This is a genomic window from Imperialibacter sp. (genome assembly GCF_040222385.1).
Taxonomy (GTDB): Bacteria; Bacteroidota; Bacteroidia; order Cytophagales; family Cyclobacteriaceae; genus Imperialibacter.
In genome coordinates this window covers 56776-114446 of record NZ_JAVKDF010000049.1, presented here as the reverse complement: position 1 = coordinate 114446, position 57671 = coordinate 56776, and the positions used below count along the sequence as shown (strand labels likewise).

The 57671-nt window shown below is 47.2% G+C and carries 54 protein-coding genes (2 of these 54 only partly in view); 23 read left to right on the top strand and 31 right to left on the bottom strand.

Annotated elements, in window-relative coordinates:
• The 7 genes from RIG68_RS23915 to RIG68_RS23885 form a co-directional block, all read left to right on the top strand.
• Window positions 1-721, top strand: the 3' portion of a protein-coding gene (locus RIG68_RS23915) for a universal stress protein (protein ID WP_350128369.1). The gene continues 101 nt to the left of window position 1, outside the view; the window shows 721 of its 822 coding nt (coding positions 102-822); its start codon lies off the left edge, out of view; it ends in the stop codon at window positions 719-721.
• Window positions 722-799: 78 nt separating this feature from the next.
• A complete protein-coding gene (locus RIG68_RS23910; RefSeq protein ID WP_350128366.1) occupies window positions 800-2161 on the top strand; it encodes a glycoside hydrolase family 140 protein in 1362 nt (453 codons plus the stop codon).
• Between the two features lie 134 nt (window positions 2162-2295).
• Window positions 2296-3036 (top strand): NAD(P)-dependent oxidoreductase, encoded by a 741-nt coding sequence (locus RIG68_RS23905; RefSeq protein WP_350128364.1) that lies wholly within the window; start codon window positions 2296-2298, stop codon window positions 3034-3036.
• The gene (locus RIG68_RS23900) at window positions 3023-3760 is read left to right on the top strand and encodes a hypothetical protein (RefSeq protein ID WP_350128361.1); all 738 of its coding nucleotides are present in this window, start codon (window positions 3023-3025) and stop codon (window positions 3758-3760) included. Before RIG68_RS23905 ends, RIG68_RS23900 begins: the two co-directional genes overlap by 14 nt.
• 18 nt (window positions 3761-3778) lie before the next feature.
• The gene (locus tag RIG68_RS23895; RefSeq protein WP_350128358.1) at window positions 3779-4258 is read left to right on the top strand and encodes an energy transducer TonB; all 480 of its coding nucleotides are present in this window, start codon (window positions 3779-3781) and stop codon (window positions 4256-4258) included.
• 264 nt (window positions 4259-4522) lie between these two features.
• On the top strand, window positions 4523-4819 hold the full coding sequence (locus tag RIG68_RS23890) for a type II toxin-antitoxin system HigB family toxin (protein ID WP_350128355.1): 297 nt from the start codon (window positions 4523-4525) through the stop codon (window positions 4817-4819).
• A 10-nt stretch (window positions 4820-4829) separates the two neighbouring features.
• Complete coding sequence (locus RIG68_RS23885) at window positions 4830-5198, top strand: helix-turn-helix domain-containing protein (RefSeq protein WP_350128771.1); 369 nt, start codon at window positions 4830-4832, stop codon at window positions 5196-5198.
• 31 nt (window positions 5199-5229) lie between these two features.
• Here the strand turns inward: RIG68_RS23885 and RIG68_RS23880 are convergent, their stop codons facing one another.
• Entirely contained in the window at window positions 5230-7443 is a 2214-nt protein-coding gene (locus RIG68_RS23880; protein ID WP_350128352.1) for a xanthine dehydrogenase family protein molybdopterin-binding subunit, read from the bottom strand.
• A 10-nt stretch (window positions 7444-7453) separates the two neighbouring features.
• Window positions 7454-7918, bottom strand: coding sequence for a (2Fe-2S)-binding protein (locus tag RIG68_RS23875; RefSeq protein WP_350128349.1), 465 nt, complete (start codon window positions 7916-7918; stop codon window positions 7454-7456).
• Between the two features lie 338 nt (window positions 7919-8256).
• Between RIG68_RS23875 and RIG68_RS23870 the strand changes: the two genes are divergently transcribed.
• The 5 genes from RIG68_RS23870 (at window position 8257) to RIG68_RS23850 (ending at window position 13301) form a co-directional block, all read left to right on the top strand.
• Window positions 8257-9120, top strand: a complete 864-nt coding sequence (locus RIG68_RS23870) for a helix-turn-helix domain-containing protein (protein WP_350128346.1) — start codon at window positions 8257-8259, stop codon at window positions 9118-9120.
• A 276-nt stretch (window positions 9121-9396) separates the two neighbouring features.
• Entirely contained in the window at window positions 9397-10026 is a 630-nt protein-coding gene (locus tag RIG68_RS23865; RefSeq protein WP_350128343.1) for a ferric reductase, read from the top strand.
• Between the two features lie 28 nt (window positions 10027-10054).
• Complete coding sequence (locus tag RIG68_RS23860; protein ID WP_350128340.1) at window positions 10055-10906, top strand: SDR family oxidoreductase; 852 nt, start codon at window positions 10055-10057, stop codon at window positions 10904-10906.
• A gap of 52 nt (window positions 10907-10958) precedes the next feature.
• A complete protein-coding gene (locus RIG68_RS23855; protein WP_350128337.1) occupies window positions 10959-11687 on the top strand; it encodes a siderophore-interacting protein in 729 nt (242 codons plus the stop codon).
• Between the two features lie 315 nt (window positions 11688-12002).
• Window positions 12003-13301 carry a Gfo/Idh/MocA family protein gene (locus tag RIG68_RS23850; protein ID WP_350128334.1) on the top strand — a complete coding sequence of 433 codons (1299 nt, stop codon included), beginning with the start codon at window positions 12003-12005 and terminating at the stop codon, window positions 13299-13301.
• Window positions 13302-13460: 159 nt separating this feature from the next.
• Here the strand turns inward: RIG68_RS23850 and RIG68_RS23845 are convergent, their stop codons facing one another.
• From RIG68_RS23845 to RIG68_RS23820, 6 genes are all read right to left on the bottom strand, one after another.
• Window positions 13461-14981 (bottom strand): carbon-nitrogen hydrolase family protein, encoded by a 1521-nt coding sequence (locus RIG68_RS23845; protein ID WP_350128331.1) that lies wholly within the window; start codon window positions 14979-14981, stop codon window positions 13461-13463.
• Between the two features lie 62 nt (window positions 14982-15043).
• A complete protein-coding gene (locus tag RIG68_RS23840) occupies window positions 15044-16228 on the bottom strand; it encodes an aspartate aminotransferase family protein (RefSeq protein WP_350128769.1) in 1185 nt (394 codons plus the stop codon).
• 267 nt (window positions 16229-16495) lie between these two features.
• Window positions 16496-18529 carry an OmpA family protein gene (locus RIG68_RS23835; protein ID WP_350128328.1) on the bottom strand — a complete coding sequence of 678 codons (2034 nt, stop codon included), beginning with the start codon at window positions 18527-18529 and terminating at the stop codon, window positions 16496-16498.
• Between the two features lie 308 nt (window positions 18530-18837).
• A complete protein-coding gene (locus RIG68_RS23830) occupies window positions 18838-19800 on the bottom strand; it encodes a transketolase family protein (RefSeq protein WP_350128325.1) in 963 nt (320 codons plus the stop codon).
• Window positions 19797-21197 (bottom strand): vWA domain-containing protein, encoded by a 1401-nt coding sequence (locus RIG68_RS23825; protein ID WP_350128322.1) that lies wholly within the window; start codon window positions 21195-21197, stop codon window positions 19797-19799. Before RIG68_RS23825 ends, RIG68_RS23830 begins: the two co-directional genes overlap by 4 nt.
• A 12-nt stretch (window positions 21198-21209) precedes the next feature.
• The gene (locus tag RIG68_RS23820) at window positions 21210-22061 is read right to left on the bottom strand and encodes a transketolase (RefSeq protein ID WP_350128319.1); all 852 of its coding nucleotides are present in this window, start codon (window positions 22059-22061) and stop codon (window positions 21210-21212) included.
• Window positions 22062-22315: 254 nt separating this feature from the next.
• Here RIG68_RS23820 and RIG68_RS23815 point away from each other — a divergent pair, with 254 nt between their 5' ends.
• The gene (locus RIG68_RS23815; protein WP_350128316.1) at window positions 22316-23143 is read left to right on the top strand and encodes a zinc-dependent peptidase; all 828 of its coding nucleotides are present in this window, start codon (window positions 22316-22318) and stop codon (window positions 23141-23143) included.
• Window positions 23144-23192: 49 nt separating this feature from the next.
• On the opposite strand, the gene RIG68_RS23810 is transcribed toward RIG68_RS23815, so the two are convergent.
• The 7 genes from RIG68_RS23810 to RIG68_RS23780 form a co-directional block, all read right to left on the bottom strand.
• Window positions 23193-26060, bottom strand: coding sequence for a hypothetical protein (locus RIG68_RS23810; protein WP_350128313.1), 2868 nt, complete (start codon window positions 26058-26060; stop codon window positions 23193-23195).
• A 69-nt stretch (window positions 26061-26129) separates the two neighbouring features.
• Window positions 26130-26618, bottom strand: coding sequence for a hypothetical protein (locus tag RIG68_RS23805; protein ID WP_350128310.1), 489 nt, complete (start codon window positions 26616-26618; stop codon window positions 26130-26132).
• A gap of 11 nt (window positions 26619-26629) precedes the next feature.
• The gene (locus RIG68_RS23800) at window positions 26630-26794 is read right to left on the bottom strand and encodes a hypothetical protein (protein ID WP_350128307.1); all 165 of its coding nucleotides are present in this window, start codon (window positions 26792-26794) and stop codon (window positions 26630-26632) included.
• Window positions 26791-27876 carry a DUF6544 family protein gene (locus RIG68_RS23795; protein ID WP_350128304.1) on the bottom strand — a complete coding sequence of 362 codons (1086 nt, stop codon included), beginning with the start codon at window positions 27874-27876 and terminating at the stop codon, window positions 26791-26793. Before RIG68_RS23795 ends, RIG68_RS23800 begins: the two co-directional genes overlap by 4 nt.
• 116 nt (window positions 27877-27992) lie before the next feature.
• The gene (locus RIG68_RS23790; RefSeq protein ID WP_350128301.1) at window positions 27993-28259 is read right to left on the bottom strand and encodes a hypothetical protein; all 267 of its coding nucleotides are present in this window, start codon (window positions 28257-28259) and stop codon (window positions 27993-27995) included.
• An 18-nt stretch (window positions 28260-28277) separates the two neighbouring features.
• Complete coding sequence (locus RIG68_RS23785) at window positions 28278-28844, bottom strand: hypothetical protein (protein WP_350128298.1); 567 nt, start codon at window positions 28842-28844, stop codon at window positions 28278-28280.
• A 46-nt stretch (window positions 28845-28890) separates the two neighbouring features.
• Complete coding sequence (locus RIG68_RS23780; protein ID WP_350128295.1) at window positions 28891-31833, bottom strand: DEAD/DEAH box helicase; 2943 nt, start codon at window positions 31831-31833, stop codon at window positions 28891-28893.
• 269 nt (window positions 31834-32102) lie between these two features.
• Between RIG68_RS23780 and RIG68_RS23775 the strand changes: the two genes are divergently transcribed.
• The 7 genes from RIG68_RS23775 to RIG68_RS23745 all read left to right on the top strand — a co-directional run bounded on the left by RIG68_RS23775 (window position 32103) and on the right by RIG68_RS23745 (window position 38449).
• Window positions 32103-33203: a sensor histidine kinase gene (locus RIG68_RS23775; RefSeq protein WP_350128292.1), complete on the top strand. Its 1101-nt coding sequence runs from the start codon at window positions 32103-32105 to the stop codon at window positions 33201-33203.
• A 16-nt stretch (window positions 33204-33219) separates the two neighbouring features.
• Window positions 33220-33954, top strand: a complete 735-nt coding sequence (locus RIG68_RS23770; RefSeq protein ID WP_350128289.1) for a LytR/AlgR family response regulator transcription factor — start codon at window positions 33220-33222, stop codon at window positions 33952-33954.
• Between the two features lie 137 nt (window positions 33955-34091).
• Window positions 34092-35156, top strand: a complete 1065-nt coding sequence (locus RIG68_RS23765; RefSeq protein WP_350128286.1) for an alpha/beta hydrolase — start codon at window positions 34092-34094, stop codon at window positions 35154-35156.
• A 35-nt stretch (window positions 35157-35191) separates the two neighbouring features.
• Entirely contained in the window at window positions 35192-35935 is a 744-nt protein-coding gene (locus tag RIG68_RS23760; RefSeq protein ID WP_350128284.1) for a carboxylesterase family protein, read from the top strand.
• Between the two features lie 91 nt (window positions 35936-36026).
• The gene (locus tag RIG68_RS23755; RefSeq protein ID WP_350128281.1) at window positions 36027-36938 is read left to right on the top strand and encodes a hypothetical protein; all 912 of its coding nucleotides are present in this window, start codon (window positions 36027-36029) and stop codon (window positions 36936-36938) included.
• A gap of 279 nt (window positions 36939-37217) precedes the next feature.
• Window positions 37218-38036 (top strand): ArsR/SmtB family transcription factor, encoded by an 819-nt coding sequence (locus RIG68_RS23750; protein ID WP_350128279.1) that lies wholly within the window; start codon window positions 37218-37220, stop codon window positions 38034-38036.
• Entirely contained in the window at window positions 38033-38449 is a 417-nt protein-coding gene (locus RIG68_RS23745; RefSeq protein ID WP_350128276.1) for a nuclear transport factor 2 family protein, read from the top strand. Before RIG68_RS23750 ends, RIG68_RS23745 begins: the two co-directional genes overlap by 4 nt.
• A 46-nt stretch (window positions 38450-38495) precedes the next feature.
• Here the strand turns inward: RIG68_RS23745 and RIG68_RS23740 are convergent, their stop codons facing one another.
• The 6 genes from RIG68_RS23740 to RIG68_RS23715 all read right to left on the bottom strand — a co-directional run bounded on the left by RIG68_RS23740 (window position 38496) and on the right by RIG68_RS23715 (window position 45214).
• Window positions 38496-38960 (bottom strand): hypothetical protein, encoded by a 465-nt coding sequence (locus RIG68_RS23740; protein ID WP_350128273.1) that lies wholly within the window; start codon window positions 38958-38960, stop codon window positions 38496-38498.
• Between the two features lie 88 nt (window positions 38961-39048).
• Window positions 39049-41379, bottom strand: coding sequence for a GH92 family glycosyl hydrolase (locus tag RIG68_RS23735; RefSeq protein ID WP_350128270.1), 2331 nt, complete (start codon window positions 41377-41379; stop codon window positions 39049-39051).
• 196 nt (window positions 41380-41575) lie between these two features.
• Entirely contained in the window at window positions 41576-42358 is a 783-nt protein-coding gene (locus RIG68_RS23730) for a DUF2705 family protein (protein ID WP_350128267.1), read from the bottom strand.
• 5 nt (window positions 42359-42363) lie between these two features.
• Window positions 42364-43263, bottom strand: coding sequence for an ABC transporter ATP-binding protein (locus RIG68_RS23725; RefSeq protein WP_350128265.1), 900 nt, complete (start codon window positions 43261-43263; stop codon window positions 42364-42366).
• A complete protein-coding gene (locus RIG68_RS23720) occupies window positions 43260-43922 on the bottom strand; it encodes a TetR/AcrR family transcriptional regulator (protein WP_350125148.1) in 663 nt (220 codons plus the stop codon). Before RIG68_RS23720 ends, RIG68_RS23725 begins: the two co-directional genes overlap by 4 nt.
• Window positions 43923-44404: 482 nt before the next feature.
• Window positions 44405-45214, bottom strand: a complete 810-nt coding sequence (locus tag RIG68_RS23715; protein WP_350128262.1) for an SDR family NAD(P)-dependent oxidoreductase — start codon at window positions 45212-45214, stop codon at window positions 44405-44407.
• An 83-nt stretch (window positions 45215-45297) separates the two neighbouring features.
• Here RIG68_RS23715 and RIG68_RS23710 point away from each other — a divergent pair, with 83 nt between their 5' ends.
• Window positions 45298-45723, top strand: coding sequence for a winged helix-turn-helix transcriptional regulator (locus RIG68_RS23710; RefSeq protein WP_350128259.1), 426 nt, complete (start codon window positions 45298-45300; stop codon window positions 45721-45723).
• Between the two features lie 68 nt (window positions 45724-45791).
• Here RIG68_RS23710 and RIG68_RS23705 read toward each other — a convergent pair whose 3' ends face one another.
• From RIG68_RS23705 to RIG68_RS23670, 8 genes are all read right to left on the bottom strand, one after another.
• Window positions 45792-46466: a hypothetical protein gene (locus RIG68_RS23705; protein ID WP_350128256.1), complete on the bottom strand. Its 675-nt coding sequence runs from the start codon at window positions 46464-46466 to the stop codon at window positions 45792-45794.
• A gap of 184 nt (window positions 46467-46650) precedes the next feature.
• A complete protein-coding gene (locus RIG68_RS23700; RefSeq protein WP_350128253.1) occupies window positions 46651-47331 on the bottom strand; it encodes a hypothetical protein in 681 nt (226 codons plus the stop codon).
• A gap of 763 nt (window positions 47332-48094) precedes the next feature.
• Window positions 48095-48463: a DUF1801 domain-containing protein gene (locus RIG68_RS23695; RefSeq protein ID WP_350128250.1), complete on the bottom strand. Its 369-nt coding sequence runs from the start codon at window positions 48461-48463 to the stop codon at window positions 48095-48097.
• Window positions 48464-48474: 11 nt separating this feature from the next.
• Window positions 48475-48933, bottom strand: a complete 459-nt coding sequence (locus tag RIG68_RS23690) for a GyrI-like domain-containing protein (RefSeq protein WP_350128247.1) — start codon at window positions 48931-48933, stop codon at window positions 48475-48477.
• A 55-nt stretch (window positions 48934-48988) separates the two neighbouring features.
• A complete protein-coding gene (locus tag RIG68_RS23685; protein ID WP_350128244.1) occupies window positions 48989-49699 on the bottom strand; it encodes a helix-turn-helix transcriptional regulator in 711 nt (236 codons plus the stop codon).
• 159 nt (window positions 49700-49858) lie between these two features.
• Window positions 49859-53107 (bottom strand): thioester reductase domain-containing protein, encoded by a 3249-nt coding sequence (locus tag RIG68_RS23680; RefSeq protein ID WP_350128241.1) that lies wholly within the window; start codon window positions 53105-53107, stop codon window positions 49859-49861.
• A gap of 128 nt (window positions 53108-53235) precedes the next feature.
• Window positions 53236-54282 (bottom strand): fatty acid desaturase family protein, encoded by a 1047-nt coding sequence (locus RIG68_RS23675; protein ID WP_350128238.1) that lies wholly within the window; start codon window positions 54280-54282, stop codon window positions 53236-53238.
• A 290-nt stretch (window positions 54283-54572) separates the two neighbouring features.
• Complete coding sequence (locus tag RIG68_RS23670) at window positions 54573-54956, bottom strand: DoxX family protein (RefSeq protein WP_350128235.1); 384 nt, start codon at window positions 54954-54956, stop codon at window positions 54573-54575.
• 121 nt (window positions 54957-55077) lie between these two features.
• Between RIG68_RS23670 and RIG68_RS23665 the strand changes: the two genes are divergently transcribed.
• Window positions 55078-55452: a winged helix-turn-helix transcriptional regulator gene (locus RIG68_RS23665; RefSeq protein WP_350095280.1), complete on the top strand. Its 375-nt coding sequence runs from the start codon at window positions 55078-55080 to the stop codon at window positions 55450-55452.
• Window positions 55453-55553: 101 nt separating this feature from the next.
• Here RIG68_RS23665 and RIG68_RS23660 read toward each other — a convergent pair whose 3' ends face one another.
• Together RIG68_RS23660 and RIG68_RS23655 are read right to left on the bottom strand one after the other, a co-directional pair.
• The gene (locus RIG68_RS23660) at window positions 55554-56228 is read right to left on the bottom strand and encodes a DJ-1/PfpI family protein (RefSeq protein WP_350095277.1); all 675 of its coding nucleotides are present in this window, start codon (window positions 56226-56228) and stop codon (window positions 55554-55556) included.
• Between the two features lie 32 nt (window positions 56229-56260).
• The gene (locus RIG68_RS23655; RefSeq protein ID WP_350128231.1) at window positions 56261-57286 is read right to left on the bottom strand and encodes a polysaccharide deacetylase family protein; all 1026 of its coding nucleotides are present in this window, start codon (window positions 57284-57286) and stop codon (window positions 56261-56263) included.
• Window positions 57287-57413: 127 nt separating this feature from the next.
• Here RIG68_RS23655 and RIG68_RS23650 point away from each other — a divergent pair, with 127 nt between their 5' ends.
• Window positions 57414-57671: the 5' portion of a winged helix-turn-helix transcriptional regulator gene (locus RIG68_RS23650; protein ID WP_350095271.1), read on the top strand. It continues 75 nt past the right edge of the window; the window shows 258 of its 333 coding nt (coding positions 1-258); the start codon lies at window positions 57414-57416; the stop codon falls past the right edge of the window.

Here is a 57671-nt window from a genome sequence, read left to right as displayed (position 1 = left end):
CCTCATCCATACGCTTGAGGTGCCTTACGACTTCGCATCCCGGCAGGAGGAAAACAAAAAGGCCATGGAAAAACAGGCCCGAGCCCAACTAAAAGCCCTGGTTGAGGAGCTTTATCAAACCAGCACGTCTGCCGACGAGCTGAACCTCGATATGCATATCCTGGAAGGTGAGCTTTCGGAGGGCATACTGAGAGCCACCAGGCAGTACTCTGCAGACATGGTGCTGATGCCTACCATGGGTGCCAGCGGACTCAAACGGTTTTTCCTGGGGAGCCGGACGGCCGATGTCATCCATAAATCGGTAAAACCGGTGTTGGTCATCCCTCCAAAGGCTGATTTTGGAAAGCTGAAGAACCTCGTCTTTGCCACCAGCCTGAAAGACAAAGATATTGCTCTGCTGGAAAGTGTGGACGACCTGGCGGGCAAGCTGGGGTTGGGCATTGTGATTGCTCATATCAAAGAAGAGGAGACGAAGGACTTTGATCTGAAATGGAGGGGCATGAAAGACTTTGCTGAAGAGAAAATCTTTCAGGCCGACGTAAGCTACTATTCAAGTAACTACGACGATTACTTTGAAGGCATTGAGCACTACCTGGGCAAAAACCCTGGAAGTTTGCTGGTGATGCGCAGGAGCACAAGATCAACTATAAAAGACCTTTTCAGAAAAAGTCATACCGAGGACATGGCCTATCATGCCAACGTGCCGATGCTGGTGTTTTAACATATTGTTTTGCGTTTTGACGCAGGGTAGCCAATAGTTGGTAGGAATTTGTAAATTCAAACCCAAACTTTATATCCTATGCGCCTTCTGATTCTTCTTTTCCTCAGCCTGAGTATCCAGGCCTACGGTCAGCTAAAACAACTCCCTTTAAAAGTATCCGACAACCACCGTTTTCTGGTCTACTCCGACGGCAGCCCTTTCTTTTATCTGGGTGATACCGCCTGGGAGCTATTTCACAGGCTCAACCACGACGACACCGAGTATTACCTGCAGAAGAGGAAGGAGCAAGGTTATACGGTGATACAGGCAGTAGTGCTGGCTGAAATGGACGGGCTGAATACCCCGAATGCGCAAGGCAACAAACCGTTGGTTGACAATGATCCCACCAAGCCCAGCGAGGCTTACTTCAAAGATGTGGATTGGGTGATCCAAAAAGCGGCTGAAATGGGACTATTTATCGGACTGTTACCAACCTGGGGCGACAAGCTTTTTAAGAATAACTGGGGGACAGGGCCCGAGATATTTAACGAGAAGAATGCCGCCATTTACGGCGAATACATTGGCAAGCGGTACAAAGACCAATGGAACATCATCTGGATATTGGGTGGCGATAGGAACCCCAGAAACGAAGCAGATGTAGCCGTGTGGAATGCCATGGCGGAGGGTGTTGCAAAAGGTGTGGGAGGGTACGACAAAGGTCTGATGACCTACCATCCGCAGCCGCACCAAAACGGCGGTTCGTCTACCTGGTTTCACCGGGCGCAGTGGCTCGACTTCAACATGCACCAAACGGGCCACTGCTATGAAAACAACCGCCACGAAAAAATAACCTGGGACTATAACCTGGCACCCACGAAGCCTACACTCGATGGAGAACCTCTTTATGAAGAGCATCCCCTTTGCTTTAACCTCAAAGAGCACGGCGTGTCCAATGCCGACAACGTGCGGAAGCTGGCTTACTGGCAGGTGTTTGCCGGTGCGGCAGGGCATACCTATGGGTGCCATGCAGTGTGGCAGATGTATGATGAGGGCCGGGAGCCGGTGAACTCGCCACAACACACCTGGAGGGAGTCGCTGGAGCTAACCGGGGGCAGGCAAATGGGCTATGTGCGCAAGCTGATCGAGTCGAGGCCTATGCTGGAGCGCATTCCCGATCAGTCGATGGTGCTGGGAGAGAACGACCCCATGGAAGGTTACTACATCAGCGCCAACAGATCGTCGAAAGGCACTTTTGCTTTTGTTTATACCCCTTTTGGCAGAGTACTTAACCTGAATACTACCAATCTGAAAGGTGGGTCACTCAATGTGAGCTGGTTCAATCCCCGCACCGGTGAAATGACCACTGCCGTGAAAATGGAAAAGCAATCCGAGATGGCCTTCATGCCGCCCTCCAAAGGAGAAGGCATGGACTGGGTGCTGGTGCTGGATGCGGTGGAGTAGGGCGAAAATGTAGGCCAACTCCTTAGCCGCTGCGTAGAAAAGCGCAAGGAGCACTGGTTTGTAAGGCGAAGCGCAGAGCCGTGAATGTCGATGCTCAACACAAAGGATCTTTTTAAAGGCGACGAATCATCAAAATGAGAATATTGGTAGTTGGTGCAAGTGGAGCCACAGGAAAGCAGCTGGTAAAACAACTGCTAAACAAAGGGCATGAGGTAATAGTAATAGTACGTTCGGCTGAAAGCTTACCCGGGTCATGGCAGAACGATCTTAATCTGACTGTAGTACAAGCTAGCCTGCTTCACTTAGTTGAGGAGCGTTTGGAGGAATATGTTCAGGACTGCCAGGGTATTGTTTCATGTTTAGGGCATAATCTGACATTGAAGGGCATCTTTGGCGAGCCACGCAAACTTGTGACCGACGCCGTCACCATCCTTTGTCGTGCCATTAGGAAGAATGCACCCGATAAGCGAGTAAAATTTGTGTTGATGAATACTACCGGCAACCGAAACAGAGACCTTAATGAGCCAGCGTCATTGGGTCAAAGATTGGTCGTAGGGGCATTGAGGCGACTGCTCCCTCCGCATCTGGACAATGAGGAAGCGGCAGATTTCCTGCGGACACACATTGGGCAGCACGACCAATATATTGAATGGGTAGCTGTTCGCCCCGACAGTTTAATTGATCAGGACGAGGTGACCGGGTACGAAGTGTATCCATCTCCTATCAGAAGTCCCATTTTTAATGCCGGTACTACAAGCCGAATGAATGTTGGGCATTTTATGGCAAGTCTTCTGACTGAAGATGAAACATGGCAAAGATGGAAGGGAAAGATGCCTGTGATCTACAATAAAGAGCCCGCACGTGGAAAAAAATGACAGACTGGCTTTCCCTCCTCCCTTTTTTTGCGAGGGACCAGATCGTGTGCAAATACTGGATAGGGTGGAGTACGGCCTAGCGCTTTCCAACCCCATCTTCGATTCCAAATTACCACACGGAGCACAAGTTTGTGAGATATTACGCAAGGTGGCAGTCAAAATCGACTTTTTTCAGAACGATAAATCAGCAGCCAGCATATCAAAGACTATTGAACTTCTTATTTTGCTGCAAAATATTCGAAAGCTTCTCAAAAATTTTATGCTGAATTCATTAAACCTCTCCCGAAAAAGCCTGTACACCTTAGTCTTCTTTATCTTGAGTTCTTCATGCGCTCAAAATGGTAGTTATGGCTGCTTTACAACACCCCAAAGGGAATTTATTGAGGGAATAAACTCACAATTTAGTTCTATTGTGGCGGCACTATACGGGGATGGCAATTACCGAAAATTTTTGGAGGAAGTGAGCGAATCATCTCTGCCACCAGAATTCTTTATTGAGTCAAACGTGTATGAGTTTCTAAAGAGCCCAGCAAATGAAGAAGAAGTAAGAAGTATCTGGAGTCGAAATGAGAATGGTTATGTGATCAATTCCTCCTTTTTCGATTGCCTGGCTGGAACAACTGAGTCACGGGATTTGATTGATATTATCAACGCAACCAAAGAAGTACCGGATGTCAGCCCTAGTTTGCTAGCTTCATTATTGTTGGAAATAGTGCAGGAATAGGAGGCCAAATCCGATGAGATGAAGACATTTATTGCGGTTGCCATATTTTGCCAAAAATCATTGAGTATTGAGCTGAGTGAAAAGAATAGTGATAATGAAGGAACGTATTCAGATGACAGGCTGAGAGGTCAGGTGTTGCCCGGTGGTGGGCTCTACAAAGGGGATTCCGTCATGTCAGCAGTTGATGTCGATCCTGAATTCGAAGGTGGACTTTCAGGCTTTTACAACTATGTTGCTTCTCATATTGTGTATCCAAAAGAAGCAAGAAGACTTGGAGTAGAAGGCAAGGTATTTGTTCAATTTCTCGTCGCCAGCGATGGTGCCGTGGATAATGTCGAAATAATACAAGGGATTGGATATAGCTGCGATAGCGAAGTAGTTAGAGTTGTTAAATCATCTCCTAAATGGAAGCCTGGCCTGCTTCGTAATAAGCCTGTTGTTGTACGAATTATTCCCCCAATCAATTTCCATTTGTCAGATGATGAAGGAACTAGTTAGCAATTTGCTAGTTATTGACTTAGTTGAAGAAATTAGATATCACAGTTTACCGCTTTTGATAAAGATAGTCACCAACCAGAGGCGCAATACTTCACACCTCCCCACCACCTTCCACCGATTCCTCCGGCCTGTCGATGATGGCCAATTCTAATTTATGAATGTAGGCGAAACCCAAAATGGAATAACTGTTCCAGTCACTAAAACGCATCAATAAGTTCTCTATTAATGAACTTATTGTTTACTTTTACTGTATGATCGAAGTTGATGGATCGAATATTTGCTAAAAGCACACTACGAGAATATTGGGAAAAACATGCGGATTCCGAGCAATACCTCAAAACATGGTACGACACGGCCAAAAGCAGCGATTGGAAAACCCCAAACGATGTAAAGAACACATACGCAAATGCCAGTGTACTAAAAAACGAACGAATTGTGTTCAATATCAAAGGAAACTCTTATCGCTTAGTGGCAAAATTCAATTTTGAGAAGCAATGGATATTTATTCGCTTCATTGGCACACATGCCGAATATGATAAAATTGACGCTAACAGCATTTAATAAAAGAATGATGGAATTAAAGCTTATCAAAACGGAACGGGATTACAGAAAAGCGCTTGAAAGACTTGATGAGATCTTTGATGCGAAAATTGGAACACCAGAGAGTGATGAAGCCGATGTCATTGGCCTCTTGGTTGACGAGTACGAAAAGAAGCATTATCCAATCGAGGCACCCGATCCAATTGAAGCAATCAAGATCAGAATGGAAGAAATGCAGCTAAAGCAGAAAGATTTGGTAGGCATCATTGGCGGGAAAAGTAGGGTGTCCGAAATTCTTAACAGAAAGAAGAAATTGACCGTTGAGATGGTGAGAATCCTTGCGCAGCGGCTCAACCTTTCCGCCCAAATTCTTATTAACGATTATAATTTGACAAAATAATCACCCTGGCACCAGCATTCGGATCCAGCTCTCACACTTTCACTCCCCCAATCGGCAAATCATACACCCTTTCCCCACTGGCTCGATACACCGCATTGGCAATGGCAGCACCGGAGGGAGGCATCGATACTTCGCCACCACCTTCAACAGGCTCATCAGGTCTGTCGATGATAGCCACTTCTACTTCCGGTATGTCGCCGAACCGGAAAATAGGGTAGGAACGCCAGTCTTTGCTGGTGATCTCTTTCTCATTAAAGGTCACTTCTTCCATGATCGTCCAGCTGGCAGCCTGGATCATTCCGCCTTCAATCTGGTTGGTGAGGCCATCGACGTTGATCACTTCGCCCACATCTACAGCAGCCCACATTTTCTTTACCTGCACTTTGCCCGTGGCTTTATCCACCTTCACTTTTGCAGCCACAGCAGCATAGGCTGCAGTGTTTTTGTAGCGACTGAAAGCATAACCTATTCCCTCATCTTCACTTACAGTAATCCCGGAGGTGAGTTCCTTAATTTTTTGGAGGACAGCGATGGCTCGCTCGTCTTCCAAATGGGCTATCCGAAAGTCAAGCGGATCTTTGGCTGCCTTTTCGGCCAGCTCATCCATGAACGATTCGATAGAGAAGATGGTAGTATAAGCACCCAAGCTTCTCAGAGAGGACACCCGCAACGGGCCGTCGAAGAAAAAGGCATTGACCTGCATGTTGGGGGTACTGTAGTACGGATCGGCATTTCGGTGGCCACCTCCCAAATAGCCTCTGGATTTCATTTGAACCGGATCGTTGATGTACCGGGCGTCCAACAGCGTGCCGGCATCCCCGTTGGGTCGGCAACTATGACTGTCCGTCCATACATCGGATTTCCAGGCACTGATATTGCCGGATGCATCTAAGCTTGCTTCCACTTCCATGATCATCGCCGAGCCATAGGGCTCCCAGGTTTGTTCATCGGTTCTTGACCACTGCACCCGCACATGCTTGCCGGGAAGTGCCAATGCCAGCAGAGCCGCATCTGCCGAGGCATCATCTGCCGTGCTGTGTCCATAGCATCCTGCCCCTGGTATACCAATGATATGGATGTTATCTACCTCCATGCCCAACATCGCTGCTATGCCATTTCGCATCGGGTAAATGCCCTGGCTATGCGACCAGATGTGCAAGAGATCGCCATCGTACATGGCCACGGCACAAGCAGGCCCCATGGAGGCATGTTTGATATAGGGCTTGCGGTAGGTGGCTTTGACTGTTTGGGCGCTTTTGAATGCTGAATCTATGTCCCCATCATTCCGGATGTTTTTGGGTGCCTCCGCAATGCTTCGGATATGGTTGTACAACTCCTTTTGTTCAGGAAGCGAGGTGTTGTCTTCCCACTCGGCATGTTCTCTCAGGTACCGCTCTGCTTTGACTGCCTGGTATTCCTTTTCGGCAATCACGCCAACAAAGCCGCCATTTACCACGGTCTTGATCACTCCGGGTACAGCTGTGGCCAGGCCCGACTCATCCACTTTTACCAATTGCGCCTTGTAGCCAGATGGCCGCACCACCCGGGCATGCACCATGCCTGGAAAGCGTAAATCCTGCACATATACCTGCTCGCCCCTTACCATTTTCTCTATGTCGGTGCGGGGAATGGCTTTGCCCACGTATCGGTGCTCGGCTTTGCTCTTGATCCGAACTGGGGTGGTGACTTCCATATCGATCTGAGCCCCGTCCAGTAGCTCAGCAAAGGTCAGCGACTCTTTGAGTTTCTTGGCTTTGACGGTTCCGTTGTGTAGCAGAAGATCATCCTCTGTTATATTGAATTTGGCACTGGCCAGATTCAGTAATTTTTGCCTTGCCGTGGCGGCTGCATACCTCACCGACATGGCACTGTTGGCGATGGAACCGCTTCCGGCCGTATACCCTTCATCCGGAGTCAATCCTGTTTCTGCCAAATGCACTTCCACCATGTCCAGTTCCATGTCCAGCTCTTCAGCGGCTACCTGACGAATGGCCGTTCGGATACCCTGGCCCAGCTCTACTTTACCCGAGAGTACCCTGATGCGACCATCTTCCAACACCTGCAGCCAGGCGGTGACGTTTTTCGTCCGCTGCATACTTCCGGGGAGCCCTCCTTCATAGTCCACCCTAGCGGCGATCACGGGGTCTGGCTCAGTAATGCAAGAGGTAAGCAAGGGAAACCCCACGCTGATGTACCCGATTTGCTGAAGGAATTTTCTTCTCGATGCGTTGGCTGTTTCGGTCATAATGGCTGGGTTATTGAATTTTTGCTGCACGTTTTATGGCTTTGATCACCCGTGTATGTGCGCCGCAACGACACAAATTTAATTTTAATGCTTCTCTGATAGTGGCATCATCGGGCTGGGGGTTCTTTTCCAACAGATCCACGGCTGCTATGACCATTCCATTCAGGCAGTAGCCACACTGGGCGGCCTGTTCCTTCACAAAGGCTTCCTGCACCACGTGAAGCTTACCATTTTCATCTGCCAGCCCCTCCAGCGTAGTGATTTCGGTGTTTCCAATAGCCGACACCGGGATCATGCAGCTGGTGGTGGCACGTCCATCCAATAGCACCATACAGGCCCCACATTGTGAAAGGCCACAGCCAAACTTGGGGCCATTGAGTGCGAGGTAGTCCCGGAGCACATACAGCAAAGGGGTGTCGGGTTCGGTATCGACCATTTTTTGGGAACCATTAATATGGAGGGTGAATTGCGGCATTCTAAATCTGGTTTGGATTCTAAGATAGGGAAATGAGGCCTTAATCTTGAAAGTGGTAGAAAAACATTCTGATTATCCATGTTAGCGTTACACTTGTCCCAGACAAAAAAGTCCTAAAACAGATTATCATAGTGGGATACTCAGTGTGTTAAACCTTAGGTGCTCATTTATCACTTGATGACTTGGATTGTCCGCCACAAAGTATAATTTTATTCGTTGGCCAGCCTTAGCTAAAGCTACTGTAGTTAGGGCATGGCCAAGGGCTAGTGGTGAGGGAACTGCATTAAACGGCCAATTCATTTTGCGAAACGTGGCCAGCAAGCTAATACACATAATAATTGAACTCTATTCCCAACATAGCATTTCAAAGCACCAAAGATGCAACGGATATAGAGTTTCTCACTTTATCCGAATTGTTTTCTAGAATTGATGATGCTCCCGATCATAATCCAAGGTTGCCGCACCGGCTCAGTTTTTTTGCCTTGCTCATAGTTACACGGGGAACCGGAAGTCACCAGGTTGATTTGAAGAAATACCCATTGACGCAGGGGGCGGTCATCAAAATTGCCAAAGGTCAGGTTCATGCTTTTCAGGAAAACTTAAGCTACGATGGCGTTCTCTTGGCCTTTACCGAAGAGTTTGTGCTTAAGTATTTCTCAAGGTCTTCTGTCGATTTTATTACGCATTTATACAACTACCACATTTCTGAACCGCTGGTAGACAATTGCACGTTTAATGATTTTTTTCTGGAGCAAATTGATCAGGAAATTGCAAGCAATAACACCTACGCCCAAAAGGAAATTATTGCCAAAATAGTGGAGTTGTATTTGTTAAGATTGGAACGATTGTCTTACGGCAGCTTGCCTTCAAGGCATAGTAAGAGCCATTATGCACTGTTTATTCAGTTCAAAAATTTGGTAGAAAGCAGAGAGCTCAACTCCCGCAATGTTAAAGACTATGCGGAAAGCATGTCCTTGTCAGCCAAGCATCTGAATAGTATCGTTCGGCAATTCACCTTAAACACAGCTAAGTCTTTTATTGACCAATATGTGATTTTGGAAGTCAAGCGAACTATTATGAGCAGCCGGATTGGCCTAAAAGAGGTTGCTTATCAAATGGGCTTTGACGAAGTAACCAACTTCACTAAGTTCTTTAAGAAGCACACAGGTGTTTCACCTAAACAGTACAGGGCGTCACTTTAGTCATTCGGTTTCATATTTACCATTTTTAGTGGTGGATGTACCTTTTATTAAGGTAGAGGTAAACTGACCTTTGCTTAAAATAAGGGATAGTCAAGTAGCGCTTTATCCTACCTGTCGCCGCAGGTCAAAAATCAAAGAAATAGATAGGTCCGCTTCTTATCGGGAAGTGCAGGATGAGGAGGCCTTCAAAAAAATAGGCCAGCTAAAACAGGCCAAGCAAAAATTTAAAGGAAAAGCCGAAAAAAGAACTGGAGGCGCTAAAGACCAATAAGAAGTATGAATTTTATCAAAAGAAGCTACGGGTGGATGACTGTCGCCTTACTGGCAACAGCACCAATGTTTATCATTTTCAATATGGTGAATATTGATTTTACCAATGGTTTATCCATCAGCTTAATTGAAGGAGCCGGAAGCGAAGGCAAAACGACTTTGGAAATGATGTATCATATTTCCGGAGAGTTTGCCATACGTTGGATGACGGCCGTCCTTACTTGCACGCCGTTTTACATCCTCTTTGGCGTCAACAATCTATTTGTGAGGCAGGCAATGGGCATTGCAACCGCCGTATGGAGTTTCCTGCACTTTATCATTTTTATACGATGGGAAGGCTTTCTTGAGACATTTACTCAAGTGAATTATATCGCTGGGTTTGTAGCCGTTTTGGTGCTAGTTCCGCTATTTCTTACCTCCAACAGAAAAGCTATGAAGTGGCTTAAGGCAAAATGGAAAAAGCTTCAAAGTATGGCTTATGTGGCCATCATTTTGAGCTTATTGCATGTGGCTATTCTGGATAAAACCTGGATGATATACGCAGTAATTGTTGGCGTTGGCTTTGTTATCAGAATACCAGCGATAAAAGCAAAGGTGATTACGCTCCGAAAGGAAAGAGGAGCAAACAAAGCTTAGATAGCTTAAAAAATGAAAAGAGAATAAAATGAAAATAGCAGTAACATCGGCCAGCGGCCAATTGGGGTCAGCCATCGTAAAGCAGCTGATAAAAGAAATAGGGGAAGAAAATGTAGTCGGCATCGCACGAACACCCGAGAAGGCCAAACACCTTGGCGTTGAAATCCGAAAAGGGGATTACAACAATCGTCAACAATTTGATGAGGCTTTGAAAGGCATCGACGCAGTTCTTTTGCTTTCTGGGATGGACGACCCACAAAAACGGATTCAACAACATCGAAATGTCATTGAAGCAGCGAAAGTTAATGGTGTCAAAAAGATCGTTTACACCAGCATTGTGGGAGATGAGGCAAAAACGGCCTTTAGCCCGGTTGTTCAAAGCAATCGCCAAACCGAGGCTGATGTTCGGGAATCCGGGCTTCAATGGGTGATTGGTCGAAACGGTATATACATTGAGCCAGATCTGGAGTATTTAGACCATTACGTCGAAGCAGGTGAGATCAGAAATTGCGCAGGGGATGGAAAATGTGGCTATACAAGCAGAGAAGAGTTGGCTCATGCTTACACTCAAATGATAACAGGTGAACAGCATATTGGAAAGACGTATAACTTGGTAGGCGAGCCGATTACCCAAACGGAGTTGGCAAATTTGATCAATCAAGTATACGGAACCGACCTCAAATACAATGCTGTATCAGTTGAAGACTATGCCAGGGAAAGAAAAGCGGAGCTGGGAGAATTTATCGGAACCATCATCGCCGGGATCTACGAAGGGATTAAAAATGGTACAAATGAGGTAATCTCTGATTTTGAAAGGGCTGCTGGGAGACCTCATATGACTCCACAAGCGATGGTTCAGGCTTTTAAGAAAGAAGGCTGAAACCCGGTGAAGACAGTAGAACGAGAGACAACGGAAATCCGAAAACTAGCTCATGGGTATAATTGAAAAATTGTTAAAAAAGGTGGTGCTGCAAGAGGCAACTATTGAAGAGAAAACGAAACTTTCATCAGCTGCCTATAAGATTCGTTTAAAAAGTGAAAGCATAGCCAAAGCCGATTTTACCCCGGGTTACTTTTTACGCTTGGGGATTGGCATCGACAATGAAGACATCCCTATCAACGACAAGGTACGAAGTTACAGTGTTTGGGATATCAACAAATCTAAAGGATTCCTGGATATTGCCATAGCCGCACACAGCAGTGGTATTGGGGCCGCATGGGCAGCGCAGAGTAAACCAGGCGACACAGTTTACTTCAAGTGGAAAAAAGGCAACTTCCTGGTGGATGACTCGGCAGATAGCTATCTGATGATTGGCGATTTATCAGCATTGTCTCATCTGTACATGATCAATCGAAGTTTCTCAAAACAACAGCAGGTAGCTGGTATTGCATATAGTCAGGACAGATCTGAGCTCTTTCCAGATGTGGATGGTGCCACACCTTTTACTTTTTATGAGATGCCTCCAAATCCTGTCCCTGAAATTGTGGAGGAGGTCAAAAAACTTGTTCCAAAAATGAAGGGTAGAAAGATAGTTTATCTAGCTGGAGATAGCCGGGTATGTGTTGCGCTCAATCAATATTTTAGAAAAGAGCTGCAATGGGATGCCAAACAAGTAAAAACCAAGCCGTTTTGGAACCCGACAAAAAAGGGACTAGAATGATGGCTATCGGTAAGTTTGTATATGTTCGAGCTTTCTGTTCTCTCCTATGAATACTGAGGATTGGGTGGTTTAGCTGGCGGAATTTGTCAGTATGGCATTGTGCTTTTTTGGTATGGTTATCCACACCCTACCAAGGTTTCATGACTACTGTGGGGGCGAAGTATCTCGTAGCTATTTCAAAAAAAACTTAAAGAGAGCAAAATAGACAAACGGCTGTAGCAAGTGTCTCGTGTCATTTATCATTATTCGCTGGTGTCTGGGAAGTATTTTTTGTAGCTTTTTAGCCGTTCGATTGAGAACTAAAACTACGCACCCATGGACAGACGATACTTCATTAAAACTACCTCTGCTGGCATCGCCGCCAGCGCTGCCTTTTCGGCCATCCCCCTGATGGGCATTGCACGGCAACAAGCCACCTATAAGGTCGCACTCATTGGCACTGGCTGGTGGGGTATGAACATCCTTGGGGAAGCGATGGCCTCCGGTCGTAGCAAGGTAGTGGCCATGGCCGACGTAGACAAAAACCAGCTTATGCCTGCCCTTGAAAAAGTAGAAAAGCTGACAGGCAAAAAGCCGAAGCCTTATACCAACTACAAGGAAATGCTTCAGCGGGAGAAACCGGAGATTGTCATCGTCGCTACGCCTGATCACTGGCATGCCTTGGCTGCCATAGATGCACTAAAAAGCGGTGCCCATGTTTATTGCGAAAAGCCGATTTGCCATACTATCAATGAAGGCAAGGCTATGGTGAGGGCAGCGCAGTCGACCGGAAAAGTGGTTCAGATTGGTTTACATCGCAGAGCATCGCCGCACAATATCTCAGCCAATGAGTTTTTGCGCTCGGGTAAGCTTGGGAAAATTGGCAGCGTGAAATGCTTCATCAACTATGGAGGCGGCCCTGGCAGCATCACACCTAATTCAGAAGCCCCGGAAGGCATGGATTGGGATATGTACTGCGGTCCGGCACAGCTGGTTCCTTACAATAAAACGATTCATCCTCGTGGCTTCCGTCAGCACCTCAACTTCGCCAACGGCACCATCAGCGACTGGGGTGTGCATTGGTTCGATCAGGTGCTTTGGTGGTCAGAAGAAAAAGCGCCAAAGAGAATATACTCAAGTGCGACCAGGCGGATTAGGGAAGACAGCACAGATGCCGCCGATACACAGCTGGCCGTGTTTGACTTTGAGTCATTCACACTTCATTGGGAAAACCGCAACTACGCAGGTAACCGCCAGGAGGGCCCGGATGTAGGCTGCTACTTCTATGGTACAGAAGGAGTGCTTCACCTTGGCTGGATCGATGGCTGGACGTTTTACCCTGTCAACAAGAAACAGGAAACGATCCACGTAGCCCCTGTGCTGCATGAGCCTGATCAGCAGAACATCAAAGAGCTGTGGACTGACTTTCTCAAAGTGATTGAAAGCAAAGGCCAAACCATCAACCCTATGATCAATGGACAGCTGGCCACCAATATCAGCTTGCTGGCGATGGTGTCAGCGAAGGCGGGGCGCAGCATCGAATGGGACGGCGACAAGCAGGAGGTGATCAACGATCCGGAAGCGAATAAGCTGCTTTCGAGGGAGTACAGGAAAGGGTATGAGTATCCGGTGTGACATCTGAGGCCGCCGAAACAACGTCATGCCGATGGCGACGAAGGAGCGAGGCATCCCCTGGATAATGGCAGTGAGCTGGATAAATACGCTGCAATCATTATGGGGATTTCTCCACTGCGCTGCGATGACGGAGCTTTTCTGGCTTTTTTTGAAGCTACCTTACTTCTTAATCACATCGTAAATATCCGTCCGCCTGTCCTTCAGGTTGCGCACTGAGCCAAAGTTGTGGAGCTCCTTCAGCAGGTCGAGGTCAACATCCGCCACCAGAATCATCTCTGTGTTAGGCGTCGCTTCTGCTTTGATGCCGTTGGTAGGAAAGGAGAAGTCGCTTGGCGTAAACACAGCCGATTGTGCAAACTGGATGTCCATGTTCGACACCTTGGGCAGGTTACCTACGCTGCCGGCAATAGCCACATAGCACTCATTTTCAATAGCCCGGGCTCTACAGCAATAACGCACCCTACCGTAGCCATTCTGTGTGTCGGTGAGGAAAGGAACGAAAAGGATTTTCATGCCCTGATTGGCTAGTATTCTTGACAGCTCAGGAAATTCGGAATCATAGCAGATAAGTACCCCGATAGGACCGCAATCCGTTTCAAAGACTTCCACCTTGTTGCCACCAGTCAACCCCCAAAACTTCGCTTCGTCAGGTGTCACGTGGATTTTCTCGTAACTATCGAAAGTGCCATTTCTTCTACAAACAAAGCCTTCATTGAATAGCTTATCGCCACGCATGGAAGGCATACTGCCAGTGATAATATTAACATTGTAGCTTATCGCCAATTGGATAAACCTGTCCCTTATCTCGTCGGTATACTCAGCCAGTTTCCTGATGGCTGCTGCCTCATTCAAGTTATTATGCGCCGCCATCAAAGGGGCGTTGAAGAATTCAGGGAACAAGCAAAAATCGCTTTTGTAAGCCGAAGTTGCATCTACGAAAAACTCCACTTGCTCAAAAAGGTCGTCTATGTCTTTATAAAGGCGCATTTGCCACTGCACTAATCCAAGCCTTACTATTGACTTGTCAAGTAGCTTTCTTGAGTTGGCCTTTTCATAGTAAATATTGTCCCACTGCAGCAAAACAGCATAGTCCTTCGATTCTTTATCGCCTGGAAGATAATCTTTAAGTACCTTCTTTACGTGGAAGTCGTTCGATAACTGAAAAGTGAGTGTGGGGTCATAAATCTCTTTGAACTTTACCTTCTGGATGTACTCCTTGGGGCTGAAGTCCCTGGCATACTCATGGTACTTTGGAATCCTTCCACCGAAGATGATGGCTTTTAGATTGAGGTCTTCACAAAGCGACTTCCGGGCGTCGTATAGTCGTCGGCCCAGTCTAAGACCTCTGTATTCTGGCTTGATAAACAAATCGATGCCATACAGGACATCCCCTTTCGGATTGTGTGTGTTGAAGGTATACTTACCGGTAATTTCCTCGTAAGTATGTGCATCACCAAAGTGTTCGTAGGTGACGATGAGCGATAAGGCGCATCCGGCAAGTTCATCATCAACGAATATGGCTATTTGACCCTTTGGAAATATTCTGAGAAGGGTCTCAATATGCTTTTCACCCCAAAACGCACCCGGCCAGTTTGGGTAGGCAGCAATCATGGAGTCTTTTAACCCCTGATAGTCAGATGATTTTAGCGCACGGAGTTCTACTTTTCCTATATCTTCCATAAATAGACGAGCCTTAATGGCCGGTAATATCATTTAATGTATTGATGATAACAACACCCGGATTAGGCGTCTTTGATTGCACCCAATATTATTTCACAGGCCTCCTCGATCTGTGTGGTGTTTATGGTAAGTGGTGGAGCAATTCGCATGGCACTGTTGTTGAAAAGAAACCAGTCGGAAAGCACGCCTCGCTCGAGGCAAAGATCGAGAATTGGTTTAAGTATATCAAAACTTTCGAACTGAACCGCCATCATTAGCCCGTTGTTTCTAATTTCCTGAATAGAAGAATGCTTCAGGAGTTTTTTAAAAAGGGCTGCTTTCTTTTCAGCTTCAGTAAACAGTTTTTGTTCCTGAATTACCCCGAGGGTGGCCAGCGAAGCTGCCGCTGAAACAGGGTGCCCGCCAAAAGTGGTGATGTGCCCAAGTACGGGGTTGTCGGTAAGCACATGCATGACCTTTTTGGACGATATGAAGGCACCTATGGGCATTCCGCCTCCCATGCCTTTTGCCGCCACTACAATGTCAGGTACAATGCCGTACTGCTCAAATGCCCAGAAGCTGCCGGTTCTGCCAAAGCCACATTGAATTTCGTCCAGTATGAGTAAGGTGCCTGTTTCGCTGCACCGCTGTCTTAAGGCTTTGAAATACTCCCTGGTAGCGGATTTTACGCCAGCCTCGCCTTGTACGGTTTCTATGATGACGGCAGCTGTCTGCTCATCGATCACCATTAGGTCTGGGATGTGGCCAAAAGTGATGTGCTTAACGCCAGGAAGCAGTGGTCTGAATTTTTGTTTGAAAACTTCATCGCCAGTCACAGATAATGCGCCGTGGCTGCTGCCATGGTAGGAAGAGAAGCAGGAAACCAGATTGGGTTTACCTGTGAAGCGCTTGGCGAGTTTGAGAGCACCTTCCACTGCCTCGCTACCGGAGTTGACTAAGAAGATGTTGTCGAGAGGGTCGGGGAGGGTGTCTGACAAAGCTTTGGCCAGTTTCACCTGTGGGCTTTCGACAAACTCTCCATAGACCATTACGTGGAGGTATTTGTCGACTTGATCTTTGATGGCGGCAACCACTTTTGGGTGGCGGTGCCCGATGTTGCTGACGCCGATTCCGGAAATCAGGTCAATGATTTTTTTTCCCTCTGGAGTATAGAGGTAAATGCCTTCGGCTTTTTCCACTTCGGTCATCAAAGGAAACTCTGAAGTTTGGGCGAGATGCTGCTGAAAGAGTTGTCTGTTGGAAAGCATGCGGCAAAGGTAGGGAGAATTGGGGCAATTCCGCAGGCTTACTGTCAGTCCAGGCGTCGGTACGGCGAGGAGGGATAAAGCGCTGGGGCCGTCAGCCGCCGGGTTGCTGGTGCTAAAGCCATCAGGTAGGAGCATTAGCAGAAAGGTAATCCAACTGTGTCTGACCGCTATGGGCGGTGCCGACACTGCCTCACTGCACACAAAAAAAGAACCCCGACACTGCCGGGGTCCTTTCTAGTAAACTACTCTCTTTCCATCACTGGATCTTTAATTCTTTAATACTTTAACTTCCACTCGTCGGTTAAGCTGTCTCGATTCTTCGGTGGCGTTGCTGGCTACCGGCTGACTGCCTCCGTAGCCTTTTGCCTGCAATCTTCTTGCGTCAATGCCTCTCATAGTCAGGTAGTTTTTCACTACGTCTACACGCTCCTGCGACAATTTGAAGTTTTTACTTAGATCACCCCAGCTGTCGGTGTGCCCGGCCAGCTCCACTACCATGTTAGGATTTTCTCTAAGGAGGGTTTCCAGCATGGCTAGGTCTGTGTCTGACTCAGGTAGCAGCTCAGGGGTTGATTTATTGAAAAGGATATTATTGAATGTGATTAGGTCGCCAAGGGCTATCGGATCCAGGTAGATGTCCTTGTGAAGTTCCGAGTAAGCATCGAAAGCGAGCACGTCAATACCGATGTCCAGCGGCATATACCCTTCGGCATAAGCCAGGATTCTGTATTTGTTACCCCGGCTCAGAATCGCTTTGTATTCCATCGTCTTACTGTCGGGACTGGCCATGCCTTCTTTCTTACCTTCAAAGTAGGTCTCAAAGATGATGTCGGCCATGATAGGTTCGTTTGTTTTGCTGTCGAAAACTTTTCCTCTTACCAGCATAACAGGCTCAGGCTTCAGCTCGTTTTCCAACGAAATCGAGTAAATGTCTCTTGCTCCAACGCTGCTCTCGTCACTTGAAGTAAAGAACGCCTTGCTGCCGTCGGCTGAAATGGAGTAGTAAGCGTCCCACTCGGCTGTGTTGATGTTGGATCCCATGTTTACTGGTGTGCTCCAGTTAGTCCAGGTGTCGTCTAGTCTTTTCGTGTAAAAGATATCGCTTCCACCCATGCCGCCGTGGCCGTTGCTGGCGAAATACAGCGTCTTGTTGTCAGGAGCAAGGAAAGGGCTGAACTCTGCTTTATTTGTATTAAGAATTTTTCCAAGGTTCCTTGGCCTGGCATAGGTGTTGTTGCCTTGCTTGATGCTGACATATAAGTCCTGGTCACCGTATCCGCCGTCTTTTGCCTGATAGGCCATGATCAACGCCTCCTCACTAGCGCTCATAAAGAAGTCGAGGTATTTTCCTTTGGGCTCAAAGTTATTAATAACAACGGGTGCTGGTTCGTCCCATCCGTAGGGCGTCTTTCTGGCAATTGAAACACCCCTTTGGGTAGCACCCGCCTCACTGTATGCATTCATAAGGAGGAGGGTGTTACCATCTGGGCTAACACTACACACACCATTCGCAAACCTATCGTTCAAAGGTTCGCCAATATTTTCAGCTTCTGTCCAGGCTCCGTTTTCGAAGTAGGACACATAGATGTCCTGATCGTCCGACTGACCGCCGATGTTGTTGTCGCTGTTTTGTCTTGCGAAATAAAGCGTCTTTCCATCGGCCGAGATAACCGGCTTAGCTTCCGGGAAAAGCGAGTTAACGGTTCCTCCCAGGTTTTCTTTAGTCGAGGTGAAAAAGATTTCGTCTTTGAAGTTAAGCCTACCGTATTTTTCGTGCAGTGAAGTTTTTATATCTGATGCCGATGCAGTATTTGAAACACCTACGGCGTCTATTTGTGCCCAACCTTCGGCCGCTTCGGTGTCCACAACAATCTCAACCCTTTTTACAGCGTAGTAGGTCACAGGGATGCTGATTAGCAACGTGCGGAATCTTTCGTCAACATCGACAGCCTCCTTGTTATAAATAGGGTACTTATTGCCCACCTCATCCAAAAGGGCAATTTTTGTAACCCTTCCGGGCATATAGCTTTCTACAATTATCAACTGCTGAACAGTCTGTGGCTTGTCAAACTCAAGCATTAATGAGCCGAAAGCTTTTTCGTCTTTCAGTCTGAATGCCCGTGGATTTAAAAATCCAAGAGGGAAAGCATCTGGTTCGCCTGTGGCCGTGTTACCAGAGTAATCAGCATCGGCAAATTGGTTGTACTGATAGTCGACAGATGAAGCCCATTGTATCTGCTGGGCGAATGTTGCGCCGACTGTAAGAAGAAGAATCGTAAGTGATGTAAGTAAGCGGGTCATAGCTTTGAGAGTTTTGATATCTCAAAGGTATGGCGCTCAATGGCCCGAAAAGTTGACTTTAGGAGGCCCTCCTTACCCGTGTCGGATGAATTAGTTCTTTACTGTTCAATCACTTAAACCTTACGTAAGAAAATAGACCGTATTCAACGGAAAATCCGGTGAGGGCGTGATGAGCGTGCTATGAGGTGATTCTTCACCACTCAGAAGGATGTAAGATTGAATTGCTATGAAAAACAAAAAGGCTCCAGTTGGAGCCCTTTTTTGCTTTAAATTATGAACGTAAATTTCAAAAAAGTTGATTTTACCTTCTATTTCTTACGCTTTCTTTCTATTGCCTTCAGTGCTGCTTCCACTATATGGGCTGCATTTAAGCCGTATTTTTCCATCAATTGTTCCGGTACACCGCTTTCACCAAAGCTGTCTTTTACAGCTACATACTCCTGTGGAAGCGGGTTGTGTGTTGCCAGCGTCTGAGCAATACTATCGCCAAGGCCACCATTCATTTGGTGCTCTTCGGCGGAAACGGCGCAACCAGTTTTGGCCACCGAGTCGAGAATGGCTTTCTCATCCAGCGGTTTGATGGTATGTATATTGATGATCTCAGTGCTGATGCCTTTTTCTCTCAGTATTTCTTCTGCCAGAACAGCCTCCCACACCAGGTGACCTGTGGCAAAAATACTGACATCGCTTCCTTCAACCAGCTTCAGCGCCTTGCCAATCACGAAAGGCATGTCCTCTTTAATAAAGATAGGCACCTTTGGTCGGCCAAAGCGCAGGTAAACCGGCCCTTCATATTTAGCGATGGCTACGGTAGCCTGCCTCGTTTGATTGTAGTCACATGGATTGATGACGGTCATGCCTGGCAGCATTTTCATCATACCAATGTCTTCGAGAATCTGGTGGGTGGCGCCGTCTTCGCCGAGGGTAACGCCTGCATGTGAGGCGCATATCTTCACGTTTTTCCCTGAATAGGCAATTGACTGACGAATCTGATCATAGACCCTTCCTGTAGAAAAGTTAGCGAAAGTACCGGTGAAGGGAATCTTGCCTCCGATGGTAAGGCCAGCAGCAATGCCCATCATGTTGGCTTCGGCAATGCCTACCTGAAAAAATCGTTCTGGAAACTCCTTAATAAAGGCATCCATTTTTAATGAGCCGATAAGGTCGGCACAAAGGGCAACAACATTGGGGTTTTGCTGGCCAGCCTCTAGCAAGCCTACTCCGAAGCCGGAGCGGGTGTCGTTTTTTCCGAGTATTTCAAATTTCGTCATCTACCGTATAGTTTGATGGTTTCTGTGGAACCAGTTCTTATGCTGAATTTCTTTATTTCTGTAAACTTACTGCCGTTTGCGCTTTGTGCACGAAACACAAATTTATACTCTCCGGGCTGAATAGCGCTAACAAAAGAGGTGATATTTCCGGGAAAGTTACAAACCCACTCCTGCGACCCATCGGGGTTGATTTTGTAGAGACTCCCAATGCCCCGCACGCCCATAGTCAGGTTGAGAACTCCCGGCCCCGGAAGGGTAATGGAATTGTCCTGAGAAGGCTTTATAGTATAGCCCCTTATAAAGGTGCGTGGAAAAGTTTGCACTTCGATGTCGTAGGTGCCTGCGAGGTAAAGAAAGGGCTCAGTCAGTTTTTGGATGTTGAGACTCTGTGTTTGACCCGGCAGACGTACCGACGCCTGCACCGGATTGCCGTACTCTGAGGCACCGGGCATTTGAAAAACTAAATTGCCCTGTGGGGTAGGGATGTCGATTATATTGTGGATGCCACCTACAAGTGCCACATTTCTTTTTACCACAGGGGGTACTGTATTGGCCACCACGTCATAAGTGAGCACCGCATCGAGGATTACAGAGTCGGGGCGGCCCAGTTTGTCCCTGTAGTGCACAAAGTCGTAAACGGACTGCCGTGTCACTGTATTGATAAAGCTGACGTTCACATCTGTTACAATGGGCGCATTGTTTTCATTGAGTAGCTCTACACTGGCTGTGGTCTCCATCAGGGTTTGCCTCAGCACTTCGTTGAGCGACTTTTTGAACTTGGGCACGTCTGTAGCATCGAAGTACTTGCCCAGGCATTCGAAGTTCTTCTCGTATTCTAACCCCAGGCCCAGGCCGATAACGAAGGGTTTCAGAAAGATATTCTTCGACTGCAGTGCTTTGGAAACGGCACAGGGATCCCCCTCGCAGCTTTCTATGCCGTCGGTAATGATGATGACTACATTTCTGTAGCCGTCCACTTTGGGGAAGTCATTGGCAGTTTGCTCCAGCGAGTAGGCGATGGGCGTGTTACCCTGCGGTGTGAGCTGATATAGCTTGGCACGAATGTCACGGTGGTTCTTTGCTGAAAAGCCCACTTCCAGTTTGGTATCTGTGCAGTTGTTGTAAGCCCTGGCATACTGGTGACCGTAGACTCTCAGTGCCAGTTCCACATTGGGGTTGACACTCAAGGAGTCGACAAGGTCGGACAGCAGCTTTGTGGCTACATCAATTCGCCGCACACTTCCCAGCTTGGCCAGCATACTGCCGGATGCGTCAAGCAAAAACAGGATACGTGTTTTTTCCGGCGGCTTTTGCTTGTACACCTGAGCAAACACAGGAAAGCTGAAAAGACTGAGCAGTCCCGCAATAACGGTAGCTTTCCTGAGTAAGTTTTTCAAAATGATTTGGGTTTAATAATCCCCTAAGGTCTCTTCGAGCTGCCCCAAAGCCTCTGCCAGCTGCTCGTCGTTGGGAGCAACACCATGCCATTTGTGGCTGCCCATCATAAAATCAACACCAGCACCCATTTCAGTTTTCATCAGGTTCATGATGGGCTTTCCTTTGCCAGCCAGGCTTTTCGCTTTCTGAAGAGCCGCTAAAATGTCTTCCATGTCGTTGCCGTTGGACTCGATTACTTCCCATCCAAATGCTTCATACTTCGCACGAAGATCCCGGAGGTCATTTATTTTGGCAGTGGGGCCGTCGATCTGCTGACCGTTCCAGTCGATGGTGGCGATCAGGTGATCCAGCTTGTGGTTGGGGGCATACATGGCTGCTTCCCATACCTGGCCTTCCTGCTGCTCGCCATCACCCATAAGCACATACACAAAGCTATCGTCTTTATTGAGCCTCTTCGCTTCGGCTGCACCAATGGCCACAGACATTCCCTGCCCCAGTGAACCTGAAGCAATTCTGATGCCTGGTAGGTGCTCGTGTGTAGCTGGGTGGCCCTGAAGGCGGGAGTTGATCTTACGGAAAGTGGCCAGCTCTTTTACAGGAAAATAACCGCTATGAGCAAGTACGCTGTAGAAAACTGGCGAAATATGTCCGTTTGAAAGGAAGAAAAGGTCTTCACCTTTCGCATCCATGTTGAACTTTGGGTCGTGATTCATCTCATGGAAGTAGAGGGCTACAAAGAAGTCGGTGCAGCCAAGCGAGCCACCCGGGTGGCCTGACTGACATGAGTGTACCATACGAACAATGTCACGACGCACTTGCGACGCTATACCTTTCAATTCTGCAACTGATTTCTTCTCTGCCATGGATGTTTAGTCTTAAAAACGATTACGGTTTCAAAGGTAATGAAAGTGAGAAAATAAGGAGGGATAAAGTGGGGAAAGTTGTTGCGATCAAAAGCGAGACCTAAACAGGTTGCGGAATTAGTGTTAGGCTCAGTTGCCATTTTGAATATAAAGAAACAGGTGGAAAGTTAGCCTTTCGTAAGATGGGGTGGTTTAAATTGAAGCCTTACCTTATATTGAAGGGCAATCTATTTTTTTAAGGATATCAAGTCGTAATGGAGTACGTAGCTGCCCTCATATTTGCTCTTGCAATGGTATTCATAGTCGTGCAGGTTTTTAAAAACGTCTACGAAATTTTTGCTGCTACTTTCGATTTTTTTCTGGGAGATAAGTTCCATTGGTTTTTTATCAGGAAGCCTCTTGATGAAAAATATCTAAAAATTATTAAAGAAAAGTTTCCTTACCACCAGGCCCTGCCGAATGAGAAAAAAGTGTTGTTTGAGAAAAAAGTTCAATATTTTATCAAGTCGAAAGAGTTTATGCCCGGCCACGATATCGACCAGGTTACCGATGAGATGATAGCTTTGATAAGTGCCACAGCTGTCCAAATTACGTTCGGCTACCCCAGGATTTATCTGGTACATTTTGATAGAATATATGTTTTTGGGGATGTTTATCAGTCTAACGCTACGGGGCAATTTCATCAAGGGGAGGTTCACGCTGGGGGCTACATCGCTCTTTCGTGGAAAAGCTTCGTTTTCGGGCTCATGGATGAAAAGGATGGCAGAAACCTGGGACTGCACGAAATGGCTCATGCGCTAAGAGTGGAGGATTCAATAAGAAACAAAGAGTATAATTTCCTGGACTACGATTCTTTAGTGCAGTTTACTAAGGAGGGGAGGAGAGAAATCGAAAGAATGAAAACCGGAGATTTAACTTTTTTCAGGAAATATGGTGCCTCAAGTGACCAGGAGTTTTTTGCGGTTGCTGTTGAAAATTTCTTTGAGCGTCCCGCCGAGCTTCATGACCACAATCCAACTCTATACCGTCTGTTGTCCAGCATGCTGAGGCAGGATCCAATGGCCTGGAGTCGGCGCTATTGATGAGGTTCTGACTGACAGAAACGGAATTATAACTCCAACCTGCTAGGTTTTATTTAATGAGGAGCCACTCAAACCCATTCGCCGGCACTTCCACTTGTAACCTGATACCATACTCCCGGTCAAGATCATAAGTCTTGGCCACTCCATCCCTATCGCTGACAACCGCCTTTTGAGACAAGCCTGTATAATACAAAGGCACATAAATCTCTTTCTTGACGGGCACGTCCAGTGGATTGTAAACCGACAGCAGGCCTTTGTCTTCTCCCATAGGATGAACATTCAGCCAATAGTCAATATCCCTGCCATCGGGCCGCCGCAGGTGAATCATGTCTCCTTCCAGAACACTGCGATGCGCTTTGTACCAGTCTACCCAGCCTTTTACCATAGTTTTGGTTTCTTCGGTGTCATAGAGTCTGGGGCCACGGTAGCAGGCTTGTACGCCACCGCCAAGGTTGCTAGTGATCATGCCCTCGTAATGATCCAGGTGTTCATTCAGTGGTTCGATGGTGGCAGCGGATCCACCGCCATGGTACTCTGTCAGCGGCACAAACATCCAGCCCATCGACGACTGCTTGACCCACGAGCCATCGTAAATGTTTTGTCGGGTGTGGACGAGCTGTTGCGCACGGGGGAGGCTCCAGTTCACCTCCCGGTAGCCCATGCCCGATTTGTTAGACCCGGCCAGATAGTAATAGTCGGGCACATTGAGGTAAATACCCTCGCTGCGGCACCATTGGTAGAACTTAGAGATTACCTGATACTGGTTCCATTGCGAGTCTTCGTAGCCACGATGGCCAGGATGATCGTGAGAAGTACAGACATCGCCAGGATAGGAGCCGTCGTGCTCTAATAAGGTGAATCCTGTTTCTTTGTAGAAAGCATACAACTTCCGGAAGTACTCCTCTCCCCATTCGCTGCCAATGCAGGGGGAGTTGCCGAAGGTCGGTGTCATTCCCTCAGGCATCACCACATCTTGCCCGTTGCCGATTTTTCTGGAAGCGAGCAGAGAATAGCCGCCAATTTCCACGCCTTTACTTTTGGCATAGTCGGCATACTTTTTCATTTCGGCCAGGTATTCCGGGCTGTTGTTTTCAATGTCGAAACCGCTGCCGAATGTCAGGATCACCATTTCAAATCCGACTTCAGCCGCCTGGTCAATGGCCACCTTCACCCTTTCCCAGTCGGCAAAGCGGGCGTGCATCATTAGCGGATTTTCGGTTGTCCACGGTGCCAGTGTGCGGTACATCTTTCGTTGGGCGAGGCCATTGCGCTCTCTATCGTAACTATCGAAAGGCATTACGAAGGTGCGAAAGGAAGTGAAGCTTTTGCCTGGTGCAATAAGCTGACCCGGCCCGACTTCCGGACTTACCTTCAACAGACAAGGCGTCAGTTTGAGGTAGTTGACCTGGGTATTGTACTCCGGGTCGGGGCCCCAGTGCACCACATGGTGGTTGGCGTCGTCGGCATCGAAGCTGGCAAAGGCCATGTCTGTTTCCACGTGAATATTGGGCGTGTGCGGCAGATATTTCCGTGCCTCTACGGCCGACCCGTCTTCCACGGCAGCAATGATTTCGCTGGTAAACTGGTCCAGCGTAACGGCGGATTTGGATTGATTGTCGATGGTGATCCACTTCGCCATCACCGGAATGCCGTCATAGAGCTCGTAGTGCACTGACACCTTGAGGTCTTTGGCTACTTGCGTTGCGGAAGTGGCTACAGTAGCCTTGTTGTAAGCTCCATACACAGCAAAGTGGGTGATGTGAAGACGAACCAAATCGCCCAAATCTCCACTGTTATCTGTGGCCTGGCCTTTGGCATCCATTTTCCCGACTCTTACGCTCGCTGGCTTTGTTTTTTGTGGTGCCAGCCTTTCTACCAGCCGCCAGGTTTCGTTGGGTAGTTTGGCTTCGCAATAGACACCGGACTCATCCCATCTGATCCGCAAGCTGACCGCTCCGTTAAAATCCGGATTGACTCTTTCTCCAGCCCACTTTATTTCTTTTTCACCATCCCATACTGAGAACAGTGATCTTCCCTGATCGTTGACGTGACCGCCAGGCGTCAGGGAAAATTTGACGGTGCGGTCAGGGTAAATCAGAGCCAGACCTGGCGCCCAGTTGCCACTTTGGTCTGTACCCGGGTCAATTGTAGCCTCCACCAAATGCACATCTGCTGTTAGGCTATGTTCTACAAATACGCTGGTGTTCTGTGGTGTGTAGATTTCGCCTACCTTTCCCTCGTTGACAAATGAGCTGCGGGGGTGGGCTTTCGAAGCAGTTGTCTTCCATGCTGCATCCAGCGCTTTGAAATCAGTTGCCATCAATTGCTTTCTGCCATAGTCGCTGGGCAGCGACTTTCCCGATTGAACCAGCTCCTCAGGTAAGGGCATGCGGTAGTCCATGCGGAGATGCACGCCTTTCGGAGGCCAATCGAGGTTTGCCGCATGATGCCTGACCTGCTTCCACTCGAAAGGTGCCTTGGGCTCGCTTACTTCGTAGCCGGTAAATTGCAGCGAGGCTTGATCGTTGGTCAGCTGGTCGATCCATTCTTTGCGCAGGTAGGCATAATTTCGCTGACCCTTTAGGCCACCCACTGCGTAGGTAATGCCGTCGATGGTGATTTCAGCTTCGGGTTTTACGCCTCGCAGAAGGCTTTCGCCTGTCATCAGGTTGTCGAGGCCCACGGTAGCTCCGTTGGGAGCAAGGCGAAAGGTACGCCGGATGAGGCCGTTGGAAATAGCAATTTCTTTCGGCGACTGCCCTTGATATACATCTGCTTTAAAAGTCGAATTGTCCAGCAGCCAGTCTGCGGCCGGTTTGGGTGGGCGAGGAGGCTCTGTCGGGAGGTGGGATTGTGCAGCTGCCGGGGCGAGGGAGATACATGCAAGAACTAAGAAGGCGAGGCGACCAATGAGCATAAACAGGCGTTGTTTTTTGCACTTAAAATTACACAATCTACCTCCTTAAACAGCAAAGCTTCAATTTTTTCAACCGCTATTTGGAGAAGTGCCCGGAGACCGAAATTTCCAGAGATAATCCAAATTATCCTTTTTCAGAATAAACCAAGCCGATAAAGATACGGTGACAGAGAATGGAAAGGCTGAGTAGATGCCAAATGGTGCAATACATGCGAGAAACAAGATGATGCCTGAACTTGCCAACTTTATCCACCAGTTGTTAAGTAGCATGCCGATAGCAATCATTGCCTGACCAATAGCGATAATGCTGACAACTGCAGTAATGTGTTGACTGAACCATCCTGTGATGAAAACCTTGTAACACTCCAACACAGATGATTCTGCGTACATCAGGTAGGCTTCCGGAGTGGTGTGACAGGTAATGTAATTGAACCAGCTTGCCCCGGCAAATAATAAAACGAATAGCAATCGGGCCAGTTTGGGCCATTTTATCGTCACTAGCAAGAAGAACAAGCCCACGACATTTGAAATAGTGTAAGCTATGTAAATTGCTTCCATGGGGATTTAAGTTATTTAACTTCAATCCCCTTTCGTTTCATCTCTTCGGCCAGCCTGGCGGGGAGGCCACGGCAGGGGCAGTTTTTAATATGTTCGAGATGCCATGCCGCCCGCTGTTCAAATGTTGGTTTTGTTGGCATTGGGTTGGCGAGGTGCCATTGTTTGTTGAGCTTCATCGCTTTGTTGGGTTATATTCTACATTGATGGTGCGAAAGTTTCCATAGCAAAACTCTTTGTTGGGATACTGGTAAACCGCATCAGCATAAGCTGCCACTCTGTGACCATTAAAATCCTGATAGTCTTTCAATGGCGTTGACCATTGTCGCCTTTCCATAGAGCCATCCTCCTCACGGGCATACCGATCGTCGGATATGAAGTTGATCAGTTGTCCATCTTCATTAAAATACAGCCATGCGGAAACGGTGATATCGTCAGTGGTGAAAGACGCCTGAACATGGTTTCCCCTAACTGCCAGCCATTTTACCCGGCTGTCGATAAGGGTGGCTGGTGCCATCACGCACATATCATTGAAGAAGGTAACTGTTTCGGAAACGCCCATTTCCCTTCCTGTTTCATAGGCCACCCTGATCATTGATATCAGACGGATATCCATGAAAGCCTCACCGTTTGTGTACCGATGATAGCCGGCTACAGGCAGGTGCTTCATGGTGGCATTTAAAAAAAACAAACGAGTTGGCGTGTTCATAAAATTTGTTTGTTCCGAGTGGAATGACATCCAATCAGCTGTATCACTTTCCCTCAGCACACCTTCGAACGCTACTTTGAAATGAGTCACCTTAGGTTTTCCAATTGCCCCGGAATACCTGATATATTTTTGAACCGGCAAGGGTAGGCCCTCAATGTCAGTGTTGCTCAAGGTCTCTTGGGGTGCTGGTGTTAACGAGGCCATCCCTTCCTTTATGTCTCTTTTATATTGATCTTCGTAATTTGATGCAGCAAGGCTCACGAATAACCAGGGTAGAATCACCACATTCACAATGGTTCCATACTTCGCATCTTTCCAGTATTTGAAGGTTAGAATTTGAGAGAAAAAAACAGACGTCATACCAAATACCCACCAGTAGCGCCAGTTTGAGAAGAGTAACCCAGAGGTAACTGACCACATGACCGCCACCGCCAGCCAGAAGACACCTGGCGACTTGACGAAATTGGAAGAGACAGCAGGTGTATTGACCCTGAAGCCAGCAAGATGAATGGCTCCATGAAGCAAGATGATTATCGCCAGAAAGTATCTCATAGTCTCTGCCTCTTTTACTAAAACTAGTAGCCTTGGAGATGTAAGACCATGACGAGCGACATGAAATGACAATGATTGTGGTCAGTATAAAACGGGAAGGACTTGGCACTATTCTGCTAAGTCTCAAGTCTCACTTTGCTTCCAATATACTTCCTCTCACCAAAAATCTTCCGTTTATGGTGAAAGGCATTCCCTTTCCATTTAAAATAGTTCTGAGGTAAGTGGTAACCAGCCCCTGCCTTGCTGAGCCCCATAGGAGCAAGATAGCCAATCCGAAGAAGGGTATTTAACACCCAAATCAACATGTTGCAGTGCCAGCGAAATACCACAAGGGAAATGAGAATTGTTGGTGCTACTAAATAGAAGAGCCCTGTTAGCAGCATGGCGTCATTGGTAATGGTCTAAATTTTCTTTTTACAAAAGATCTTCCACGTAGGGTATGCGAATGTTTCTCCTTTGTCCACCCATTCGCCTACCCAGTTGTAGCCGCTGTCAGAAATGTCTGAAAACGTAAGCCTGTAAAACCCAGGATTGCCCTGGGGCGATGGTTGCTCACTATACAAAATGATTTTATCTCCTTTTCTATTCCCGTACCAGGTACGCAATGAGGGAGTGGCGACGGTGGAGTAGTAATGAACGTTCCATCTGGCACTGTCGGCGCTATACTGCCTGATGCTACCGGAATGAAGCCCGTCTGCTTTAATGGTTTCGTCCTGCACGGCCAGTCCATTCATGATGTATTTAAACACCCAGGTCATCTGAACTGTGTCGGCCCAGGTGTTTTGATCAATGCGGCTGACTGACTTACAATCGCACGATCCAATTAATTCTTTAAAGTCCCTGATTTCTTTCGGAGCCTTCGGATTCGGTAACCCATAAGGATTTGCGGCTGTTGGGAGATAGTCAAATTGCTGCGCCTGCAATTGAAAGCCGCCAACCGATAAAGCAATGAGTAAGAGTTTTTTCATGCCCCAAAAAAGGCAGAAATTATGGGAACTACGATGTTTAATGCAGTTAAGGGCTGGGATTTTGCAGTAAGCCAAGCCAGTCTCCCTTCGTCATCGACTGAAGGAAACCATTGCCTTCTTTCACCAGATCGCTGGCTAGCTTTGCCTTGTCTTGCTGCAACTGCTGGATTTTCTCCTCCACGGTGTTTCTGCAAATCAGCCGAATCGCAATTACCCGTTTGTCCTGCCCAATGCGGTAGCTGCGGTCAATGGCCTGGTCTTCTACCGCCGGATTCCACCACGGGTCGACCAGGAACACATAGTCGGCTTCGGTGAGGTTGAGGCCGGTGCCGCCTGCTTTCAGGCTGATCAGAAATACCCTTGCATGTACGTCGTTCTGAAACTGGCTTACCACTTCCTCCCGGTTGGTCGTGCTGCCTGTGAGCATGGTGTAGCCAATGTGCTCTTTGGCAAGTTCTTTCTCGATCAGGTTCAACATCGAAACAAACTGCGAGAACACCAGCACCTTATGGTCACCTGTGATATTGCGGAGCTGTTCCATTAGCGTGTCAATTTTCGCTGAACTGTCTCCATATTCTTTTTCCTCGCCAAGCAGCAACGGCGAGTTACAAATCTGACGAAGCTGGGTAATGCCTCTGAGGGCATACATTGGTGTTTTTAGCAACTGTTCATTGTTGGTCGATTCAATCAAGTCACGAAGTTCTTTTTCATGGGCATCGTAGATCTTCCGCTGCTCGGTCTCCATGTCGCAGTAGAGCACCATCTCCGTTTTTTCGGGCATCTCGGTGGCTACTTCTTTCTTGGTTCGGCGGAGGATGAAAGGGCTAATTCTTTGCTGTAGGTCGAAAATACTGTGCTTGTGCTGGAACTTGTCGATTGCCATAGCATATGTATTGCGGAAATAGGTGCGGGAGCCCAGCAGTCCAGGGCAGGCAAACGCCAATTGGGCGTATAAATCGAAGCTATGATTTTCGAGTGGCGTGCCGGTAAGAATGACCCTGTTTTTGGCTTTCAGCATCCGGGCGGCCTTGTTGCGTTGCGATGCAAGGTTTTTGATGTTGTGCGACTCGTCGAGAAAGGCGTAGTGAAACTGGTGCTTTCTCAGGTAGGTAATGTCATTGACGAGCGTATGGTAAGTGGTGATGACGAGATCATAGTCTTTGAATTTTGGAATTATCCGAAGGCGGTGCGGGCCATGGAACGACACGGCTTTGAGGCTTGGGGCAAACCGTTCGATTTCATTATGCCAGTTGTGAATGACTGAGGTGGGCGCCACCAGGATGTGAGTGGAGGGGCCGTGTTTTTCTTTTAATGCCAGTACAAATGCGATGATCTGGATAGTCTTTCCCAGCCCCATGTCGTCGGCCAGGCAGCCGCCGAAGTTGAATTCATCGAGGATGTTGAGCCAGGTAAGGCCCTGCAGCTGGTAGGGTCGGAGGGTTGCTTTGAGCGCAGCTGAAGGCTTTGCAGGTGTAATCTTGCCAATGCTGGAGAGCTTCTGCCTGTAGCCGCTGACTTCCTGCTGCGTTTCCTCGTCTAGCATAAATCGCTCAAAAAGCTGGTTGACGGACTCAAAGTTGACCTTCGGCACCTGCACCACGTCGTCGACAATGGTGCCGGCAGCGAAATAGTCTTCGAACTTTTGCAACCACTCTTCCGGCATCACTCCCAGTGTCCCGTCGTCCAGCGTTACGTATCGGTTCTGGTTCTTTACGGCCTTGTGGATTTGCTTGAGCGATGCTTTCTTTCTGCCAAACTTTGCTTCTATCCGGGCATTGAACCAATTGAGTCCGCTGCTGACCTGTATTGAAATATTGACTGGCTCGGGGTTGACGTCGATCCCTTTGAGCTGGCTGAAGCCAAGCACTTCCAGCCCTTCCGCCTTCCATTCTTCGTAGGCCTTCAGAAACCAGCCGTCTTGTACAAACCTGGTTTTGTGTAGGTAAAAATAGAGTAGGGGATTGTTTACTTGCTCTTTAAAATGCGGGTGCTGTCGGATGAGGCGGGAAAGAAACGCCTCTTCCATTTCAGTGTCCCGCTCCAGCATTGCAGGCTCTCCCTTTAAATCTTCGATGTAGATTTGTTTGGTGGTAAGCACCGGTATTTCAGTCTTTCCATATCTTACCACGGGGTCAATCACAATATAGTCGCCGAAGTCGGACAGGTAGATCAGCCGGGTGGACTGGCTCTCATCTTCCGTCGTTGCCCTGGCTGTTTCCATGTATTCGTGCACTACCTCAACGTGGTTTTCCATTTGAGAGAGCACATCCTTTTGAAACCGAACAAACGCCGCATGAGGCAGGCGCAGACCGTCTTCGTATTTCCTGAAGTACGACAGCACTTTTAAGGCGTCAGTTTTTTCTGCCATCAACCACTGCTCGTCAATAGTGACGAACCTATCGAACCTAACAGCCACCCTGGTAGCCGGAGTGAAGGCTCCGTCGATATACACCTCGGCTCTCACGTGGTAGACACCATTTTCCATCGAAATCCTGACCAGCACCCGGACGTCCGCTTCTCTCAAAGTGATTTTCGAGACGGATTTGGCGCTTACCTTTTCCGAAACAGAAGCATCGTGTTGATAAAAGGAGTAGTGCAGCGGATTGTTGACGATGGCCCTGACGGCGTCCAGGTCGGTGAGTGTGGGCTCATAAAATGCCTGAAATCGGGCAATGGCTGCATAAAACCTGAGCACTTCCGGGTTTTGCGACTGCCACATGCTGTCGAGCGGATTCAGTACTGTGAGCGAATTTTTTAGCTCTCTGTTTTGGGTAAGCCCGCCCCGCACCAGCTGAGCGCTGAAAAGGTTATAGTACCTGTGTGAGCCCACGACGATGAACGTTTTGGCGCTCCCGGTTTCCTTATTGCCGGACTGCTCCACCGACAGGTACTTGTCGAGAACAACCCCGCCGGGCCTGCTTTCCCCTTTGAACTCATCGAAGGGTTTGCTGCTTGTTGCAATCTTATTTTCGTATGGCTTTTTTTCCATGTGCTCTTGGGCACACAATATGCCACAACGGCCGGAAAAATGCCCAATGGAAGAGGGAAAGTTTTCTTTGCAAGGCTTACCATTACCTGACGTCAGTTTTTTGTAACATGTTGTCAAATATTCAAAGCCGATGGGGTAGTAGCGAGGTCATTCAGGCGATTTTTACGTAATTTAGTTGATAGTCCTCATCCTTAACCTTCCATATTCAAAGTCAGTTGTTAGCCGATCAATCAAAATACGCCTGGTTCTTCAAGTACAAAATCTACCATTTGCCCTTTTGGTTCGCTTACCACTGTGCATGGTGGACATTGCTCACGGGCAGTGTGCAGGATGTTGCTCATAGTATTTTGTATGCTCCTTTTGGAGTAAAGTTTTCCTTTTACGTCATTTTTCAGGCGATAGCGGTTTATTTCAATCTATATTTTCTCATGCCCCGCTATTTCGAAAAGGGCAAATACGTCATCTACTTCTGCTGCCTGGCCATGACTGTGGTGCTGGCGGCCCTTGCTATCAACTTCGGGTATTTTGTGAATGCCTGGGTTTACGACACCACCGTACAGGAGCTTTTTAAAATAAATACTACCGACAGACTTCATTTCTTTAAGTCAGGAACATTGCCTTCCACTGTGGCAAGCACCACATTGGCCATGAGTATAAAGCTGGCGAAAAACTGGGTGAGAGACAGGCGCAGGCAGCAGGAGCTTGAAAAAGAAAAGCTGGAAACTGAGCTGAAGTTTCTCAAATCACAGTTCAATCCTCATTTCCTGTTCAATACGATCAACTCCATTTTTGTACTGATCAAAAAGAACCCTGATGTGGCGTCGGAGTCGTTGGCTAAGTTTTCAGAGCTTTTGCGTTACCAGCTTTACGAATGCAATGAGCATAGGATACCATTGGGGCAGGAGCTTACCTACCTCGACAATTTTATTGAACTGGCCAGGCTTAGGCTTGATGTTGGGAAACTCGACTTGCAGCTTGACTTTAAAAGGGAGCTGGGAGGAAATGCCATGATTGCTCCTTTCGTGCTGATGCCCTTTGTTGAAAATGCATTCAAGCATGTAAGTCAACAAGAGCGCCGCCCCAACTGGATTCGCATGCAACTTTCACTGAGCGATTACCTTCTCAACTTCAGCATTGGTAACAGTGTGGAGCCTGAGCAGGCCAGGGCCAGAGAGGCGGTGTCTTTTGGGGGATTGGGATTGAAAAACGTGCAAAGGCGGCTTGATCTGATTTACCCCGACAGGTACAGTTTGAGCATCGATAAAGGGAATGATGAGTTCAAAGTGTCGTTGAAGATAGATCTGACTGCGGAGCTTGTAGAGAAAACAGAAATGGTGCTGCCAGGTAAACTTGTAGCAGCTGTTGGTTAGGTTAATAACAAAAAGGATGACGCCTCTCAAATGTGTGGTTATTGACGATGAGCCTCTTGCCCGGGAATGTATTGCCGGGTACGTGGAACAGGTAGATTTCATGGAACTGGCAGGAGAAGGCAGCAATCCTCTTGAGCTTGATAAAATACTAAGTGCCCAAAAAATTGATCTGGTGTTTCTGGATATTCAGACGCCGGTGATCAATGGGATCGATTTTTTGAAAATGGCCAAAAACCCACCTATGGTGGTTATTACTACCGCTTACCCGAGCTACGCTCTGGATGGCTACCAGCTCGACGTGCTCGACTATCTGTTAAAGCCGATCACCTTCGGCAGGTTTTTTAAAGCGGCGACCAAGGCGAAGGAGCACCAGCAGCTGAGAGCTAAGCCAGTAGTCCCCAATGACAGTGCTACCGGCCGGAATCCAGATCATTTTTTCATCAAATGCGACAGCAAATTTGAGCGCATCTATTTTGATGATATCCTTTATGTACAGGCGCTGCAAAACTATGTAACTATTTTTACTACAAAGGGCAAATTCATCACATTACTGTATCTCAAGAACGTGGAAGAAAACCTTGAGAGGCAGTCCTTTGTGAGGGTGCATAAATCTTTCATTGTTTCTATCTCCAAAATCCAGTCCATCGAGAACAATGAAATCATCATTGGCAGCTTTCGCATCCCCATCAGCCGCAACTACAGAGAGCATGTGCTTGAAAGGGTGGTGAGCGACAAACTCTGGAAAAAGTAGGACAGAGCTGAATACGAAATACAGCTTGTAAATAATTATGTGCATTTGGTATAGTACGATACGCAGGTGGTCAATCTGATTTTTTTAGTGAAAAGCCTGCCGCTACTTTCATACCGTATCAAATACTCAGCTACGTGATGAAAAGACTAATCGGCAGCATTCTTTGTGTTGTTTATCTGGTTGCCAGTGGCACGTCGGCGAAAGGACAAGCCGCCAAACAAGGTTCCCTGAAAACGGAGACGCTTGCCTCTGAAATTCTGAAAGACAATTTAATTGGCCTTGACCCAAACCGGATGGTAAAGGTTTATCTTCCGCCTGGTTATACAAATTCGAAGAAGGCATATCCGGTTGTGTATTACTTGCATAATGCTTTTTCTAATGTGGACGCCGCCTTTCAGGATGGCAACCTGCTGAAGCTGGTGGACAGGGCATTCGCCAGCAACGTTGTCCACGAATTTATTCTTGTAGCTGCCGACTATAGCTCTCCAACCACGGGCAGTATGTATGAGAACTCCACTACCAGCGGCAGATGGCTCGATTTCACAGTCAATGAACTAGTTCCATTTATCGATGGCAAGTTCCGAACTCTCTCTTCGAGAGACAGCAGGGCTGTAGTGGGGCACTTTTTTGGTGGCCGTGGAGCGCTGAAGCTCGCCATGACTCACGCCGAAGTCTTTTCGGTTGCTTATGCGATGCATCCTGTTGCCACTGGCAATGGCGACTTGCCCTGGGCCAACCTCGATATCGATTGGAGCAAAATAAAAGATGCCCAGACTTTCCAGGAACTTGCTGGCCTGGGCAGGACACAGATTTTTGTAGCGATCAGCCAGGGATTTCTACCCAATCCGAACCGTCCTCCTTTCTATTGTGACTTTTTTGTTGATTTCGAAAATGGTCAGCCGAAGCTCAATCCAGAAATGGTTTCAAGGGCGAAAAAGGAATTTCACCTTGAAGAGACACTCGAGGAATCGGCGGCCAACCTGCGAAGCATGAGAGGTATTGCTTTTGACTGGGGAAGGTTTGATCAAACACAGGCCCATGTGATTTCCAGCCGAACCCTCAGCCGTAAACTGATAGACTATGGCGTTGAGCACGAGGCAGAGGAGTACAATGGCGATCCATGGTCGAAAATATGGATTGACGACGGGCGATTTTATACCCGGGTGTTGCCGTTTCTTGGTAGGAAACTGGTATTTGAATAGAGATCATATGTGAAGAAAATTTAAAAGTAAAAACTATGACCCACATCAATGAACGACTGGCCAGAGCTGCTATCCCTGTAGTCGGTCTTCTGCTGATTTTCTCAGCAGCTCAGGCGCAACTGTCCGAAAAGTACAGCAACTACAAGCAGAGCAGCTATATGGGGTTGCGGTATGGTTTGTTCAAACCTGCTGATGTTGATTCTAAGAAATCCTATCCGCTGGTCGTTTACTTGCATGGTAGCACAGATACTGTCTCCAGAGACAGTAAATGGTACCAGCCTGCGATTCAAAACGAGCAACCCCTGTTTATGCTCACTCCCAAATGCACGGTAGCCGATCAGGGCTGGGGCAATACCTGGACTGATGGGCATACAGAAGCGACTGCTAAAACCCTTGCCCTCGTCGACTCACTGATTAAAATCTATCCCATTGATGTCAATCGCCTCTACATCTATGGTATTTCTATGGGTGGGTTTGGCACCCTCTCCGTCCTGCAAAAGGAACCTGGCAAGTTTGCTGCAGGTTACGTGGTTTGCGGTGGTGGCAGCGAAAAGGCGGTTGACAAGCTCTTGGATGCGCCACTATGGATTTTTCACGGTGAGGAAGATGACATCGTGCTGATGAAATACTCGAAGCAGGTTTACGATGAAATTATCAGGCTGGGAGGGAAGAAGGCCAGGTTTACCAGCTACCCTGGCGTGAAGCACAATAGCTGGGAGAATGTTGATAAAGAAGAGGCATTGCCTGTATGGCTACTTTCGCAGAGGAAGGGAAAGTGACTTTAATTACCAACGCTGAGTTGGTATTGAGGGTGCTACCTCGCCGAACAACTCACCTTTTCTCCACACTAAACCAAAAAACCACTAAAGAATGAAATCTATTGTATTGTATAGCCTGCTTTTTATGACAATGTTCGCCTGTATAGACTCTCACAACAATCTCCCTGGTGAGAAGAAATCGGATGAATTCATTAATGACCGATTGCAGGAAAGCAACCGTAGAATGATCGAGGCCGCAAAAGACAAATCGTTCCCGGCAATCAGCGATCTCTATGACAGGAACGCTTTGTTAATGGCTGAATATAATTCATTGATAGGCAAAAGGGACAACATCAAAATCTACTATGATGAAATTTTCGATAGACAGACGATCAAGGAATACACCCGAGAAGTAATCGATATTCTAATTTTTGAAAATAGGGTTATAGAAATAGGGTTGTTCAACAAAGTGCTTGATAATTCGGATCAGTATAAAGGCAAATATTTTAACGTCTGGAAATTTGGCAAAAACCAGCAGCTAACCCTCGTTGCAGAGTCTTTTGGATATTTGCATCAAATAGACAATCCCTCGAAGCTTGTTGTGCATGAGGCGAAAAAGTCTGAACCAGTTCCAGTAAATATACCCTGGGAACTCGAAGCCTACATGGCTTTAAACGAATCGAATGTAATGGACAGAGTGCCAGAAAGGTCAGCGAATGCATATACAAAAGATGCAATGTACCTTCCCTTCGCTGACACAATTAAAGCCGGCAAGGGCACATTATTGAAGCACTATCAAGCCTATTATGCGAACCCGGCCAAAATAGATTCTATTCAGGTATTTACTTACGCATACGACTCTGTGACAGATGGCTATATTAATTATGGAGGGTTTTATGTGGATTGGTCGGTGCCAGGGTTCTCGGGAAATACAACAGGCACTGGAATTTCATATTGGCGCAGAGAAGCGGACAATTCCTTGAGAATCCACAGACAAATAGGTTTGCATATTCATAAAGAATAGAAAGCGTTCTGAATGCACCTTTTCAGCCCAATCATATTTCTAATTCACCCCATTCACCCAGAAATGTCTTTTGAGCGGCAAGCAAGGGATATGTCTTTGTCATTTTTTTCAACTTTCTGGAATAAAGGATAAGATTAGAAAATTGTTGGAGGTAAGTCAAAGCAATGTGTGATTTAGTGGACATGGAGGCTATGCAACGCCGCACTAACGGGCTTGGATATCAAATGATATTCGAATATGTTTACATGTTACTATTTAGTAACATAATATTAATCACCTTTGGAAACTCAGGTAACTGATAAAGAAACAGAAATATGGAAAGCCCTGGCTGACCCCACTCGTCGGCGCCTGATGGATTTGGTGAGGGAATCGCCAAAAACGACGGGCGATCTGGTGGAGGAGTTTGAGTCGATAGGGCGGTGTGCAGTGATGAAACACCTTTCGATACTCGAAGAAGCAGGTCTTGTAATCGGAAGAAAGGACGGGAGGAATCGTTGGAATTATATCAATGCAATACCCCTACAGCAAGTGTACGAACGCTGGGTGAAAAAATACGAAGCGCAGTGGGCCACCAACCTGCTACAACTAAAGGGGCTGGCTGAGTACCATGAAAATATCGATCATTTAACCCAAGACTTGCTTATGGAACGACCATCGAAACCAATCAATGTGCTGCTTGAAATTCCGATCAGCACTGGAGTCCAAAAGACATGGGACTGCCTTGTTCAGGATATCGGACTCTGGTGGAGAAAGGACTTCTACACCAGCCAAAAAACAAAAGCGTTTATCCTTGAACCCAAAGTGGGAGGGAGGATGTACGAAGACTATGGAAATGATGAGGGGCTGCTTTGGTACACAGTAATTGTGCTCAACGCTCCCCATCATCTGGAGTTGCAGGGGCACCTTACGCCGGATTATGGCGGGCCAGCCATTACGTTCCTCAAGATTACGCTGAAGGAAGATGGCGGCAAAACCTCGCTGACTTTGTCGGATACGTTGATGGGTGATGTATCAGCGAAAGCAAAGGGACAAATTACGGAAGGTTGGAGGCTGCTTTTCGAGGACGGTTTTAAAACTTACGTAAATACTAAACTATGAAGAAGATTTTAGTAGGTGTCATGCTGCTTTTGTTGACAGCTGGAGCCTATGCTCAAAACGAAGAACTCCTGAAAGTTTTCCACGATCAGGTGGCGGCCTTCAACGAGGGTGACGTTGATCGGCTGACCGCAAATGTCACCGACGATTTTAAGTGGTTCTCACTCACGGCTGACACGCTTTTGCTCGAGGTGGCGGGGAAAGAAAATTTCAGGCAAAGCATGGCGTATTACTTTTCGGCTGGCAGAAAATCAGTCTCGACCATTGAACAATATGCGGTCGACGGCGAAAGAGTCAGCTTCAGGGAAGTGGTGAGCCACAAGAACAAGGCAGGCGAAACAGTCTCCTCTTCTGCCATGGGCATCTATCAGATTCAGAATGGTAAGATTAGCCGGGCCTGGTATTTTATTGACTGAGATTTCATTGGATAGCTTGTGCCAACAGAAATCGGCAGGCTTTGATTTAGAATGCAAGCCCCAGACTAATGTAGGCCCCTTCAGGAATACCGCCTCCCGCTCTGAAAATGAATGGGTCTCCAGGCTTTTGACGCCTGTAGCCCACATTGATCGCAGCCCAGGTTTCCGGTTGGTGCGATGGTTCGACGAGCGTTAGTCCGATGCCGGTTTCAAGGTGATGCTCTCCGGTGCCGAAAACCCATGCAGGCATGAGCGCCAGGTACCCTGTCCATTCCTGATTAACGAGGTCGCCAAACTTCCCGGCAATTCCCCGTAGATAGAACCGCCGGTTCTCCTTTTTGTGCGCCAGTTGCCGTTCCAAAGATACGCTGATCGATGGGATGCCGGGTGTCAGGCAAATACCATTGCGCAATTCTTTGAGTTGATGCTGTCCGATAGCCAACAAAGGTGCCATGATAAAGGATGAAAGTAGTACCAACCACTTCCACCCACTGTGAGACGATGTTTTCATAGTTTTAAAAAGTAGATGTAAAAGTTTAAAAAACTTTGCATCTTCAAAACTTAGGCCAAAAATATTGATAATCAGTTGGTTGGGACTCTTATTTCAGTCCCCATTGCTTGTTAGGGCTTTTCCCAAGTGTCAATTTTAGCTCACCACCTTGCGAAAAGGACTCATGCGGGAAGCTGAATTTTGTCCAGTCTTTGCCGTTCAGAGAAGCTTTTTGAATGTAAATGTTGTCAGCTGAATTGTTTTCTGTGCTGATCGTGAAGGTTTTGCCGGAATAGTATTTCGGATCAAGCTGGATTTCTACTTTATCGAATATCGGCGTCGTAATGTCGTAAGAAGAATTGACTGATGCACCGCCGTCCATTTGAAACAGTCCGATGGCCATCAATACGCCGAGTGCCCCCATTTGCCCCTGGTCTTCATCACCGTTGTAGCCGCCGTAGGGGGTGATGTCGGCAAAGGTAATTTCCTTCACCTCCCGCACCCATTTCTGCGAAAGCCAGGGTTCGTCTGCATGGTTAAAAAGGTGTGCCATTTGGCAGGAAGGCTGGTTTTCGTAGTCGACCCAACTTTCGGCATGTTTGCCATGGTCGGTGATGAATTTGTTGGGCTTCGCTTTTATAAAACAGCTGTCCACATATTGCGCATACTTGTCTGTGCCGCCGAACAATGCTGCCAGTCCTTTCAGGTCATGGGGCACGTAGTTGGTGTAAATGGCCGAGTTGCTTTCCACAAAGCCTAAGGTATTGAATCCTTCGCCGATTGGCGTAAAGTTTTCAATCCAGGTTCCGTCTATGTTTTTGGGATGGATAAAATGCGTCTCAGGGTTCCACAGGTTTTTGTAGTTCTGGGAGCGCTTGTCGAAGAACTCGTAGTCCTTTGTTTTCCCTAACGCATTGGCCAGCTGAGCCAGGCACCAGTCCTGGTAGGCGTATTCCAGGGTTATGGCTGCTCCGTCTTTGTGTCCGCCAGGGCCGGGAATGCCTTCAGGCACATAGCCTCGCTCTACGTAATAGTTCATGCCACCGCCTTGAGGGTTGTCACGATGCTCGTAGCCTGCCCGGTCTCTGATGCCCCCTGGAAAGGCGTTTTTGTAAAGGCCCTCGTAGGCTTTGGCCATGTCATAGTTTCGGATGCCTTTGTTGTAGGCAGTGGCGAAAAAAGAAACAGCCGGGTCGCCAATCATTACGTAGGTATAGTTGCCTCCCGAGGGTCCTCGGGGGATCAGCCCGCCATGGCGGTACATCTCCACCATGCTGGCGCAGAACTCATTCATGATTTCCGGGTAAGCCATCGACCAGAGCACATTCAACGTCCAGTGGCTGCCCCACCAGGCGTCAAAGTTGTATTGATTATGCTTTGGCTTACTGCTATTGTCCAGGGCGACTTGCCGAACTATCGGTTTTGGCCCGGTCATGTCGCAGTACTTGCCGTCTACGTCGCTCACAATTCTACGGCCCAGCAATGAGTGCCACAAATCGGTATAGAACTTCACTTTCTGCTTTTCGGTGCCTCCGTCTACTTTGATTTTGCTGAGGTAGCCATTCCATTCACTTTTGGATGCTGACACCACTTGTTCAAAATTCCAGTGAGGGAGTTCGGTATCCATATTGAGCCGGGCCTGCGCCGTGCTGGTGTAGGAGATGGCCACCTTCATTTGTACGGTCTTGTTGAGCTTCCTGTCGAAACGGACAAAAGCGCCCACTTCTTTACCGTACACTTCATTGACGATGCCGGTTTTTAGCACTCCCTTTTCCCATGCACCAAAGGACGTCATCGGCTGATCGAAACGAGCAACAAAGTACACGTAGGTAGGCTTTGGACGGCGGTGGGTAGGTGCCATGATGCTGTAGCCTTCAATTTCCTTATCGCTTATTTTCACCACGTTGGCCGAATCCATGGCGCCGTGACCCAGGAATGCACCCACATCGAAAATAATGTCCTTGTTGACATTGGCCGGATAGGTGTACTTGTGGAAGCCCACCCGTGTTGTTGAGGTTAGCTCGGCTTTGATTCCGTAATCCTTCAAAAAGACGCTGTGATAACCCGGGCTAGCCTGTTCATCATCATGGCTAAAGGCCGACTTGTAAGCTTCCATACCCAAATGTCCTTTGAATTCCCCAACGGTCGGCATTACCGGTATGCCCGACATTTGCCAGGCGTGGATGTGGGAAAAGCACCGGACATATAGGCTATCGTATAGGTAGCCAGAATTCCAGCTTCCTTTTACCCAGGTGTCGGGGCTGAGGTTCACCATGCCAAAGGGCCGGGAGGCAGAAGAGAAGAAGAACCAACGTGACTTGTGGGTGTCCACAAACGGATTGACGTAGTCGATAGGCTCTTTTGTGGACTGAGAAAATGCTGGTGCAGCACAGGTGAAGAGCAGGGCGACCAGGGAGATTCTGAAAACGAGTTTAAGCACGCTAGGGTGGTTTTGATTTCAAAGAATCCCAATATCGGAAGTTCTGATGAATAGAAGCAATCAATATTCTATGTTGATCACCGTATTAGACTACAAAAGTATTGGCCGCCTAACCAAGGAAGACCAATGCCTAGCCTGGGCTGGATAGCCAGCTCTCTCTGACAATCCAAACTTTTGTAGTCTTTGCTCTATGGAGTCAAGTCTGATCTGTCTTGTTCCACCACCAATGGCTTGCCACATAACCCAACACCGCTACCAGGCCCACCAGACCAAAGCTGACGGCACTTAGCGAGGCCTTCATTTCGGCGCTTATACCACTGTACAATCCTGGAACAGACCATGGAAAATACTGCCCCAGCCCAACGGCCCCTACGATTTGCGAGACGATAAGCATCAGCACCACCAGCCCGATAGGAGCGAGGTAGCCTTTCCCAAAGATACCCATGAAGGAAACCGGCGTACCTAGAAGCATCACCAGTAGCGTAGTGATAAAATAGCTGCTCAAAGCGGAGGTAATTATACTGAGGTCAAAGCCATCAAGTCCCAGCAAGGCGCCGACAGCCAGTCCAAGCAAAAGATTGGCCGCCACAAGTGCCAGGCACCACAGGGCATACACAACGAACTTTGCGTTGATGATGCTACTACGGGAAGCTGGAAGGGCAAGCAAGTCCTTGGCAGTCTTGTCCGAATACTCACGGCCAAACAACCAGCTGGCCACGAAGCCGAATACTACCACGCCACCTACACCCACTATCTGGGTGAGCAAGCCGACGTATGAGGGCCAGTCCGCAGAGAAGTTCATCAGTTTTGCTTTTTCACTCAAAGGAGAAGACCCCATATCGCCTGAGTGACCGAGGAGGTAAAGAGAAAGCCCACCCATGACTGGGCCCAGGGCAAAAGCGGCAAAGGTGACCCATACAATGGTGGAATGCCTGAGTTTTAAAAATTCGGGGGCGATAGCTCTCAGCGAGGGTGTCATATTGATTATTGTTGAATAGTTCTTAAAAAATAGCTTTCAAGGTCTTCCTCGAAGGTGAAAAGTTTGGTCAGCCCCACATGTTCCGCTATCACCATTTCGGCAATGCGATCAGGCTCACTCATCCACTGGCGATCCATGATTTCCACTTCGCTGGCAGCGTTTATCCTGAATGGAATCCCGTTTTTCCTGAGCAGGTCAGAGACCCGGACATTGTCATGCGAATTCAGGATGAGTTTCCTGTCGATTTCGTCATGCAGCTGATTGGCTTCCAGCTCCTTAATCAGTGTGCCTTGATGAATAATACCGATGGTGTCGGCCACCTTGGCAATTTCACTTAGCAGGTGGCTCGAGATCAGTACGGTGGTGCCTTGTGAACTTAGCTCCCGGAGCAGGTGGCGGATTTCCACAATACCTGCCGGGTCGAGTCCATTCACAGGCTCGTCGAGGATGAGCAGCTCGGGGCTGTGCATAAGTGCTCTGGCCAGGCCAAGTCGCTGAAGGTTGCCAAGAGAAAGGTGGCTTGCCTTTATGTTTCGATACTGGTCAAGCTTGAGTCGGGAAATCACCTTGTCGATGACTTCTTTGTCCTTCAGGCCATGATAGCTGTAAAAAATACGCAGATTCTCCACCACGGAAAGGTCAGGGTAGGCACAGGTCGACTCGATCATGTAGCCCACTTTGTCCCAAATGGATGGATTGCCGGGTACTTTCTGCCCAAAGAGCGCTACGCTGCCCTCTGTTGGTTTGATCATGCCCAGGAGCATACGCATGGTGGTTGTTTTTCCGGCTCCATTGAGGCCAAGGGATCCGTAGATCTTCCCTTGCGGGATCTGCAACGACACCCGGTCGACCACTGCGGCACGTCCGTACCGCTTGGTCAGGTTGTTTGTTTCAACGATCATCATTTGTTCTTAAAACCGTTTTTTTGGATCTCTACAAACTGCTGAGCAATGGCGACCAGCTCCTCTTCGGGCAGGTTGTAGAGTTGTTTGTTGTTTTGAATGTTTTGACGGAAGTCTTGCTGGTAGTGCAACTCCATGAACTCAAAAATGGAAAGCTGCGTCTGAAGCACGTGCCAGGCCAGTATTTTGCGGTCAATGTCGTTTCGCAGCTGTCCGTTTTCTACATACTGATCCACCAGCTGATACATAATATCCAGGGCTTTCTGCTTCCTGATGGCTTGAATATTGCCCAGTTCCTCGGTGTTTTTCTCTCGCAGCACATTGTAGAGGAAGGCGCTGACCACCCCCTGCGTTTTGTCGAAGTGCACCTTGGCCCGAAAGTGCAGAATAATCAAGTCGAAAAAGTCTTTGGGCGGTTGTTTAATAAACCCCTTGTCGTTTGCCAGCCGCTGCTGTACCGCATAGTCGAGCAGGTAGAAGTAGAGGGAATGTTTGCTCTCAAAGTAGCGATAGAAGCTGCCTTTGGCCAGGTCCAGCTTTTTGATGATAGTAGAAAGGGAGGCAGACTGGTAATCGTTGAAGGCAAATTCTTCAAGGCAAACCCCGATGATTTCCTGCTGCCTTTCCTGTGGTAAGTTGTTGAATGTTTTTAAAGCGACCATATAGTAGCGACTGTATGGTCGCTAACGTATCGGAACTGTTTTGGTTGCGGAAGTAAAGAAGAAAATGGCAAGACGTTAGGAGAGGTAATTCAATGTCGTTTAGTTAAGAGCATTTTACCCTTAATCCCTAAAGGGGCCTACTAATGGTCACTGTATCGCCCTTTAGGGCTAGGGGTAAAAATGGAATTGGGCGACCGAACCTCTTAACTAAACAACATTGGGGAGGGGCTTAAAAAATGCTTACTGCTGCCTGCAGCACCACGGCAACAAAGAATAGAATGACCCAGGCGAGCAACTCACCTTTCAGAATCATGAGGTAGCCTTTGAAGAATCGTTTGATCATTACTAAAAATAGCTGAAATAGAGCAAAGTTCAAAAGGTAGGGCTGATCTTTTGGGCCTGCTGGTGGAAATGATTTGGCAATTTACCAGGAGGATAGTTACCCGATTCAACGCAACTATCCTCCTCAGCAGGTTTGGTCGTTATCTTCTGAATGCTTTTCTCATCATGTTTTCATTGTTTTTCCCGATGAACTGGGGGGCAATGCGGCTGGCAATGAACGACGTGATGCGATTGGCCGTGCCCGGAATAATGGTGGCTTTTTCGGGGAACTGCTCCAGGGCAATCTCGGCTACTTCTTTGGCTGACATCGACTTCATTGGAGTTTTTGAAAAGTCGATGTCCAGGCCAATACCGGCCGACATGGGCGTGTCGGTGAGCCCGGGTGATAGCACGGACACATCTACGCCTTTTTGTTTTAGCTCAGCCCGCAGCGACAGCCCGAAGTTGAGTACGTAGGCTTTGCTAGCGGCATAGTTGGCAAAGTAGGGGCTGATCATATGACCTGTGAGGCTCGACACCAGCAAGATGCCACCTCTTCCCGCTTTTGTCATTTTCTGAGCAAAATGGTGGGTGAGTTGCATGGTGCTTTGCACATTGAGTTGCAAAAGGGCGGTCTCTTCCTGGAGGGGTTTGTCGGTGAATGCCCCGTGGCTTTCCAATCCGGCAGCATGAACAAAGAGGCCAACGAAATCTTGCCGGGCCATCTCTTTTACCCTTTCAATGCCCTCCTGCGTGCCGAGATCCGCAGTGATTTTCAGGAACTTCACCTGATAATTGGCTTGTATCTCACTTTCCAGTGCGTCTAGTCTTTCAGCGCTGCGGCCCACTGCCATGATGTTTACTTCCCGCTGTGCCAGCTCGAGTGCAATGGCTCTGCCAATGCCTGACGAGGCCCCTGTTATCAATGCCCAGCTGCCATAGCGTTTGATAAATTCCTTCTGTGTTACCATAAATTAATTAGTTTGATTAATTTTACTTCTAAAACAAAAGTAATAATTACTTCTAAAACAGAAGTGATATTCATGGAAAAGTTATGGATACGAAATTCAGGTCAAGTTGTCCGATCAGTTCAGCGCTGGATATCCTTGGCGATAAATGGACTTTGCTGATCATCCGGGACATTATGTTCGGTAAGAAGTCGACCTTTAAGGACTTTTCGAGCTCAGGGGAAAAGATAGCGAGTGGCATTTTGGCCAACCGATTGGCGAAGCTGGAGACTTTGGGAATTCTTCACAAGGGCAAACTTCCCGACAACAAAAAGACCGTGATTTATTCACTCACACAAAAGGGGATAGAACTGTTGCCCATCATCGTCGACATGATCCTTTGGAGCGACAACAATCTTGGCGATCATGTGGATGAAAAAATGCGGGAGCTGGCCAAAAAGATCAGGCTTGACAAGGAGGCCTTTGTCAATAACTACACGGGACATTTGGAGTCGTTGATGGCTGCGCCGTGAATGGCAGTTTGGTGACTCGATTATGGAGCTTTCTCACTCACTAAATCTTCAAAAAAGTCTGTTGTTAGCTAAGAATCCATCGGTATCGAATTGTTGATTCTTAAGTACTGCTTTTTGTCAAGATTATCGTACATGGTAACCCAAAATTTCTTCCGCCTATTTGTCATGCCAATAAGGGAGTTCTCAGTGTTAGAATCAACATAGTTGAAAAACCTTATTGTCCCGTTTCTAGCATATCCATATACTTCCTGGCCTTTAAAATGTTCGGCTAACCACATAACCAAAAAGTTAAAGCCATAAAAACCTGAACTGGGCAAATGGATAATTGAAAATGAAGTACGACTACCAATAGCGTAGTTTTCAATATTTACTTCTGGAGATGTCTCCCTGGCTTCAACAAGTTGCTCTCTTATTGAATTAATATCGAGTGAGTTGACCAGAATAAACTTCTCGAACCCAGCAAAATTTATAGGTTGCCGAGATATGGTTTTGTAGTCTTTCGTTGAAGTTTTGGAGCCTACTTGCGGAAGAACCTTTAAGCCTAATAAGTCATCAAGAATTAACAGCAGTAGCCAGAATGGAGTTAGTATAAATATGAGCAAATCCCATACTCGTTCAAATGGAAATATTATAAACCCCCAAACCAGTTTGACAAAATCCTTTGGATATTTTATGAGAGCAACAACAAATGCAATTACTCCGAATAAGAATAGTGTTGAAATTATTAGTTCTAAGTTCTCCAAATCTGATTCATGCTATATAGCGCCTCGTCCGAGTGCCTGAGTGAGGTTGTTTTATACACTGTGCTACCCACTTTCACTTAGCCACGGCCATGTTAAAATTATACTTTGTGGCAGAGATTCCAAACCAACCTAGCCATATGAACTGCTAAATGCCCACATTCTTTCTTAGCCGTGTAAAGAACATTTAAACATTGTTAAATTGCGTAATTTTTGAGTCTAGAGCGTCGAATTGTTCGACATAAGTCGCCAAGTCCGTGTCAATCCATTTGAGCATTTCAAAGACTTCGTCTCGGATATGTTTGGCACCGTCAAAATCGACCATGTTGCCGGTGAAGCAGATAGGTTCATTGTGATAAACTCGATTTCTAAATTCTCTAATACGATTCAATTTCTGAGAAATGTGGCTCCGATTGATGCTGTTTGGCTTGTTTGAGAAACAGTGGATAACGACCCCACCAATAAGTCGATAATGGTGGGGCTCAAATAGGGATGTCCAAAATCCGAAAGACTGTTCGGCTATTACTTTTCCTGATGATATTGTTCCTCCTTTTCTTTTTATGGTTCGTTCGGCTTTGGTAATTGAGTTTTTAAGGTAGAATTGTGATGGAGTAAGAGAATTATCACTCATAAATCCGTGTTTTTCTGAAATTACCCAGTTTGGGTTGGCGAAATGAGAAGAGATTTGATTATTTATAGAATTGCGAAGAAAAATCTCAAAAAGATTTAGGATTGGGTAGAAAGCCTGGCTTACTCTGAGATTGATTTTATAAAGCCGTTGCGCTTTGGTTTTGGAATTGCCTACAGCAGCCAAGAACCGCTGCATGCGTGGCTGTGATGTGAAATACTCAAGTTTGTTGTAATCCAAATTTCGAGTGCCTTAGTAACAAAATACAATAATACGACGTATATTTGTATTGTAATGCTTGATCAAGCCTCTTCCTTTGGAACGTAATCAAGTTTAAGATAAGAGCCTCTGAGAAATCAGGGGCTTTCTTATGTCACTCAATTGAGGCTAATGAAACCATTGTGTTAGGAGTATTTTTTAAACCTCGCTGACTTTACAATCATGTGTTACTGACAAAGTTTGCTGATCAACAGTTAAAAGGTAGTGCTCAACAAAATGTAACTTTTGATAAACTTGGATGTAGATGTAGAATTGTCCGCCTAGTTCCAATCTGGAATGCACAATGATTTGAGGTTGTGAAGAGTTAAATCGAGGCTTTTTAGTTATTATTGGAGATTTGTCTGCGTTGACTGAAACACTTGGGCCTGGGGTCTCCTGGTTCATTGCCTTGACAAATTCTCTGTCAAAGTCCTGGCATCCATAAAAAACTCTATAGTAGCCATCGGTTCGGGTAACATCGTTAAACCTTACTATTCGTTGGTCTGGAAAATCCTGTTCTAGTAGATTAGTTAGAAAGTAGTCCACAGCGACCTGCTCTGGAGTCTTGTCGTCCATTGATGAGAGAAAAACAGCCACGAAAAGATAAATCGCCCTGATCCACATAGTAGGTTACGTTGCGAAAGTTGCTCCTAACATGAGTATAGACCCGACTCACATACTCCGTGTATCTCTCCCTCAAGTTACTACCAATTTCCGAAATATGCTTTTCGAACCTTCAACGATCTTACCCCTTAATCACTATTGTCCCGTTTCTGTACAGATCCAATGCGCTGTTCAGCAACTCTTCAATAGTTTCCACAGGCAGGTCTTCGTTGGGGTTCACCCTGAAAATTTTCATGCGTGAACGCTCTCCGGCTTCTAACTTTGGATGGTCGAGGTGCTTTCCCTCAACGAAGAGGATGTAGGGTTCTTCTGTTTTTTTGTCTGTCCACAGGTAGCAAAACATCTTTTTCCTGAAACAGAAGCAGGGCATGCCCCACTTCTGCGTTTCAGTCACGTTGGTGTCCTGTGCAAGGATGATACTGCGCAATGCCAACAGACAGCTCTTGTTGGGCTCTTCCTTGTTCAGGTAGTAGTTGTCAATTTCTCGCATTTTACGTCGGGTTACTTCACGGCCACTAAAAAGTCAACTTCTGCATTCGCCGGGTTTTGTGCTTTTTCGCCAAACACCTCGAAGTCAGCTGAAAATGCCCTGTCCAAATCCAGTGCCCGTATTTTTATCCACTCCGACACGATCAAGCCTTTTGTCAGATCGCCCTTGGCGGTAATTTTCACATAGTCGCCTCCCTCAAAAGTTCTGCCTACCATGCCATCCGGAATTGCCTCCAGACTTTCCACCTTACACCCAAGGATGGCTGTATATGGTGCCATGTGATCCCCTTCGTAGTCGGTGTAAAGTGAGTAGATGGTGCCGTCCACTTTGCCAGGGATAGCATTTAGTAGCTCTTCGGAAAGGAACCTGCCCCATAGTTCGGCAATGTCTTTGGCGCCCTGTCCATTTTCGTTGGTTGTTCTTACTGAGATTCCAATGATCTTGAATGGGTCAATTTTTACTTTTTGCATCGCTTAAATATTTTGATTCGAAGCAAAGGTAGATGGCTCTTGTGCCAAGGGTGTGTCAGGGGTGGTAGCCCATTTTTTTCCGACATTGTTCAAAATACTGTTCTAACGTAATTTTGTGTGGCTGAAACTGGCTGTCCGTTTGCAGTAAGCTTTGAATTCGGTCAAGCCTGAAGGCCCTAAAGCCGTTTTTTAGCTGACAAAAAGCAATCAGGATCCAGTTGCCCTGTGTAGTATACAGGGCAAATGGCTCTATTTTTCGCTGACTTGGCTGATTTTCCAAGGACAGGTAATTAATCTCTATCACATGGTAGTTTGAAATGGCAGATTGAAGCTGGATGAGATGGTTGCTTGTCTTTTTGTTTTCGCTGTTGTCCCGCACCTGCAACCGGTCGGAGAGGAGCTCTGTCTTGGTTTTCAGGCCAAGCTTGAGGATTGCCTTTATTTTTGTTGCGGCGCTTTCATAGTGCTCCACCAGTGACTGATCCTTGTTCGCCCGAATCAATTTTTCGGCGATGACAATGGCGCTTGCTTCCTCTTCAGTAAACATCACCGGCGGAAGCTTGAAGCCTTCCATGATCGAGTAACCTTTGCCTTCCTGAGTAACAATGGGAATGCCTGATTGCTCAAGGGTTCGAATGTCCCGATAGACAGTTCTTATGCTCACCTGGTGCTTTTTCGCAATGTCCGTTGCAGTCACCAGTTGTTTTGATTGCAGCTGCGTGAGAATGGCCGTCAGCCTCGCAAGTCTGGGTTTGTCTTCCGCCATTTTATTTCTCCTGTCTGTTGCTCACCTTTTCCTGTCAGGTAAGCCAGATCGCCTGTTGGTATTAAAGGTCATCTTTTGTAGCTCGCATTCCTACAAAAAAAATGGGACGCTTGTCTCTCCCGAGGCAGGCGTCCCACCAAAATGATCAACTTGCCTCTATCAGGAAGCTATTTTCACATCCTTTTCTAATAGTTCCACGTCTATAATTTCCTTGCTGATCATAAATGTCAACATGCCCCTTACTGTTTCTTCAAGCGTAGGGTCGAGCACGCCATGAGGCGATTTCACTTTTGCTTCACAATAAGACTCGTTGCTATAGCGCTTGAACTCCATGGAAGAGATATTGTTGACAGACCTTACCAGGAAGTCGAGCAGCGGAAACAGGAGGTCTTGCTTTCCACATTTGCCCACAATTTCAGGTACAAACTTTGGCAGCTCAAAACCTTTGAACTCCCTGCCTGTCAGCTTGGTGATGATATCAGTAATGTCTTTCATGCGTGCGTATTCGTCACGTGTCACATGGAAGGTTTTGTTGACCGAATCGGGCAGGCCGGAGATGGCTACGACGTTGTTGGCCACAATGTCCACAGGGGTAAAGCTTACCTGATTGAATGAGTTGACAGTGATGCCGTGGTTGATCATGAAGGCAATCAGCCGGATGGAAATGTCGAAGTTGTTGCCACCGCCATACACCGAAGGGGTGATGAGCGCAGGCCTGAACACCCGTGCCTGGAGCCCCTCCTTCATGGCGTCGAACACGATTTGCTCCGACACCCATTTCGTCTGGCTGTAACCAAAGTCGAGCAGGTCAAGCGAATTGCAGGTATCAGTTTCAAAAAGCGTGTCTTTCACAGCCCAGCCAAAAATAAAGGTGGTGGACACGTGATTGAGGATCTTAGGGTTGCCGTCCAGTGCCAGCCTGATGATTTCGTTGGTGCCATACACATTGGTGTCCCACATTTTGTCATAGTTGAACAGATAGTTCACAAGCGCACCATTGTTGTAAATGGTGTGTGTGTTGGTCGCCAGCAAGTCCCAGGTTTCCTTGTCCAGCCCAAGCTGGGGTTTGCCCAGGTCTCCACATACTGCCACCACTCGCTTTTGAAATTCAGCCAGGTATTCACATTCTGGAACGTTCGAAAGGTCAAAGGCCTCTTTGAGTCGGGCAAGTCCTTTCTTTTCGTCATCAGCTCTTACCAGCACATAAATGGTGTCTGTAGTTTGCTGAAGCAAGCTTTTCAGAATAAACGGCCCCAGGAAGCCAGTTCCGCCTGTGAGCAGGATCTTGCCACTTTTCAGGTGCGCAGGGTCGTATTGAGGGGTTTTTGGCTTAAACGACAGCTTGGTGTCCTGTAGCATTCGCTTTTGTTCAAAGGCATTGTGCTCTTTCTGAAGCTTGAGAATGGTTTTCTTCAGACGGTTGATAGCAAGAATGGACGACGTGCTGAATTGTTCCATCAAATCGAAGAATTCAGAAACGCTTATTTCCTGCAGCAGGCGGGCATCGATTTCCGATGCCAGCTGAGCCGCCCCGCTGTCCTTAATGAGCTCCTTCACGTCGTGAATGAGTACCACAAGGTCGAGAGAGTCGAGCACATGTACCAAAGAGTAGGTTTCAGTGCCGGTGAAGCCATACTTCTTCAAAATCTCATCGAATTGGGTGTTCGTCAAACGAGCCCTTGGAGCGTCGGTGTTATGCTCTACCAGGTTATGGTTTTCAATTACCTCCAACTCACCATTGGCCCAAAGCTGCTTGGTCTTCTGGCGCATGATTTTTCCAGAGGTGGTCTTTGGAATGCTTTTGGTGTTAGTGAAGGTGATTTGTGAGGGAATAATATTGAGTCTTTCCCTGATCTGGTCAGCAATTTTTTTATGATCAGGGATTTCATTTTTCCGTTTAAGGCCAGCCACAATCACGAGTTTTTCCTCCCCGTTTTCTTCGTGGGCAAATGCCGCCACATAGCCTTCCCTAATGTTGTTGCTGGACTCTTCGACGATTTGCTCAATATCCTGCGGATAGTAATTGGCCCCACGGATAATGATCATATCCTTGGCTCTGCCGCAAATGTATAGCTCCTGTTCATGCAAAAATCCCAGGTCGCCCGTTCGCAGAAAAGTGTGGGTGGCACTGCCGTTTTCGCTCGCTATTCGAGCTTCAAAGCATTCTTTGTTCAGTTCAGGTTTTCCCCAATAGCCCAATCCCTTGCTTGGGCCCGCCAGCCACACCTCGCCCACCTTGTTTTCACCAAGGTCAACTCGTGAATTAGGGTCGACTATTTTCACGATCTGGTCTCTCAGGGGCTTGCCGCAGCTCATGATTTGGGTTAGGTCACCTCCCTGTCCGTTCTCGAATTTCAGCTCATGATTAATGAGTGAGTTGGTGAGCACCGATACTGATTTTCCGCCCCACTGCGAAACGGCCAGTGTGTTTTCGGCGAGGCCATAGGCTGCGCCAAGTGCCGTTTCCTTCAGCCCACATGCGCTGAATTTTTCAAGAAACTTGTAGAAAGTGCCTGCCCTGACTGGCTCTGCCGCCGTCATCAGGTTTGTCAGTGAGCTAAGGTCCAGCGAAGCGAATACTTCATCCGACACTCTGCCCGGCTGGAGCAGGTAGTCGTAGGCAAAGTTGGGTGCCGAGGAGTGCGTGGCCTTGTATTTTGAAATGGTTTCGAGCCAGAGCGCCGGCTTTCTGATAAAATCAAGTGTGGAGAAGCCAATTGATGTACCCCCTTTCATGATGATGAACAGGTGATAGCCGATCAGCCCCATGTCGTGGTATTGTGGCAGCCAGGTAACGGTTACCGGGGGTTCCGATAATACATTCTCGGCATTGTTTTCAAGGTTTTCATGCGAGATCATTACCCCCTTGGGGTCGGTGGTAGAGCCAGAGGTGTACTGAAGAAAAAGAAACGATGATTGCCGCTCATAGTTGGTCGCACTTGTTTCGTGGGTAAATTCAGAGGTGTTGATCCAGGGTAGCTTAGTTAATATGGTTTTCTCAACAATGTTATTTCGATCCATGTTCAACTTGAGCGACCAGTAGTACTCTCCATTGGTGAGAACGGCCACAGCACCACAATCTTTGGCGATATGTTCCATTTTGTAGTATGCCGACTGGAAACCCGATGAAGTAGGAGGGTAGGTAGGCACCGGAACTAATCCCAGGCGAACGCACGCAACAAACGAAACGATCATTTCAATGCCGGCAGGGTAGGTAATCAAAATCCTGTCGTCTTTTTTGAATTTGTAATTCTCGGCCAGATTGGATGCCACAATTCTTACGGCTTTTTCAAACTCTTCGTAGGTGTATTTTTCAACTGATTTTCCATTGATATCCAGAAACTCAAAAAGCAGTTTATCGGGCGTTTTCTGGACCCAATGGTTCAACTTATCGGAAAGGGTAGGCATAGATCAAGCGGTTTTTGGGATGATTATATGTTAGATAGAAATAGGTTGTTGGGTATGAATATAAAAAATTGGCTTAATAATGAGCTTCCGGTCGAAAAAAAGATGGATGATGCGTCTGGCAAGCCTGGTTATTTTGCAGCCAGGCTGAGGTTTTGCAGGTGCCCATAGTGCTCCCTGATGGCATCAAATATCGTTTTATTCTGTTTGTAATATACACCGTGTTTTTCTGCTATCGGTTGAATCAACTTTGTAAGCTCACGGTAGTGCGTATGGCATACTCGGGGAGCCAAATGATGGGCCACGTGCATGTGCAGTCCGCCATAAAACCAATTGCCAACCGTGCTGTTCAGCGAGTGGTCGGAGGTGGTGGCAAACACATGATAGATGAAATGATCATACTCATCTCTGTCCAGGGGAAACTCATTTAACCGCAATGGGTGCTCTACCTGTATGATGGTGGCGCCAATCACACCAATTACCAATTGCCAAGCCACAAAAGAGACGATGATCAGCCCTGTCGGCACACCTATAAAATAGATTGGCAGCAATAGCACATAGCCGATGTAGGCCAACTTAAAAACAAAGAGCTTGACATACTCCATGCGGGGATGCTTCTTTCCTTTCAGGCCATTGAGGAATGGGAAGAAAAAGCATTCGAAATCTTTGATAAAAATGTAATCAAGGGAGAAGAAACTGTAGACCACAAACAGGTAAAAATGCTGAAACCTATGGATGAGTTTATGCTCATGATGTGGTGTGTACCGCAGTAGCCCACGAGCGACAAGCCCGTCGTCTTCGCCTTTAATATTGATGAAATTGTGGTGTTGTTGGTTGTGAAGTTGCCTCCACATGTATGAGTTGATGCCACAGAGGTCGAAGGTGTAGCGAAGAAGTTTTCTTACCCGTTCGTTCTCGAAAATTGACAAATGATTGGCATCGTGGGCGATATTCAGCAGGATGAACAAGTGCGAGAACAGATGAAAGCCATAGAGCAGCACGAACATGGCGGGCGAGGTGCTGAAGGAGTAAAGCAAAACCAAACTTCCGACCCACCAGACAGCGGCAATTGCCAGCTTAACTTTCATTTGACCGTTGGCATATCTCGAGATGCCATTTTTTTCAAAATACTGGTCAATGGCTTCGTACAATTCCTTTTTAAAGGCAGTTGAAATCATGTTAGCATAAAAAGTGAAAGACCGGGCTTAAAAAATTGCCTCGCACAATATAGGGTAACAGTTAGAGTTTTTCAACTGTAGATTTAAATGGCTCATGTACAATATTTTGGATGGCTAAAAGGCTTGCTACATATTTCAATAACGAGACTCTTGTTAGAGGCGGTGTCCTGGCGTAAGCCCGAAGTGATTTTTTGCCGTATTGGCGTACTATGGAGCCGGTAAGCTTAATTAGTATGAATAAAAAGCCCTGACTTTCCGGCCAGGGCTTCCTGTTTTAGTTTAAGAGGAGATTAGGCAGCTACGGCCACTTTGATTTCGTTCGCTTTGCTCAAATAAATCCTCGATACCACCAAAAGGGCGAAGAAAATCACTGGCCCTGCCACTACTGAACCTGGGTCGCCACTTGCCGTGTGGGCAATAGCTGCTGAAATGAAGGTAATAGCAAAGCCCGCATAGGCCCATTCTTTTACTCTCAAGGGAAATTGTGGAGTTAGTAGTACCGCTGCACCGACTAGCTTAGCCACACCCAATTCCATGCGAAAATAGGCTGGAAAGCCCAGATGAGTAAAGCCTTCTGCCACCTCCGGATTCATGAAATACATCAGGCCACTCATCACCATCATCACACCTACAATGCCAGTGGCAATCCAGTATATCACCTTGTCTTTTTTCATTTTGATTGTTTTAAATGTGTACTATTTGTTTGACGATGCAAACTTATCTACATTTGCTATAGAATATATAGCACTATACTTTTGTATAGCACTAACCTTTGGTATAGTAACACGATACGACATGGAAAAACCAGAAGTACAGGAGGTCATTGAGCAGGAAAAAACCCAGGAAACATGTACAAGGATGCTGCTGCCGGTGCGTGACGCCCTGGAAGTGTTGAGCGGCAAATGGAAGCTTCAGATCATTATCGCCCTTACCTTTGGTACCCGGCGTTTCAGGGAAATTGCCCGGGAGGTAACGGGTATTACAGATAAAATGCTCTCGAAGGAGCTAAGGGACCTGGAAGAAAACATGCTTGTGAAGCGTACGGTCAAAGATTCATTTCCCCCGTCGGTTGAATACAATTTAACGGAGCACGGCAAAACACTCCAAAAGGTCATTGGCGAGCTTCGGGAGTGGGGCGTGATGCATAGAGAAAAGATCATGGGGGAATAAAAATAGGCCTATTCCTATAAGAGGTGAAGCTTGCAAGTCCCATATTTCGGCAGGTGCCATTGGTAATTCCAATTGCCCGACCTGGTATATCTCCAGATACTTTATAAAACGATTTTTTGAAGTAGCCGCAGTCTTTTGTCAAACTGTGGTTGAGTGAGTTCCACTCCAAGTTTTAAAATGTGAGGGTCGGCTGTTTTGGGATGTCCTGAGTCGAAAGGCGGCTCCGGGGTGTATTCCAATAAAAGCTGGATGGTTTTGGCCATGTCTTCACCTCCAACAATTGCCGTGAGTACTAACCCGAAATCAATGCCGGCTGTGATGCCCCCTCCGGTTATCCTGTTTCTGTCGGCCACCACCCGTTGCTCCAACACCTCAACGCCCATTAGTTTCAGTAGCTCAAGAGAGCGCCAGTGGGTGGTCGCTTTGTAGCCGTCCAAAAGGCCGCAGGCTGCCAGCAATAGAGACCCGGTACACACTGCTGTGATGTATTGGGCGGTTTTGGCTTGCTCCACAAGAAAGCGCTTGTAGGTTTCGTTTGTCAACAGCGCAGTAACTCCCCGACCGCCTGGCACAAACACAATATCCACGGGTGGGCAATCGTCAAACGAGTAATCGGGTTGAAGGAGCAAGCCGCCCTCACCTTTGATCGGCATCTTATGCTCGCTTACAACAAAGACTTCGAAACAGGTTGCCCTTACAAATACATCGTAAGGTCCGATGAAGTCGAGAAGGGTGAGATCGGGAAACAGCAGCATTCCAATTTTGAGCTTTTTCATGTCAGTGTTTATAGTTGTGTCAAATTTGAAGACTAGTTACGGATATTATCTCTTTTTGCTTGGAGCTCCCGCCAGGTGGTTAAGATAAACCCTTGCTGTTGCACGTAGCGTTTCAATTCAGGATCTGTCATGGAAAGTAGATCTCCTCTTCGTGTATTTCCTGAGTCGGTTATGGCTGAAAACCCTTTGTCGGCATCGGTGCAGTGAATGAGGATGACAGTTATCCCTGGTGCTACTGAATCCAGTAGCTCTTTGTATTTTTGTGTCTTGAACGTTCGAAGGTTCTCGTCGGAAGCCTCCAGGTCGGATGGAAACTCCCAGTCGTAGCTGAGCAGGTACAAGTCATCTACTACTACCAGTCCGGCATCCCAGATCTCTTTCCCTTTTTGGCGTATGGCATTGAGTACTTCAGCAGTATCATAGCTGCCTGATCTGTTGTTAGCAAGCATATTGAGCCCGGCGAGTGGCCCCTGCGCCAGGGCTTGCTGCATCAGCGTGTTATTTCCTGCGGAAAAAAGAATGGGTATGTGCTCTTCAATCCCCACCTTTATATACCTGTCGAGGTAGTCTGGTGTAGCCCACAACGTACCCATGTGCGTATCAAGATGGGTGGGTGAGAAGCCCATGGTTCTTGCCTTTGCGAGTTGGGCTCTTATTTCGGTTTCTATTTCATTAGCTGAGGCGTGAGCAACCACGTCGGCTACGTTGCTCCATAAGACCCCTTCCATGTCCGATAAACCCGGAGAGGCTTTGATACCCGACACTGAAGCCCACCGGTATCCTGTCCATTCGGCTGTGTGCGTCAAATGAAGCCCGGCATCCAGGTTTTTGTTTTCCGCCAGGTATTGCCCCATTTCCGACACCCACGGGCATGGCATCATCACACTCACAGATGTAGCTATTCCGTTTGTCATGGCCTGAATAGCTCCTTTATTTGATGCATGTGACATACCGGCATCATCTACATGGAACATAATGACTTTGTCACCCTTTTTCCACCCAAGTTTTTCTGCATAGGTTTGGGCAAGGGCATGATTGATGGCAGGATTTACAAGCATACTTAGTAAGAGTATAGGGTGGTGGACTTTTAGAAAAGTGCTTTTTGACTCTGTAGACATCGCTATTTATTTTACTTTGCATCAAAGTAATGTCCGTTCTTTTTATCACACAATAAGTCAAATTTTTATGACTACTAAAGAAAACGAGGTTGGACTCTACTGTCCCAAAGAGTTTTTGTTGAAGATGCTTACCGGCAAGTGGAAGCCATGCATCTTTCGCTATGCCACCCAGGGTCCTGTGCGGTTTAGTCAAATAATCAAGTTGTTGCCAGAAGCTACCCGACAATCGTTGACCAATGCTTTGCGTGAGTTGGAAGAATGCAATATTCTGGAAAGAAGGGTAGTAAAATTGAAGCCGTTGCATGTTGAGTACACACTTAGCGAG

Bases quoted from the DNA above. Each gene is read 5' to 3' on its own strand.
- RIG68_RS23720 (WP_350125148.1), bottom strand. From the start codon at position 43,922: ATGGTCGCTTTAAAAACATTCAACAACTTACCACAGGAAAGGCAGCAG.
- RIG68_RS23890 (WP_350128355.1), top strand. From the start codon at position 4,523: ATGGATCGAATATTTGCTAAAAGCACACTACGAGAATATTGGGAAAAA.
- RIG68_RS23730 (WP_350128267.1), bottom strand. From the start codon at position 42,358: ATGACACCCTCGCTGAGAGCTATCGCCCCCGAATTTTTAAAACTCAGG.
- RIG68_RS23850 (WP_350128334.1), top strand. From the start codon at position 12,003: ATGGACAGACGATACTTCATTAAAACTACCTCTGCTGGCATCGCCGCC.
- RIG68_RS23740 (WP_350128273.1), bottom strand. From the start codon at position 38,960: ATGAAAACATCGTCTCACAGTGGGTGGAAGTGGTTGGTACTACTTTCA.
- RIG68_RS23815 (WP_350128316.1), top strand. From the start codon at position 22,316: ATGGAGTACGTAGCTGCCCTCATATTTGCTCTTGCAATGGTATTCATA.
- RIG68_RS23875 (WP_350128349.1), bottom strand. From the start codon at position 7,918: ATGCCGCAATTCACCCTCCATATTAATGGTTCCCAAAAAATGGTCGAT.
- RIG68_RS23835 (WP_350128328.1), bottom strand. From the start codon at position 18,529: ATGACCCGCTTACTTACATCACTTACGATTCTTCTTCTTACAGTCGGC.
- RIG68_RS23780 (WP_350128295.1), bottom strand. From the start codon at position 31,833: ATGGAAAAAAAGCCATACGAAAATAAGATTGCAACAAGCAGCAAACCC.
- RIG68_RS23860 (WP_350128340.1), top strand. From the start codon at position 10,055: ATGAAAATAGCAGTAACATCGGCCAGCGGCCAATTGGGGTCAGCCATC.
- RIG68_RS23910 (WP_350128366.1), top strand. From the start codon at position 800: ATGCGCCTTCTGATTCTTCTTTTCCTCAGCCTGAGTATCCAGGCCTAC.
- RIG68_RS23760 (WP_350128284.1), top strand. From the start codon at position 35,192: ATGACCCACATCAATGAACGACTGGCCAGAGCTGCTATCCCTGTAGTC.
- RIG68_RS23785 (WP_350128298.1), bottom strand. From the start codon at position 28,844: ATGAAAAAACTCTTACTCATTGCTTTATCGGTTGGCGGCTTTCAATTG.
- RIG68_RS23820 (WP_350128319.1), bottom strand. From the start codon at position 22,061: ATGGCAGAGAAGAAATCAGTTGCAGAATTGAAAGGTATAGCGTCGCAA.
- RIG68_RS23810 (WP_350128313.1), bottom strand. From the start codon at position 26,060: ATGCTCATTGGTCGCCTCGCCTTCTTAGTTCTTGCATGTATCTCCCTC.
- RIG68_RS23845 (WP_350128331.1), bottom strand. From the start codon at position 14,981: ATGGAAGATATAGGAAAAGTAGAACTCCGTGCGCTAAAATCATCTGAC.
- RIG68_RS23885 (WP_350128771.1), top strand. From the start codon at position 4,830: ATGGAATTAAAGCTTATCAAAACGGAACGGGATTACAGAAAAGCGCTT.
- RIG68_RS23865 (WP_350128343.1), top strand. From the start codon at position 9,397: ATGAATTTTATCAAAAGAAGCTACGGGTGGATGACTGTCGCCTTACTG.
- RIG68_RS23880 (WP_350128352.1), bottom strand. From the start codon at position 7,443: ATGACCGAAACAGCCAACGCATCGAGAAGAAAATTCCTTCAGCAAATC.
- RIG68_RS23660 (WP_350095277.1), bottom strand. From the start codon at position 56,228: ATGAAAAAGCTCAAAATTGGAATGCTGCTGTTTCCCGATCTCACCCTT.
- RIG68_RS23765 (WP_350128286.1), top strand. From the start codon at position 34,092: ATGAAAAGACTAATCGGCAGCATTCTTTGTGTTGTTTATCTGGTTGCC.
- RIG68_RS23770 (WP_350128289.1), top strand. From the start codon at position 33,220: ATGACGCCTCTCAAATGTGTGGTTATTGACGATGAGCCTCTTGCCCGG.
- RIG68_RS23725 (WP_350128265.1), bottom strand. From the start codon at position 43,263: ATGATGATCGTTGAAACAAACAACCTGACCAAGCGGTACGGACGTGCC.
- RIG68_RS23680 (WP_350128241.1), bottom strand. From the start codon at position 53,107: ATGCCTACCCTTTCCGATAAGTTGAACCATTGGGTCCAGAAAACGCCC.
- RIG68_RS23695 (WP_350128250.1), bottom strand. From the start codon at position 48,463: ATGCGAGAAATTGACAACTACTACCTGAACAAGGAAGAGCCCAACAAG.
- RIG68_RS23800 (WP_350128307.1), bottom strand. From the start codon at position 26,794: ATGAAGCTCAACAAACAATGGCACCTCGCCAACCCAATGCCAACAAAA.
- RIG68_RS23805 (WP_350128310.1), bottom strand. From the start codon at position 26,618: ATGGAAGCAATTTACATAGCTTACACTATTTCAAATGTCGTGGGCTTG.
- RIG68_RS23690 (WP_350128247.1), bottom strand. From the start codon at position 48,933: ATGCAAAAAGTAAAAATTGACCCATTCAAGATCATTGGAATCTCAGTA.
- RIG68_RS23905 (WP_350128364.1), top strand. From the start codon at position 2,296: ATGAGAATATTGGTAGTTGGTGCAAGTGGAGCCACAGGAAAGCAGCTG.
- RIG68_RS23830 (WP_350128325.1), bottom strand. From the start codon at position 19,800: ATGACGAAATTTGAAATACTCGGAAAAAACGACACCCGCTCCGGCTTC.
- RIG68_RS23715 (WP_350128262.1), bottom strand. From the start codon at position 45,214: ATGGTAACACAGAAGGAATTTATCAAACGCTATGGCAGCTGGGCATTG.
- RIG68_RS23790 (WP_350128301.1), bottom strand. From the start codon at position 28,259: ATGCTGCTAACAGGGCTCTTCTATTTAGTAGCACCAACAATTCTCATT.
- RIG68_RS23665 (WP_350095280.1), top strand. From the start codon at position 55,078: ATGGAAAAACCAGAAGTACAGGAGGTCATTGAGCAGGAAAAAACCCAG.
- RIG68_RS23675 (WP_350128238.1), bottom strand. From the start codon at position 54,282: ATGATTTCAACTGCCTTTAAAAAGGAATTGTACGAAGCCATTGACCAG.
- RIG68_RS23710 (WP_350128259.1), top strand. From the start codon at position 45,298: ATGGATACGAAATTCAGGTCAAGTTGTCCGATCAGTTCAGCGCTGGAT.
- RIG68_RS23795 (WP_350128304.1), bottom strand. From the start codon at position 27,876: ATGAGATACTTTCTGGCGATAATCATCTTGCTTCATGGAGCCATTCAT.
- RIG68_RS23855 (WP_350128337.1), top strand. From the start codon at position 10,959: ATGGGTATAATTGAAAAATTGTTAAAAAAGGTGGTGCTGCAAGAGGCA.
- RIG68_RS23745 (WP_350128276.1), top strand. From the start codon at position 38,033: ATGAAGAAGATTTTAGTAGGTGTCATGCTGCTTTTGTTGACAGCTGGA.
- RIG68_RS23840 (WP_350128769.1), bottom strand. From the start codon at position 16,228: ATGCTTTCCAACAGACAACTCTTTCAGCAGCATCTCGCCCAAACTTCA.
- RIG68_RS23655 (WP_350128231.1), bottom strand. From the start codon at position 57,286: ATGCTTGTAAATCCTGCCATCAATCATGCCCTTGCCCAAACCTATGCA.
- RIG68_RS23670 (WP_350128235.1), bottom strand. From the start codon at position 54,956: ATGAAAAAAGACAAGGTGATATACTGGATTGCCACTGGCATTGTAGGT.
- RIG68_RS23895 (WP_350128358.1), top strand. From the start codon at position 3,779: ATGAAGACATTTATTGCGGTTGCCATATTTTGCCAAAAATCATTGAGT.
- RIG68_RS23685 (WP_350128244.1), bottom strand. From the start codon at position 49,699: ATGGCGGAAGACAAACCCAGACTTGCGAGGCTGACGGCCATTCTCACG.
- RIG68_RS23755 (WP_350128281.1), top strand. From the start codon at position 36,027: ATGAAATCTATTGTATTGTATAGCCTGCTTTTTATGACAATGTTCGCC.